Here is a 57,308-nt window from a genome sequence, read left to right on the forward strand (position 1 = left end):
AGGTTAACAATTGAATGTTGACATCTTATCAGACAAAAACTTTCCTGTAAAGATAATCATTTCTGAGTTAAAACCCTCACCTCCACTCTGTATGAACGGATTGAACCCGGAACTTCGGCTCGTAAAGGGTTTGGCCTAATACAAAAAAACACGCCTGATTCGGCGTGTTTTGTCTAAAATACATATAAAAACAAAAAAACGGCATCTCTGCCGTTTGTGTTTAAGCTATTGTTAGAGATAACGGGAATAATCGCCAGCAGCGACTTGTTTTCCCTGAATTAAAACCTAACCTTATTACATCTTTCCAGTAAAAGTTGAATTTGGCGCTCCAGCCACTTTCCTAATAAAGGATGTGGAAGCAGTGTCTCACCACTATACGCGTAATCCAGTTCCTTCAGCCGGCCCGGGATCGCCTTCATGGTGAAATAACCGGCACTCAAAAACAGCGGCGCCACAATAACCCGGCTCCCCCGCTCTTCACTCCAGTATTTCGCCTTGTCGTACACACTATCCGGATTTAGCAGCGCATAATCGGTATGAGCAACACCGCTTACTTCCTGCACCCGCTGTGCGAGTGAAGAAATGCCCGCTTCCCAGCGCTGACGGAATCCATCGTGAATACTCCCATGTCCGACTAACAGAATCGTCTCCTGTTCTGGTTGCTGCGACAGGGCCTTTACCTTGTCCCAGACCATAACCGCAATATCCGGGTCGTTATCCACAGGATAACCGAAGTGAATTTGTGCATTCACCTCGAAGGGTTCCAGATCAGTCTCACGCTCCGGAGCGTCTTTGGCACCGATGGCATACTCAATCTCATCCACATGTGTACTACCGGACGAAACAAACAGAGGTACGACCAATATATCGGTTACGTCCTGTGCTTCCAGTCGGTTGATACCGTCCTGGATCAGGCGTCCCTCCACAAGCTCAAGAAACCCGGCTTCAACGGGCAAGGGTTTAGGCAGATTCAACCGGGAGACCGCGTCATCGACGGATTCTACCCAGGTCTTCTCCTGTGAACCGTGACTAATGATGAGTACACCCGGTTTCTTCATCCTTAACGTCCCAGGCGTTCCAGCGTCATTTTATAACCGTCATTACCGTAGTTCAGGCAGCGTTTTACACGAGAGATCGTGGCTGTACTTGCACCTGTCTCAGCTTCAATCTGGTTATAGGTATTTCCTTTGCCAAGCATACGCGCTACTTCTAGCCGCTGGGACATGGATTGAATCTCGTTTACCGTGCAGAGGTCATCAAAAAACACATAACACTCTTCAATATCTTTCAGAGTCAAAATAGCCTCAAATAATTGTTCAATGCTTTTATCATTTAGCTTTTTCAGCTGCATTTCATCATCATCCCCTAGCGGTTACTGTGTACCTTCATTGTACCCAGCCTGAGTTGGTATTTCAAGCGTTAACGATTTCACGCACTACAGAATAAAAATACATGTTACCGCTTTCATATAGCATTAATGTCCTCCCTGCGCGCACAATCCCCCTCTATTTCACGATTTATCCCCTTTTTCTGCATATATTTCCGATTAATTATGTAGGAATTATTATGTTTAAAATGTGACAAATTTGTGTCCAAAACATATAATTCTACTGCGAACCTATCATACTCTCCTGCGCCCAAATCCGCAAATATCCCGTTTTACGGGATACTCGCCTACGCCGTCTCTCCGCTAATGACATACAGTATAGCAAAAGGGAGTTCCAACTCGGTCTGTTATGCACGTCCAGCAGCTGAAGGAACGCAATTCCGAAATCCAACATAGAAGGAACGTGATAGTTCATGCCACAGCATTATTATCACCGCCAGCCCGCTCCACGGCAGCGTCCGGCTTCCCATACGCAACGGCAGGCCCATACTACTGCCTATATGCCGCCACGGGCATTGAATGAAGCTCAGGTTCCACCCATGTATCCTGGAGTAGAGCCTTACTACCCTCAATTCCAAGAGGTTGAAGCATCCGGACTTGTGCCTTATAGTCCAGGTGGTCCCGGGGGACCCGGTGGAAACTTTTTCGGCGGGGGAGCTCCTGTTGCTCCCCCTGTTCCGGTGGAAGCGCCTGCGTCTTCCTCAGGCTTTTCCCTGGCCAACATCGGAGAACTGAAAGGAATGATCGACCGCTTCGGTGGAATTGATGGCATCATGAGTGGAATCGGCAAAATGCAAAAGGTCGTTGGCGGCTTCCAGCAGATGGCACCCATGATGAAACTGGTGATGGGGATTCTGCCTTTTGGAAAAGGAAAAAAGGGAAGCAGTGTTGCGGATAAAGATTATGAAGAGTATTCGCCACCTCGCTCACGCAAACGCCGAAAAAAAACGACCTCTGCTCCGCGCAAACGGAACACGAATAGTAAAACTGGCCGGAATAAATCCAATTCTATCAAACGTCGTCCCAAAAAAAGCAAAAAGCTCTAACTCTTTTCCCAGGCGCCCTCTTACATAAGGGGGTGCCTTAATCCACTTCCATCTTATTCTCCCCTTCAATCCACTCATTCTTTCATATAAGAGAATATTCACAACCTTTTCTTAAGAACCTATGTTCTTATTCCCGTGAATTGAGGTATACTGTGTTATAGATAAAGGAGGCGGATTATGGAACTGTTTAAAGACAAATATACTCCCGCATTAATCGACCGGACAGGAGAAAGGTTACACCAATTCTACCCCAAGTTGGACAAGCAGCAATTTCGTGAACTTGTATTTGCCGAAGGCTGGGGAGAGCTGGAATTCAAAGCTCGTATCCGCCGCATTACGTCGGCATTGACCGAAGTTCTCCCTGACAACTATGAAGAGGCATTACACGTGATTGAACAGGCAGCACCACAGATGCGAGGGGTCGAGTATTTGTTCGTTCCTGATTTTATTGAAGTCAACGGACTTGCGCCGGAAAACTACGAACTATCCATGAAGTACTTGACCCTCTTCACACCTTATTCCAGTTCCGAGTTCGCGGTACGCCCGTTTATTGAACGCTACCCGATCGAAACGATGAAACGCATGATGGAATGGACGGGAAGTCCCAACGAACATATACGCAGGCTTGCCAGTGAAGGCAGCCGTCCACGTCTTCCATGGGGTTCCAAACTTCGGGAATTCATCACCGATCCAACACCAGTACTTCCCATTCTGCATGAATTGAAGCAGGACGAGTCCCTGTATGTCCGGAAAAGTGTAGCCAATCACCTGAACGACATCTCGAAAGACCATCCAGAGCTGGTCCTGGATTTGGCCTCAAGCTGGTACGGACAACATGAACATACGGACTGGATCGTTCGTCATGCAAGCCGCTCATTACTGAAAAAGGGACATCCGAAGGCGCTGAGTCTCTTTGGTTATGTCGAGCAGGATGCGACACATATCGAGCATCTTCAGCTTGCAAGAGATACCGTGGCCATCGGGGAAGATCTTCATTTTTCCTTTGATGTCGTTAATGAAAGTGGTCAGTCACAGATGCTGCGAATCGAATATGAAATCGGATATATGAAAGCAAATGGCAAGCAGGCACCCAAGCGGTTCAAATGCTCTGACAAAACCTTCCCTACCGGAAGAACCAAGGTTGCAACGAAGCAATCGTTCAAAGTCATTACGACGAGAAAGCATTACGCTGGTTTGCATACGCTAACGATTGTCGTTAATGGACAACCTACAGCTACAGCCACATTTGTATTGGAGCAAACAGAGTAACCTGCGAAGGGCCAGTAGCCATCCAACTTATCATAAAAAGGTAGCAAGGTTCTTTTATGATATAAATCCCATGTTAAAATTCAGCTCATAGCATCCATTCCTTGAGAAATTCCCCAAGGCGTCTTCAGTACTGAAGATGCCTATTACTTTTTCCATCCTGTTCGTAACAGCCAAATTCCCCCTCAAATAAAGTTATGCACATGATGCTTCTTCATTTATTTTATCCACATGTGGACATCTATTCCGAAAATGAATCTATATGTACTCTTATTTGCCCTCTTATGCACATCATACACAGGCTAAAGAAGCGATCTGTGGAGATCGCTAACTCTTCACTTGCTATTCAGTTTCTATTCTTCCTTACTTAAACCAGCCCCGCTTCACGAACCAGGCCACCATGCTTCCGCCCAGAATAAACATCAACAGCAGCACAGCTCCATACCCAAACTTCCATTGCAGCTCAGGCATATAAGCAAAGTTCATACCATAGATCCCTGCAATCAGCGTCAGTGGCATAAAGACTGTTGTTATCACGGTGAGGGTCTTCATAATCTGGTTCATACGGTTGGAATTCAGCGAAATGTAACTGTCGCGCAGGTCAGCCGTCATCTCCCGATCAGCTTCAATCATATCCGTCAGCTTCAACAAATGGTCATAGATATCGGTAAAATATACGGTATGCTCTCCTGTTCTTTGCACATGCTGAGAATTGACTACACGATAGAGCAGATCCCTCATAGGCACTACCGTCCGTCTAAGCTTCAGCAGTCGACTGCGCAAGTCGAACACCTGATTCATCAGGTCTTCCACCGACTCCTTGCCGCCCCGGTTCTCCAGTTCAGCCAGCTCATCCTCTATGGCAAACAGAGACGGGAAATAATGATCGACCAGCTTGTCCATCACCGTATATGCCGCTGCCACCGGGCCTCGGGCCCAGATGGTTCGTTCGTGCGCATGATGCAGCAACCTCTCCCAAGCTTCATCAACTTCCTCCAGTGCCCCGTGATGAAAGGATACCAGGAAGCTCGCACCCAGAAACAGGTCCACCTCTTCCGCTTCCAATGTGGTCGGATTCAGTGCATGCAGCACGAGGAACTGCAAATTGTCATAATAATCGAGCTTAGGTCGCTGCAATACATGCATACAATCCTCAATAGCTAATGGATGAAAATGAAAATATGTATCGAGCAACTGGCTTTCCTCTTCGGAAGGCTGATTGAAATCTGCCCATACCCAAGCGTAATCCTGCAGATCCAGCTGTGTAAGCGATACATTTACAGATACCTGATGATCCCGTGAGATGGCGAGTGTACGAATCATAAAATAGACCACGTCCTTGTCTTGTATCCTTTACGTTATTGTACAACTTTAACCACTGAACCGTCTCCTGCAACAGCCCATTATACACACGTTATCCTGCAAACGCGACAACAAAAAAAGCCAACCCTGTTGGCTTCTCTCATTTCCCTATCCACAGTTTCCTGTATCCACAGGAATATCTTCTTTTGGTTTATCATTCCACGGATGGCTATCCACATATCCAGCCTGTCCACACGTTCATGCACAGGCGTCTCTTCTTTTTGGTTGTATAATTGTCCACATATCCCGATATTCACATAGTTATGAACAGTTTGTCTGAAACCCAGAATTTGTCCCGGAACACATTTTCGAATTAGAAAATGATCCAGTACAACAATCCTGCCAGCGCCCCGGTAATCGGAATCGTAATAAACCACGTAATAATGATACGTCCGGCAAGTCCCCATTTCACGGCTGAGAAACGTTTCGCGGAACCAACACCCAGAATGGCAGATGTGATTGCGTGAGTTGTACTCACCGGCAGGTGGAGCAAGGTTGCCGAGAAAATAACAGATGCGGCTGATAGATCAGCTGCAAACCCGTTAATCGGTTCAATTTTGAAAATTTTGGTTCCCATCGTTTTAATGATTTTCCAACCACCGATGGAAGTACCGAGTGCCATCGCTGTTGCCGCGGAGATTTTAACCCACAACGGAACATCCAGATGATCCTGTACGCCTGCTGCGACCAGTGCAAAAGTAATAATCCCCATTGCCTTCTGCGCATCATTGGTACCATGCGTAAACGCCTGGAGCGCTGCTGTGAAAATCTGTACCGTACGGAAACCTTTGTTCACATTATGCGGACTGCGTTTGGCAAAAATATATTTGAGAATGGTCATGACCACATAACCGATGGCAAATGCGATCAGAGGTGATAATAACAATCCTCCGACGATGTCAATGAATCCACTCCATTTGACTTTATCAGCGCCTGCGCCAACGAGTACAGCTCCTGCAAGGGCTCCAATCAATGCATGTGAGGAAGAGGACGGAATACCAAACCACCATGTAACCAGGTTCCAGATAATCGCCGCGATCAAGGTGACTATGACGACCTCAATCCCGTTATCTAGCGTGGTGGGGTCGGTTACACTCCCCCCAATCGTCTTCGCAACTCCCGTAAACATCATGGCACCGACAAAGTTCATCACCGCAGCCATAAGAATAGCTCGGCGTGGCGTCAGTGCTCGGGTCGAGACCGAAGTTGCAATGGCATTCGCCGTGTCGTGGAATCCGTTGATGAAGTCAAACGCCAGTGCAAGGAAGACGACTATACCCAATACCCAAATCGTTGTTTCCATTATTCTCTGGCTCCTTAAGAATTACGCATGATGATGGATTCAAGCACATTGGCAACATGTTCACAAGCATCCGTTGTCGTCTCAAGACGTTCATAGATTTCTTTGCGCTTGATCAATTCAATCGGATCAGGCACGGTAGCAAAAAGGTTCTTGATACAGTTGCGCAGCACTTCGTCCCCCTGGTTTTCCAGATCGTTCAAACGAATCGTGTACTCGCGAATCGCCAGCAATTTTTTCTGAGACAGCAAATGAATGGCCTTCTGAATTTCGTAAGCCGATTGGCGCAAAATTTCAGCGAATTGAACAATATATTCGTCCGGGTCAGTCAGTTGGTACATATAGAAACGGGAAGCCGTTGCTTCAAGCCCGTCCAATACGTCATCAAGTGTTGTTGTCAGTTCCATAATATCATCGCGTTCGATCGGCGTGATAAATGTCTTGTTGAGCTCTGTAATGACGGTATGCACATAATCATCACACTGGGACTCGTACTTCTTCATTTCATTGGCAAAAAGAGTCACATCCTGAAGGTTGGAAACATGTTGGGAGAAATAATCAGCCGCTTGCACGACCGTATCTGCCATGTTCTCTAGTGTCTCAAAAAATATATCCTTCTTCTTCTTAAGCTTCATAGCTCTATCCCCTTTACGAGAAATTGCCGATAACCGATGAAACATGAAATGACAACCTTTGATATCTTATCATAAATGTTTCACGGTTTGTACATAAGGCATGATCCTTTTTTATATTCTTATCACATAAATCTGAAATGAATCTTAATTATTTGGAATGGCTGGAAAAATGATGATGAAATTTTACACTGCGTTTACATTTCTCTTCAAATTGGATTAATTTTCAATTTCGACATGCCCTGCAAAATCAGGCTGATTCGGAACGATACTAATAAAAGTCTTGCCAGGAATAAGAGCAACTTCGGACCCATTTTGCACAAATCGAATAATGTCACCTGGTTTTTTGACCCACTGTCCTCGAATCATCTTGCCTTTTTGAAACAGCATGGCTTCACCACCCTGCTCCAAATTAACGGAAATTCTGCCCACATTGTCGAGCACCTTGTGATCTGCACCCGCTACAATAATATTGGCCGCTCCAATGGGATTGCCGTTATCCAGATCCTGATCTGCCTTTCCGTTCACCAATCTCATATATCGTCCGCTAACTTCATCATAATCATACGTGACCCGGTAACTCTCCAATAAATAATGAATATCGAACTGCTTGACCAACTCTCCGGTGGACGTGGCACCTTCTTCGTTATACGTATATACAGGGGACTTAAAGTCGTGACTATAGCCTTTGGTATCCGCGCCTTCTCTCAGCTTGTCCGCCGACGTATATAGATTGTGCGGTGCTTTGCGATCGGAGGAACGCCAGAAATAAGGGCCGCTATTCGATATCTCATCCATATGCTGTTTCTGCTGCTTTTGTAAAATAGAATAGGCATCCGGGCTGCCACCCGCATGAACCAATACCCCATCGTAACTCTCACCAAGCTCGATCAGATACGGACGGATACTGCGCACGGGTCCAACCGTTTCTGCCCCGCCTTCACTTTGGAAGATGGCAATAAAACGGGTAATACCTCCCTCAGCGAGCACTTCAATAATAATATCTGCCGCACTCAGACCTGACTGGGGCCGCGCTGCAGGTGCATTGTTAATCATAACTGCCAGCGGACGGCGCGTAATTGCTTCATCAACAGGCAGACCCGTCAGTGGTGCTGTGTAGAGCGATGTGGCAGGTTCTTCCGTTTCTTGTTCTTCCTGTACGGGTGTGGGAACGGACTCCGGCTTCGGAATCGGGACCATCTCCTTACTCTGGCAAGCGACCAGACTCAGGGCCAGAATAAGCAGCGACGCCACTGACGTCGGTTTGTTCCATTTCAGTTGCTTCAATATATGTACCTCCTGGACGATATGGCTGAAATCTAGGCTGTAGTTGCTCTTATGTAAGTGACCATTTCACGTATTTCTTTCCATTTAATCACACACAGCACCATTTGTCTTCGATAAGGAGAGCATTTTCTACCCCGCATTTCACGTTTGAAACTTGAGACAGGATGAAAAATATGTCCTAAATGTGAACTTCTCAAACCTTACTTAAAATTTGAACTAGATTGTGATAATAATCACAAACAGAATGACTTTTGAACTATACAATAAAGACATCAAAGGTGATCACTTAGAAAAACAAAAAAAAACAACACACACTAAATTCCATGAAGGAGTGGTTTATATGTTCAGCTTCAACCAATGGCTTAGAGAAAACAAAGTGGCAATGTGGATTTTGACAGTACTTCGGGTGTATATCGGTTACGACTGGATGACACACGGATGGGGCAAATTAACAGGTGGATTCCAAGCTGGCGGATTCCTTGCAGGCGCTGTAGGAAAAGCAACGGGTGAAAACCCAACCGTTCAAGCTTGGTGGGGAACATTCCTTGAGAACTTCGCGGTACCAAACGCAGGACTGTTCGACTTCATCATCCCGCTGGGTGAATTCCTTGTAGGTCTGGGTCTCATTCTTGGATGCTTTACAACACTCGCAGCACTGATGGCGATGGTCATGAACTTCGCGTTCCTCTTCTCGGGAACAGTAAGCACGAATGCTCAATTAGTTCTGATGGAAATCTTCCTTGTAGTCGCTGGTGCAAATGCTGGTAAAATTGGTTTGGATCATTGGGTAATGCCATACCTTCGCGGAATGTTCACTCGCAATAAAGGCAGCCTGCCTAAAGATACACCAACGATAAATCATACGCACAAAACAGCCTAAATATTAAATAGACATTTTCCGGTCCTGCTCCCCTCCCCCTGGAGAGCAGGACTTTTTTTGGTTTTTTATATATGCTTGTAGGTCAACTGACTTGCCCATCGACAGAAACACGTATTATGATGAACATATCGATCGATTACAATTAAAGGAGTACATGACATGCCAACCCAGCGCCGCCTTGAAACCGATGCCGACTTCCAGGAAGCCATGGAAATGAAGCATAAAGTTCGTGTTTTTAAAGATAATCACCAGATTGATTCCGGTGGCGTCATTATCCGTTTTGACAGCAATACCGTTGTTATTCAGTCCAGTGTAAGTGAACTGGCATATCACTCGCGTACAGCATGTGAGCTTTTTGAGATTCGCAAGTGATTATACTAAAATGCAGAATGCTCAGTCATAGAAAAAGGTTCCTGAGGCCCATTACGCTGGCCGCAGAAACCTTTTTTGGTTCAGCTAATTCATAACCTAAGTCTGTCTGGTCGATGAACTAGGTGTATTTGCAAAATAAAACTCAAAGACTTGTTCACATACTCTTGTTTGTTCCAAGTTATACGCCGTCACCAAACTGCCAGCAGTTTAAACTGAGCGTACCGTAAGGATACGACTGGAATAGACGTTTTGCAGATCGTGACATATCAGCCGTACCCATAGCATAGAACAAAGGCGCAATGTGCTCCGTTCCATAAGATGGAACTGCTGTGCGGGCATGGGGCGCTTTTTTGTCATACTGAAACAGCTCTCTCGTATTCCACTGCTCAAGCCGCTCGCCAATCCAGTTATCGAATTCCACTGCCCAGTCTTGCGGCGGTTCATCATTACTGCCAAGCATACGCAAGTTATGAACCGTTCCACCGCTGCCAATGATCAGCACATTATCATGACGCAGCTGCTCCAGCATCCGGCCTATATCATACTGTTCCTGCGGGGAACGCAACGAGTCGACAGATACCGCAATAACAGGAATATTGGCCTCTGGATACATGTGTAACAGCGGTACCCATACCCCGTGATCCAATCCCCGGCCTCGAACCGGTTGATGTGGAAGATTACTACGAGTGAACAGAGCGCAGATCTCATTCGCAAGGTCTGGCTGACCAGGCGCAGGGTAATTCATTGTATACATATTAGAGGGAAATCCGTAAAAATCATGCAAGGTCTGATGTGTATCATCCATTGTCACAGACGGTTCGGGACGATCCCAATGCGCCGTAAATACAACAATGGCTTTCGGAGCCGGCAGCCTGTCTCCAAGCTGGTTCAAAAAGTGAGTGTAGTCATTGCTCTCCACCGCCAGAGCGGGAGAACCATGCGCAATGAATAGTGCGGGTAATGTCATTGCTGCCAACCTCCAGACACGGATAGGATGCTTACCCTTCTATTTTACCCCGAAGAAGGCGCTTTTCCAAGCTAACATCCCAATCAGATGCAATATGGACGCGCATGTTACCTTATGGACCGATCCATGTTGGCTATAGAATGCTCCAGCCTAATCATAGAGATTGATATTTAGCCCTCTTAGATCATCCAGTGCTGCCAATCCTGTTCAATCTTCTGACGCTCTCCTAGCCATTCTCTCGTACGCGTAATCAGCTGTTCACGCTCTTTACCGGAAGAGAAGGTATGATCGCCCTGGAAAATAATCTCCTTGTCGCAGCGGCCTTCCTGGCGCATCCAGAATACCTTTTGATACAGGAATGCGTAATCGACAGGAATGATCTCATCCGACGTGCCGTGCACCACCAGAACATCTCCGTTAAATTTAACGGCTTCCTGGTAAGGCTGATGTTCAGCCAGTGATTCAAAGAATGCTGGTGTAAACTTGTAGCCAAGATAATCAGCAGACCCCAGTTTCACCCCTTCATCGTACACATCACGTCCGGTAATCTTCACAATATCGTTGAACGGATATCCAACGGATGACCACATGACGAGATTCTTGACCCGTTTGTCACGGACAGCAGTCAGCAGAGCAACAGCTCCACCCAGACTATGACCGATCAGCGTTACACGGGTTGGATCTACATCACTGCAATTTACCGCATAGTCCAGCACAGAACGTGTTTGGGTAATCATGGATTCAAGTCCTTCAGCTCCATACTCACCACTGCTCTCCCCGCAGCCGATGTAATCGAAGCGCAGCACCAAATACCCATCTTCGGCCAGCTCACGGGCGGTCTTCACAAAGAGACGATCCACACCGATCCGACTTCCTACGAATCCATGGCAGATGACAGCAAGAGGCACGCGCTGTTGGTGATTTCCCTCCTTAATGTCTTTGACGACCGGATAATGTATCGTGGCTGTTAATTCTTCCTGCCCATGACGAATACTGATCTGACGCTCCATGCCCATTTCCCCTTTCCATTCTTCCCTGCTCATGTTCATTTTGTTAATTATATATAAATCCGATAAGTTTAATGTGTATTAAGATGATATTAGTATATTATCATCCTGTGAACCTCAAGTCAACGTGAGTAAATGTCCATTTCTAGACGTACCTTGTCTACATTTTATCGGCAATTTCGCAAAAAAAATGAGCCAAGCTGAACACAGCTGACTCGAATCATTCCTAATACTTGAAGCCATTACTCATAACTTCGACGGAACATCTCATGGGTCTCCACACGCCCCTGCCATTCATGTTCATGAGCCGAATTCGAGCTCCCCCAGAAGCTCCCTGACTGAAAGGTTCCTTCTGTATACTCTTCCGCATATTCAGCATCCTCCAACGTCTCCTCCATTGGCACAACCTCATCCGTTACTCCGCGGGAGTTGCTATTCAGCAGCAGCTTCCTTGTTAATTGTTCCGTTTGTTGATCCATTCCTGCCACACTCCTATCCCTGGTTTCTGTTGGAAATGCTACTATTGTGGTGGAATCGGCTGTACTTTATTCATTCTTCACACAATCGTTAGAACTGGACGATCCCTTACGCATATTAACGGCGAACCACGGAGAACCTAAGCCATATATCATAGCCAACATTTGCCTCCGATTCCTTCTGGCGAAAGGGTTGAATTCATGGAACACATCTTGGAATGGATTCGTAGTCACGGAAAACTGGTGCTGCTAAGCACCTGTGTCATTCTAGCCTGCGCAGGGCTATGGTCGAATCGTAAACAGTTGTTTTATAAGGAATGACTTTGCGAAACGAGAGCCCTTCCCGTATACTAAAATACCGTCAGGGTCTCCAGATCACCGGGGATCAGAACGTGTGTAGACAGGGGGAGCAATCATTGGGGATTTCCTATAAGAAGTTGAAAGAAATACAGAATCGGCAAATGACCGAAATGAGTAAGATGACACCGGAACATGTAAAACTGTTCGATCAGATCAGCACCATTGCGCGTCAAGCACCTGCCGATGAGAGAACGCAGGAAGAATGGATTCTCTCGGCTGGAAGAGCCATCGTACAAGCTCAGCGTGACGGCAAGCCTGCTCGTGAGTTATATGGAGCTGATATGCAAAAGGATATCTATTCACAACTAGGAGTAGCAGACAATAATCCGTCCGCAACTGCTGGTGAATCAAATATGGACTCATCCAGAGCTTCAAGTACGGCCGTACGGGGCGGAAGCAAATCCAATAAAACCAGTACGTCAGCCAAGAAGGCAGCAGCAGTTGAAGCCGAGCCTGCGGAGACTAAGGATCAAGTTAAACGGACGCCCAAATGGTACTTCATGATCTCCTGGGCAGCTTTGTCTTTTGTCATGCTGATTCAAGGTGCAGTTGGGCTATTTATTGGCTGGACGGGTGGAGATAGGGAACCATTTAGCCATATCAGCCTGTTCTCCCTAATCGTTGCGGCGGTTGGAGGTATTGCATTGGTTGAAATGCTTCGCCGCCTTGCTGAGCGTCCAGATGATCAGGGAGCAGACAAGACGGCCAGGCCACAGGTCAATCTTCGCGGAATCGTCATCTATATCGTTATCGTTGTGCTTGTCTTATTTGTAGGATATCCGCTGCGTGACAGCCTTCCTGTATTTACGTTGGCTCCGTGGATTAGTCTCGTAATCGGGATTGTGGGATTAGCTACGTTGAGACCACTCTTCGGACAAAAGAAAGCATAAGGATGTTGGTGCCCTTTGTGGGCAGCAGCATTGGGTATATCCCAGTTATGTGGTGTGCGAAGATGAAGTACGACAATTCGGTGATGAAATAGAATATCGAGTGTCAAAAAAGGGGCCCTAATGGCCCCCCAACCAGCTGTTGAGAAATTCTCGACAGCTATTTTTATTTTCAGACCCTTCAGGTAAACCTCATAATGCTTTTTATCTAGCATAGGTAAAGATAATCACTTACCATAACTCATAAGTAACCTTATATTACGGCCAGTAGCTCGTTTGAAACTGAATCCATATCCGAAAGGATGACCTTGTCATACTTCATATAGATGATCCACAGGGCCCGTAGAGTCTTTCTCCATTTTGAGCTGAATGCGATGCTTGATTTCCTTGCCCGGAGTCTCTCCGAACTCTCGCTTATACATGCGGATAAAGTAGTTCACTTCCATACCAACTGTCTCCGCAGCCTCTCTTACACTTGCTTGTGGGTGCTTGTCCAACCATTCGGACGCCTTCTGCAAACGCAATCGCTGCATGTACTGGTGTCCCGTTATCCCATGCCTCTGGTGAAATAATCGGTTCAGGTGCTGCACCGAATAACCAACGGCTTCAGCTACATGCTTCAGCAGCAGATCATCCTGGTAGTGCGTTTGCATCAGTGACACAGCTCGGGTGAATGCTTCATTTGCCGATTCCGACTCGCGCTCAGAACGTGTTAATGATCCACTCCGTGCTACTCGCTCCCCTGTCTCCTCACGCAGAGGGAGAATGGACCGGGACATGTCCAGAATAAGCTGATAGATGATCGTTGAACTGTTCCACATTTCAGTCATCCCAACGCCCAGCGAGTGCCAGATATCCGTAAGACGTGACCAAAACTGTTCAAATTCGGACAAACGCAGTGGCCCCATCGCCAGTAGCCCCGCCGACCGAAGCACCGCCCCCGCCGCCTCTCCACCAATGCCAATATATCCAAGCTCTCCGTGTGTTTTGGAATGCGGAATATACTCATGAGCCACCCCAGGTTCCATCACGAACAGTTCACCCGCCGATATTGTCCACGCTCCTTCACCTGGAACCTTAAATTCCCCTTTGCCGCTGCGTAATAAAAAAAGCTGATACACCGGAAATCCATCCGGTCTAAACTGAACTTTCTCTTCTTGTGTCCCCACACAATACAGATACAGAGGCAACCGGGAATCCGGCAGGCCGGTCAAGCGAAATGCAAGCATCCCATCAGTCCTTTCGGATCATGCTCTTCTTTCTCCTATTATCCATCGGTTGCCCCGTTGCAGCAAAGGCCAAAGGAACCTTTTTGGTGACAGGATTTTTAAAATTAATCATTCTCCTCTATGGTGTAAATTCTATATTGAACTGACCTTGGTTCAACGAACAGAAGAAGCTCCCTTCCGTGTTGGAAAGGGAGCTTCTTCTGTTGAAGTAGTTACTTCATAATATTTATTTTAGGTCTGAGGTGTAGCGTCACTGGACCGAATTGGTAGAATCAGCATTTGGTTGTGGCGTTTGAACTTGAGTTACCGGCGCAACTGTTTGCAACATAACTGTACCAGATGGAGCAGAAAGGGCACTAGTATAGGTTGTTGTATTTCCAGCAACAGACAAAATATATGCTTTGTATTCATTTCCAACCGCAATGTTAGTTCCAGTTGAATCTTTAGTACCTGAAGTCAGGTTAATTTCCCCCGCCAAAAGTTCTTCCGGAGAAATAACTCTATAGTTGATATTTGAGCTTGCCGTGATTGCATTCAGACTATCTGAGCCTTTAACAATAAAAAGTCGATATTGGGATATTCCAGTTTCATCTGATGCTTTATTGAATAGCACCTTGTAACTTGCATCCGTTGCTGAACTAGTATTTCGAAGTTCATTGATCGTTGCTGTTTTTACTTCAGTAGCTTGTGCAAAGATATTAAATTCATTAGAAGCAGCGGATAGATTGGAAGCACGTGCAGTACTATCTGATACGGACAAGACAAACACTCTATATTTCTGTCCCACAACAAGTCCACTCCCGTTAATATCCCGGTGACCATTGTTTAATACAATTGGATTTCCTGCATCGTTTTTATTGATATCAATACTATAGGTGATCCCAAGTGCAGAACTTGTATTAAAACCACTTACCTGGCTTGCAGGCACAATCAAAACACGATAGTTGGCAATACCATTTTCGCTGGATGGTTTGTTGAAAGTAATTTTCACATCCGAAGGATTTCCTAATTGCCCCTGATCTTTCACAGTTGCATTTACATTACTCACTGCGGCTACAGCCGTATTGGAAGCCAATGTAATCACTCCCGAGCCTGAAGACAATGCATTGGCAAGTGAGCCGTTATTATTCACTGCCATTACATACACACGATAGCCCACACCATTCACAATAGCACTGCCATCCACGGTTGTCGTATTACTTGTAAGATTAACAGTCTGGTTGTTTCCATTTTTGCTTACATACGTATAATTCGCACTGCTAATTGAGTTCGCAGATGTCAGATTAAAGCTCGTATTTGTCGATTTCACCACAAACACCCGATAGTGATTCACATTTGTCTCATCCGTCGAACGATTGAACGTCACACGCAGATCGCTACCATTGCCGTTATCCCCAATATCCGTTGCCGCCACATTGCTTGGTGCAGTCACAGTTGCATTGGCAGTCAACGTAATCTGTGAAGAATAAGAAGATAAAGCATTCTGACTGGAGTTTCCACTTGTGCTTACCGACAGGACAAACACGCGATAGTTATTGTTATTGGAAACTGTGTAACCGTTGGTATCCACCATATAGTTAGGGAGGGTAAATGACTGATTTCCACCAGTCTTATTCACCTGATAATAATTGTTCGATGCGTTAGCAGCGCTCAGTGTGAAGCTGCCTGCATTGCCGGAACGGACCACATATACACGATACGCGGAAACATTGGATTCATCCGAAGCTCTATTAAACGAAACCCGGAGATCGCGTCCATCGCCATAGTCACTCACATCAGCAACCCCAATATTACTTGCGACTCCAGCATTACTATTTGTTGTCAGTCTCAGCAGTGAAGACGAGGAAGACAGCGCATTTGTATATCCATTCTGCTGGTTGCCTACAGCCATAACAAAGATCCGGTAGTCTTGCAGATTTGTTACGTTATAACCACTTGTGTCCTTCATGGAGGATGGCAGTGTTGTTGTAATATTGTTGCCTGTTTTGTTCACGTTATAGTACAAGCTGGAAGACAGATTGCTTGCCGTAGTCAGATTGAAGCTGCTGGCAACCGAGTTGCGCACAACGAAAATTCGATAATTAGCAACTTTTGACTCATCGGATGAACGGTTGAAGCTCACCTGAATATCACGACCGTCTCCGTAATCCGAATTATCTCTCACTGATGTGATAACAGGTGCTGTTGCTGTGTTTACGCCCAGCGTGAGCGAAGAGGATACTGTGGACAGTTTATTGTCTGCTGTTGCCGCATTGGAGCTCACGGATACAATGTAGACGACATAGGATGTGCCGTTTTTGATCAATTCCCCGGATGTATCACGCGTCGAGGAACTTAGCTGGCTTTTGACCGCTGTGCTGTTACCTTTGTAGATAATGGTTGAATTCGAACTGGATACATTATTGGCCGTAGTCAGGTTGAATGAAGAAGCGTCTTTCGCCTTAACTACAAAAGCACGGTAATACGTAATATTGGATGTGGTACTCGGCTGTGTGAAGTTAATTTCCAGGTCACGTCCATCGCCATAGTCACTGATATCTGCGATCTTCAGGCCTGTGACAGGTTGAACAGTCGTTTTCACATTGTTTAGTTTCAAGGACTGGGAAGACCACGCCAGCAGATTTTTGTAGCTGTTGTTGCTGTTCCCCATTGTAAGTACATACAGACGATAGGTTTCACTTGTGTTTAACAAATCCCCGTTCACGTCGCGTGTCTGGGCATTCAGCGTCAATCTTGGATCAGTGCCATTTGGAGAAATGGATGTGTAATTACCGGATGGCACGACAGATGCCGCAGACTCATTAAAACTGTTTACATCACGGGTTTTCACCAGCATCACACGATACTCGGATACAGCCTTCTCAGACGTCGGGCGTGTGAAGCTTACAGTCAAGTCACGACCATCCCCATTGCTTCCGGATACAGAACCATAAATGTTCCATGCTGCATATTTCGTATCATCTACAGGAGGTGTGGACGTTGTTTTGATATCTACTCGCTGATTGCGGGAATTCCAGAATACTTTCTCTCCAAAAGCTTCACTGACAAAACGAATCGGAACCATCGTATTTCCTTTAATTGTGTTTGCAGGCACATCCAGTGCGATTGCTTCTCCGTTGATGTAAGCCGTTTTGGAACCCAGCGTCAGCGATACTTCTTGGTCACCCCGGCTAGCCTTAATGGTTTTAGTTCTGTTGGTGTACTCTACTGTTGCATCCAATCCTTCAAAGATGGACCGCAAAGGAACCAATACACGTCCACCTTTCATGACAGGTGCCTGTGCGGAAGAGAGCTCCGCATCGTTAATATAAATACTGATTCTTGCAGCTGCATCCATAACTGACGTTGGTAGCGCAGACATCAACATGGCCGATACGGCCAGTGCTGACATCACCTTTTTCACTTGACGTCCTCCAGCTTTTCTCATATCCAATATCCCCATTCTCTTCATTATTTAAGTTAAAATGTGATCGTTGGTGAATTTCATTTTATTCCTGTAATTTCCTGTGCACATCTAAGACGTATGAACATCAGTAAAAGTTTCCAATCCCACAAAAAATATTTTCGCAGAAATGTCCTTCCACCATCTACCCTCCAAAGGTTAAAAATAACAGAATAATTTGTCATTATTCCGCAACAACATCCTTCCCAAATTCGTTTAATGTATAGTGAATAACAACCTATTATCTTTAAAATTACGGGAGGTTCACACAGATGACATCATCGTATTTATATGGACAACGCAAAGGGATGCGATTCTTCCTCACATTCCTTACCATTGCTGCAATTTTCACAGGAACCGCAGCTACATCCGGAGTTGCTACTGCCGCTCCTTCAAGCCCGGATACCAAAGTAACCACCAGCAGTTCAACCGCCATATATAAAACATTTCAGTCCATGCTCAAAAAAAAGAACGGCTTACCCGCCACTGACACCTTTCTGGAATCCAATATCAAAAAAGTAACAAAGCATCACGCCACCCTAATGGTGCTTCAATTGGAGAATGCACGTTTGAAGGCTCTAACCTCCATGACGGACCGCTTGCTCGTTCCTAACATTCAGGACAAGATGCTCAAGGCATACCAAACGAACGACAGCTTCACCAAACTCATGGGGCGTACTCAGGACTCCGATCTGCGTATACTGTTAAAAGAAGCCCGTGACAGCGGTTATCGCCTCGTCATGCTCGAAGGCTCCCTCTATCCGATTATGAATTATGCGGCACTCGTGAAATATACCTCTGATATTACAGAGGATATTTCAAGCTACATCTTCATCATGACGAAGGAAACGAAAAACCTGCCTGCGGATGACGGAGCACTGGTCATTGGCTACCAGGAAATTCTCCTTCGGGCACTCAGCCAGGAAAGATTCCTGGAGCTGCATCCGAAATCGAATCGAGCCAAGCAGGTGCAAGATCTGTTGAACAGTTATACCCTGTATACCTTTTATGGGCTGAACAATACACCTCTGTTTGATTATGAAACGAACAAAATGGTTGCGAACGCCCAAAGAGGATACAACGGCGTCTTGCAGCGTCTTGCATCCGTCGATAGTGAATTCCTCACCAAGCTGGATGCCTTCATGGATGTGGTTAAGGAAGCAAAGTATGAGAATACAGCTGCGGTGAAGAAATGGTTAGAACAGAATGTTCCGACCGGGGCGGATGCCGGCTATTAAATAATTCATGATATTAATTACCTAAAGCACATAATGAACACAAAGAAAACCGACATAGGCTTCGCTCCCATGTCGGTTTTCTTTGGATTCTATTGATGAATTGAATCTCTATACCGGGTAACTCAGATTCAAGAACTACAGAATTGGCTTGACCATATGGTTATACTCATGTCCACCAATGACAATTACTTCATCCTTGATATAGCCCTGGCGTTCGTACAACATTAAGGCACGACCATTGTCACGTTCAACAATGAGGGACACCTGGGAGTGTCCAAGTTCCCTCCCCTGCTGCTCAAAAGCAGCCATCAATGCCTTGCCGATACCCTGTCCCTGATACGCTTCGCTTACGGATAGAGTATCTAGATAATACTCCCCGGGACGGGTTTCTTTGACCAACGTATATTTCTCATCTGTACTCCGACCAGGCCGATCCAGTATTGGCTGATCCAGAAGATCTGCTTCACCGCCATCATACGCTACCAGTATTCCAGCGACCTGTTCGTTCTGCTCCATTACCGTTATATTGCGATAACTGATCCGATTGTCTTCCTGTACGTAAAATTGCTGCAATATCTGCATCGCTTTCTCATGCTCACCTTCACCCGCCAGAGCATAGGCAATATCACCAATCGCCTGATAAAGCAGAGGAATGACTTGTGCCACATCTTCTTTGCGAGCAGGTCTCAACAGAGGCTGCGCCTCACTACGGTCCGACTTCACATTGGAATAATTCATCAGATTAGCATGTTGAACAGATTGAGATTTTTGTTCAGCTCGGTATACGCGAGGCCTTTACGATTCATACGTTCAATCAGCGGCTGGTAATCTTCCTTGTACATCAACTCGATGCCCACCAAGGCCGGTCCATTTTCCTTATCATGCTTCTTCGTATATTCAAAACGGGCAATGTCGTCATTGGGTCCCAATACTTCCACAAGGAATTCACGCAAAGCTCCCGCACGTTGTGGGAAATTGACCATGAAATAATATTTCAAACCTTCGTAGATCAACGAACGTTCTTTGATTTCCTGCATCCGATCGATATCATTGTTGCCGCCGCTGATCACACAGACAACCGTCTTACCCGCAATTTGTTCGCGATACTGCTCCAGTGCAGCAACCGCTAGAGAACCGGCAGGCTCCACAACGATAGCATTTTCATTATATAGCTCCAAAATGGTGGTGCAGGCTTTGCCCTCAGGCACCTTCACAATGTCATCCAACGTTTCACTACAGATGTCGAAGGTCAGGTCACCAACACGTTTCACCGCAGCACCATCCACGAATTTATCAATATCATCCAACGTGACAACCTGCTTACGGAACATGGCCTCACTCATGGAAGCCGCGCCAAGTGGTTCTACGCCAATGATACGTGTTTCCGGGCTAACCGTCTTCATGTAGGTTCCAACGCCAGCAGCCAGACCGCCGCCACCAATTGTGACGAATACATAATCCGCTTTTTCATCCAGACTCTCCATGATTTCCATCGCCACCGTACCATTACCTGCAATGATCTTCGGCTGGTCGAACGGATGGATAAACGTCATACCCTGTTCATTACACGCACGCATAGCTTCTTCATAAGCATCGTCATACGTATCACCTGTCAGCACAACTTCAACATTATCTCCACCAAATCGACGTACCTGTTTCACCTTCTGGTTAGGAGTTGTGCTTGGCATGAAGATTTTCCCGTGAATGCTAAGCGCGTTACAGGAAAAAGCAACTCCCTGCGCATGGTTACCCGCGCTCGCGCAGACAATGCCTTTCTCCAGTTCAGCTGGAGTCAGACTACGAATCATGTTGTATGCTCCACGAATTTTAAACGAACGAACTACCTGCAGGTCTTCCCGTTTAAGATATACATTACAGTTATATTTGGCTGACAATACAGCATCCCGCTGCAATGGCGTTCTTACAATGACTTCACGCAGTACATGATGTGCGCGCACGATATCTTCCATGCCAACACCGGTACGGCCGGAATTGGCAGTTCCCGTTGGTTCTTGTTCCACTGGTTTCATCTCTTATCCACACTCCGCTTATCTTGGTTGGCAATGCAAGCATTGCTTTTTCTTTTTATTGTATCACTTTTGTTCTATTCTTGCGCCTGAGCTCGCATCAATTACCATTCGCAATATTTCATCAACAATGACCTGTGGATCTGTAAACATGACCATATGGCTGGATCGATCGGCTCCAATCCATTTTGCATTCGTTAAAGTACTCGCAGTCCGGCGGTGTGCCTCGATAATAGCAGGTCTTATTTTACGTTCTCCCATGCCTGTTTTCGTGCCTGATATAATGCTAACCTCCAGATCACCAAGATCGAGAGGAGTAATCAGCAAGGAAGCCAAGTCAGTCAGAAAAGGTTTCGACTCTGCAACCACTGTCTTAGCCGCCTGTACAGTGAAATCCTCGGAACGGTGATCTCTGACAACATCGTCAGGCTGTACACTTCCAGGTTTGCTGCCTAATAATCTGTACAATCCTGTACGTGCCATGAGTGGAATTAGGAGACTGTTCAAGCCAAAATTGAATTTGGCTGCTTTGGAAAAGTACAATTGGCAATGCTCGTCTGAAGGATCAACCAGGATGATTCCCCTTAATCTTGATAGGTTTGAGGCCGCAGCCGCTCGTACAATCGGGCCTCCCCAACTGTGCCCTACCAATATGAACGGACCAGACCCCAGTGCAGTCAGCAGATCGTCCAGGTCTTCTGCTATTCTACGGAGATTGCGCGCAGACGAATGGACTTCACTTCGTCCTGTCCCCGACCTGTCGTACACGACGGCACGTGCATGTCCAGCAACAGCAGGTGCTACCAGCCCCCAAGTCGATCGTGAGAAGCCCATACCGGACTCAAATACAACGGTCAGATCGCCTGTTCCTCTGGACATATAATGTAGTTTGCGACCATCCCGGGTCTGAATAAATGCACTTGAACCAAAAGAATGTGAGCTATGGTTAGGCTTCATCTTCCCCTCCTGATTACACGCATAGTCATAACAAACCGAATCTAATTGAAAATGATTATCAATTAATTGATTATAGATTATTCCATACTTTAGGACAAGGCATAGTGTCGCTCTGATTCATTAAAAAGTGGATCGTTGGAAATTGGCACGAGTAGCATGCTGCTCGGTTCGTTAAACCTTAAAAACGGCAAAAAAGGGATGTTCCCGTCATTTTCATGACCTATGGGACATCCCTTTTAAAATGCCAGTCAAATTTTTTAAGCCTGAGTCTTAAACCAAGCCGCAGCAGCTTCAGCCTCGGTACGGGTCAACTGATGCCCCTGACGCTCCCAGTGCATGTGCACAGCTGCACCCGCACCGCTAAGTAGTGAGGCCAATTCATCCGTTTCACGTTTCGGCACAATTGGATCATTCTCTCCTGCGCCGATGAATACAGGCAGCCCCTTCAGGTCTGGCAATTCCAAACCGCGAAGCGGTACCATCGGATGGTGCAGAATCGCTCCTTTGAATACGTCAGCCTGATGGAAGATCAGACTTGCTGCAATGTTTGCTCCGTTAGAATAGCCCAGTGCGAAGACATTGGCACGATCAAAGCCATACTCCACAGCAGCTGCATCCACAAATGAACCCAATTCCGCTGTCCGTGCAATGAGATCTTCTTCGTCAAACACCCCTTCCGCCAAACGGCGGAAGAAACGGGGCATTCCATTTTCAGATACGTTACCACGCACCCCCAGAATACCAGCTCCTGGGGCAATCATCTCGGCCAGACCTACCAGATCGTTCTCCGTTCCACCTGTCCCGTGCAGCAACAAAAGGGTGGGTGCATTTGGCTGAGAACCTGCTTTATAAATATGTTTCATTGTATTAGTAGTACTCATGATTTGGACTCTCCTTTCCATTCACGTACTTGAATAGGTGGCAGCAACTGTTCAATCTGCTCACGCTGTGGTTCGTACCATTCAGGCAGCATCAGCTTTTGGCCCATACTCTCCTGTGGTTCATCCCGTGCAAATCCTGGAGGATCAGTGGCCAGTTCAAACAGTATACCTCCCGGTTCCCGGAAATACACAGCGTTGAAGTACTGACGGTCAATGACAGGAGTTGGATGATATCCCGCATTTTGAAGCTCCTGCTGCATTTGTTCGTGCTCGACATAATCTTTTGCACGCCATGCGATATGGTGAACCGTCCCTGCTCCGCCAATTCCCCGCTGGATTCCAGTCGATTGAATGTCGATCAGTTGACCGATATCACCGCTCGCCTGCAGACGAATGATTCCACCCTCTTCCCCTACCTGTTCCAGACCGAGCATCGTTGTCAGCACTTCCGTTGTTTTGTCAGGTACATGGCTGAATAATACAGCTCCACCAAAACCTTTGATAGCATGTTCCGACGGTACACCGTTGAATGCCCACTGACTTGGCTGGCCTCCATCACGCTCGACCAACTCGAGCAACAGACCGCCTTTATCGAAGAAGCGAATGTACTGCTCGCCAAATCTTGTTTTATTTTCAAATGGAATATCGAAGGATGTCAGACGTTCTTTCCAGAATGGCAGACTGCCCACCGGAATCGCATATACAGTTACGCCAGTCTGTCCTGCACCGATAACTCCTTTTCTGGCATTTTGCTGCGGGAAGAAGGTGATAATAGTACCCGGTGCCCCATCCTCATTGCCATAATACAGATGGTACACATCCGGTGCATCAAAGTTAATCGTTTTTTTCACAAGTCTCAGTGCCAATACACCTGCATAAAAATCAACATTTTTCTGTGCATCATCTACAAAAGCCGTAACGTGATGGATTCCTGAAGTTCTGAACATAATCTCCACTCCCTTGGTTTTATTTGTATCGTTGTTTTATTTGTATCGTTGTTTTATTTAGCAGTTTGTTATGCATCACTTTTTGTTATTTGTCTTTAAATTAAGATTCTTTAAATTTATATTAATCCTTTAGCCCTAAATAAGCAAGCTTTTGTTTTAAAGTTAAGATATATGCTTTTTAACCTGCTGAATTCCGCCTGAGTATACTGAGATCGACAAAAAAACAGGCCCCGATCACTCGGAAACCTGTCTTCCTTAAATTTTATTCAATTGCCGCCATACAACATCGACCCTTATAATTTCGCATTATGTTTTAGGTTAATTTTAATCGCTTAGGCGGTTGAACCAGATCTTTGCCATCATACTCATCCTTAATATCTCCAACAATTTCTTCAAGAATGTCCTCCATCGTAACCAGACCAACCGTTTCCCCTTCTGCATTATGAACTGTTGCGATATGGGAACGACTTTGCTGCATCTGGACCAAGACATCCTTAATTGGCGATAACTCCGAAAATTTCAACATGTCGTGTACAAACGTATCCATATTGAACTCCCGGCCTGCGGCAACACTCGTAAGCATTTCCTTTGTATGGATAAATCCAACGAAGTGATCCTGATTTCCTTTTTCGATCACCGGGAAACGTGTATATTCATGCTGCTTTAGAACCTCAATCATACGTTCCAGCGGCATTTCTTTGTCCAGCGTGACGATTTTTTCTTTGCGGATCATAATCTCCTGAAGCAAACGTTCATCAAAAGCAAAAATGTTTTTGAGGTAGTCCAGCTCTGTTTGATTAATTTCTCCACTCTCATAACTCTGCGCCATAATCAGCTTAAGTTCCTCTTCGGAGTGAACCGTATCGTGACCGGCTGGTTTTATACCGAAGATGCCAAGCAATAGACGGGCAGCCCCATTCAGCGCGTAGATGAACGGATTCATGATCTTACCAAACCAATACAGCGGTGGTGCAAGCAATAGTGTCATCTTCTCTGCAAACTGGATCGCCAGTGTTTTCGGTGCCAATTCACCGATAACCACATGCAGGAACGTGATGATTGCCAAGGCAATCCCGTACGAAAGTACCGTAGACAACGCCGCTGGGACTTCCAATCGCTCAAACAGCGGATGCAGCATTTTCTCAACAGTGGGTTCACCCAACGCACCCAATACCAGTGCTGTGATCGTGATACCCAATTGACACGCAGATAGATAATAATCCAGATTGTGAGCCACTTTTTTGGCCAACACCGCTTTTTTGTTCCCTTCCAAGATCAGCTGATCTATTCGGGACATCCGTACTTTCAAAATTGCAAATTCCGCTCCAACGAAAAAGGCGGTCAGGCCGATAAATACGGCTACTAAAAATAAGTTTAAGGCTATTATTCCGTCCAATGATTTCCCTCAAAATGAGGGATTCACCTCCAAGTAAATTTATATTAAGGTTGCACGAGTGACGGCTCGTTCTTCCGATCGCCATTGCCTCCAAATTTCCCTGATTGTTGTTTTCAAAGGTTTAAAATTGGTTTGCAAACGCGAACGCTACGCTTCTTCAGAATCGATTCCGTCCCCTACACTGCTACGTTGCCAAAACATTAAAATTCTGAGCGCAGTAGCCAAATGGGCAGTCATACCCTAGATTACAGTCATGATCGAACCAACATCACGCCAGGTCACTGGAAGATTCCTCGACCTGAGCACCGTTTACACGTTCAAGCAGCACCTGCTTAATGTGAAAATTTTCTGCGTCCACAACGGTCCAGACATAATCACCGTGTTCTACCGTATCGCCTTGTTCCACACCGACACCCTTCTGGAATTGAATCCATCCGGCCACGGTATCCATTTCTTCGTTGCCTTCAAAGACAATCCCAAACTGCCGCTCCAACTCATCCAGCAGCACCCGGCCGTTAATGAGATATTGGTTCTCTCCGGTTACCTGAATGTCAGCAACTTCATCAGCATCGAACTCATCACGAATCTCGCCGACAAGCTCCTCCAGAATATCCTCCATTGTAATGATTCCCGAAGTACCTCCGTATTCATCCACGACCACAGCCATGTGCACGCGTTCCTGCTGCATCTTGATCATCGCATCCTGGATACTTGTAACTTCAGAAACGAAGGGAATCTCCCGAACAAAATCGATAAGTTGGTGCTCCCTAAGGGCAACCATGTCAGGCAAAATCTTTTTCACATTCACAACACCGACAATTCGGTCCTTGTCCCCATCCTCGATGACGGGATAACGTGAATAATTATGCTCATCCAATATCGGAATGATATCGTCATAAATCATATTCTGATTAAGTGTCACAAGCTCTGTCCTCGGAACCATGATGTCTTTGGCATCACGCTCATCGAACACGAATACGTTTTCCAGATACGAAAGCTTGGTCTTGTTGTTCTCGTCTCCTTCATAACTCTGGTTCATGATGATTTTGATCTCATCCTCCGAGTAGGCCTGTTCATGTCCGGCAGGCTTCACGCCAAATGCCCTAAGAAGCACGCGGGATGCACCATTGAGCGCCCAAATGAAGGGATACATAATTTTTCCGAACCAATATAGCGGCGGCGAGAGCAACAGTGTCAATTTTTCCGAAAATTGAATCGCCATCGTTTTGGGAGCCATCTCCCCAACCACAACGTGCAGGAACGTGACAAGGATAAAGGCAATCGCATAGGAAGCAACCGCCGATATGGAAGCTGATACGTCCAGATAATTAAATACCGGGTATAACAACCTTTCAACGGTTGGCTTACCGAGCGCTCCCAATCCAAGGGCAGTTACGGTAATACCGAGCTGACAGGCTGACAGATAATAATCGAGGTCCGAGACTACTTTTTTGGCCAATATGGCTTTTTTATTCCCCTCGGCAACCAGTTGATCCACTCTTGATGTACGAATCTTAACCACAGCGAACTCAGATGCAACGAAAAATGCGGTCAATGCAATCAAGATAATGAGTAATACAATATTTAATATGGTGATTATGTCCAATGATTTCCCCGCTTCTCAGGGATTCACCTCCAGAGATAGTTACAGCGTCAATGGTTAACTTCGTTAACCATTCAACAGCTGATTGACGTTCAATATGGCGTATGCCTTATATGAAATCGATAAATGATAAAGTGTGTATAGGTTGTACTTTGACCTTGTAAAATTGCAAAACAGGAATTCAGGATGAAGTCAATCACTTATAGAAACTACTTCACTAAAAACAGGGTTCCCCCTCATGCTGTCATTGTTTCTCGATTTACTCCACCAAAATTCTCCATTTGGACAGTTTACAATATCGCCTTCCCAATAGATATCCACCTCCCCTCTTATTCATTCCTGTTTCAGAAAAGTATAACATGTTCTACGCCAAACCATCCAGTTGCACGTTATGGTTTGGAATATAGATTATAAAATGAGTTCACAAAATAAACTTTTATGTATGTGGTCTTTCTCGCATCTACAGTTCATTTTATGTGATATGGTTCACATAATTAGTATAGACCAGTTTATAGAAATGCTACCCTTTACTTTAGTCGATTAAACCTGCTACAGGCCTTTATTTACAGCCATTCTTCTTTGCCGTATCCGGACTGCGACACGTCCAGCAATTACACCATAATCATGTATACGTTGAAAAGGACCCGCGGGATGCAAACACCTTTTTCGGTGTACATCTTTACGGGCCCTTAGGTTTCACTTTATCAAGTTACAATTCATTAGAATTAGTTATACCAACGCTTTGGCAGCAATATCAGAACGTTGATGTTTACCGTCAAAATGGATACGTTCCGCTTGAGCATAGGCTTTGTTTCTAGCTTCGGCAATATCAGAACCAAGACCCACAACGCCTAGAATTCGTCCACCATTGGTGACCCATTCTCCAGATTCATTGCGTGCTGTTCCAGCATGGAATACCACTGCTTCGTCGACTTGATCCAGTCCTTCAATAACTACACCTTTTGCATACGGACCAGGATAGCCTCCAGATGCAAGCACCACACATACAGCGGCTTCGTCGCTCCATTCAATCTCGATATCCGCCAATTTCCCGTGCACAGTTGCCCAGAAAATGTCGAGCAGATCACTCTTCAGACGCGGCAATACAACCTGTGTCTCGGGATCACCGAAGCGCGCGTTGAACTCAATCGTTTTGGGTTTACCATCTGGTGAAATCATCAGCCCGGCAAACAATACACCTTGGAACGGGCGCCCTTCGGATACCATCGCTTTGGCTGTTGGTTTGATAATCGTCTCTACCGCTTCTTCAATAATGGAGACTGGAATGTGTGGCAATGGTGAGTACGTACCCATTCCGCCCGTGTTTGGCCCCTGATCATTGTCGAATACCGGTTTGTGATCTTGTGCAGCAGCCATCGGACGAACGGTCTCCCCATCGACAAAAGCCAAAATCGACATTTCCTGACCTGCCAGGAATTCTTCGATGATAACTTTGGCTCCTGCTTCACCAAATACTTTGTCCACCATAATGCTGCGGAGTGCCTGGTCAGCATCATCACGGGAATAGGCTACAGTAACACCTTTTCCAGCCGCCAACCCATCGGCCTTGATTACCACAGGGATGGCCTGCTCATTCAGATAAGTCTGCGCTTGCTCGTAATTGTCGAACTTCTCATAGGCTGCAGTCGGAATATTGTATTTGTGCAGCAGGTCTTTCATGAACGTTTTGCTGCCCTCAATCTCTGCTGCATTGCGGCGTGGTCCAAATACCGGAATACCTGTTTTATCAAAAGCGTCCACAATGCCGTCTGCGAGCGGATCGTCTGGCCCAATAACAACCAATCCCACGTTAAGCTCCACGGCGAGTGCCGTCAGTTTATCGAATTCATTTACCGCAATCGGATGACACTCGGCGAGCTGCGCAATGCCCGCATTTCCTGGAGCACAATGAATCTTGCCTGCCTTCGGGCTTTTCGCCAGTGCCCATATGATTGCGTGTTCCCGGCCACCGCCGCCCACTACCAGAATATCCATTAGCGTTGTTCCCCCTCCGTGTATAACTGGTTTTGTAATACTATTACGTGTTGAAATATCCTAAAAAAGAAGGGGTGTACCATAAGTCATAAGCATGACAGGCGACACCCCTTATTAAACCTTTTTCGCTCTAGTGTTTGAAGTGACGAACGCCAGTGAAGACCATGGCAATGCCGTATTCATTCGCTACTTTGATGGACTCTTCGTCCTTGATCGAACCACCTGGTTGAATAACGGCTGTAACTCCAGCTTTGGCTGCAAGTTCCAGTGTATCGCCCATTGGGAAGAACGCATCGGATGCCAGAATGGCACCTTTGGCTAGTTCTCCAGCTTGTTCAATAGCAATCTTGGCTGCGCCGACACGGTTCATTTGCCCTGCGCCAACACCTACAGTCATGTCGTTTGCTGCAAGCACGATCGCATTAGATTTCACATGCTTAACCACTTTCCAGCCAAACAACAGCTGTTTCAGTTCTTCTTCGGATGGTGCACGATCTGTAACTACCTTGAGCTCGCTTGCTTCAATTGAATGCACATCACTTTGTTGCACAATCATACCGCCGTCGATGGAGGTAACTACGAACTTACTCTCCCGATTACGGGCAGCGTTCAGTTCACCCGTTTTGAGCAAACGAATATTTTTCTTTTTGGTCAGGATGTCGAGTGCCTCTTGTGTAAAGTCAGGAGCCAGTACGATTTCCAGGAAAATTTCACTCAGTTTAGCCGCTGTATCGCTATCGATAATGCGGTTGGCTGCCACGATTCCACCAAAGATAGAGGTTGGATCAGCCGCATAAGCTTTGCCATAAGCCTCGTAGATGCTTTCGCCAATACCCACGCCGCAAGGATTCATATGTTTAACCGCCACAACTGCCGGTTCTTCAAATTCTTTCACAATCTGCAAAGCTGCGTTCGCATCGTTGATATTATTGTAGGACAACTCTTTGCCATGCAATTGCTCGGCTGTTGTCAACGTATCTTGGGCTGCCAGCGGTTTGCGGTAGAATGCCGCCTGCTGATGTGGATTTTCGCCATAGCGCAAATCCTGGAGTTTTTCGTAAGTAACCGTCAGACGCTCTGGCAGTGGATCACCGTTCAGGTTGGAGAGATAATCGGAAATAACTGCATCGTATGCCGCTGTATGGCGGAACACTTTTGCCGCAAGCCGTTTGCGTGTCTCGAGTGTGGTGTCCCCATTGCTGCGGACCTCTTCAAGCACCTTGCCATAATCTACTGTGTCTACAACAACACTAACATAAGCATGGTTTTTGGCAGCAGAACGAAGCATGGTTGGACCACCAATATCGATGTTCTCGATTGCGTCCTCATACGTTACGTCCGGTTTGGCGATGGTGTCCTGGAACGGATACAGGTTTACAACAACGAGGTCGATATAGTCCAGTCCATTCTCCTCCATCTGGCGCTTGTGCTCTTCGCTGTCACGAACAGCCAATAAACCACCATGCACTGCTGGATGCAATGTTTTAACACGTCCGTCCATAATCTCCGGGAATCCGGTCACATCCGAAATTCCGATGACAGGTACGCCTTCCTTCGACAACAGACTGCTTGTACCTCCTGTCGAAATAATCTCCACACCCATTTGCGACAGCTCGCGGCAAAAATCCACGATGCCTGTTTTATCCCATACGCTGACCAGCGCTCTTTTGATACTCACAATATGCTCCTCCTTTAATGTCCCATGGCTTCGCGTTTCATGGCGAAACACAACCGATTTATTTCCCGAGAAATATCACAAAATGCGTACCAATTTTCGACTTCTGTTATACAAGTTGAACCAAGATGTTTACACGGGACACTCCGATGACAGAACAACCCTCCAATCGCTGTTATCCCCAGATTTTTTGATTCCCTTTTCTTAAAGGGAAAATCCGGTGATAAAGCGTATGCTTCCGATGCAGCTTTCTTTCAGAAAGCTTTTAGGCGAACGCTTCGCTTCTTCAGGTTTTTTCTATCCTCTCCGTTAATGTGTAAAAAAATTTTCAACTTATATCAAACCGGTTTGTTAACAGTGACGTGACGTCCGTCTAACTGAACCAGTCCCTGAGCAAACCAGGAAACAACCTCGGGGTATAACTGCTGTTCGGCCGCATGAATAGAACGGCTGATTGACTCAGGCGTATCCTCTGGCAAAATAGGAACAGGATGCTGGGCAATAATCGGCCCTGTATCCATTCCCCCATCCACAAAGTGGACGGTGACCCCGGTGATTTTAACGCCATATTCCAGTGCCTGCCCTATGGCATCTTTGCCTGCAAACGCTGGCAACAAGGACGGATGAATGTTAATCAGTCGTCCTGCATAACGATCCACAACTACTGAAGTCAACAATCTCATGTATCCGGCAAGAACAACCAGGTCAATGTCTTTGGATTCAAGCACTTCCACGATCTCAGCCTCGTAGGCTTCGCGGGAATCATAATTTTTAGGAGTAAACAGATGGCATTCCACGCCTGCCTCCTGCGCCCGCTGCACCACACGTGCAGCCGGTTTGTCACTTACCAGCAGATCTATGGATGCCCCCAGCCCTCCGTTCCGTGCTGCATCCACCAATGCTTGAAAGTTCGACCCTTCACCAGAGGCAAATACAGCAATACGGTAGTTCGCCATTAAACATCCGCTCCCGTGAAGGTTACTCGCGCATCTCCTTCGGTCACACGTCCAATGATGTACGCTTCTTCACCGGATGCTTTCAGTTGTTCCAATGCTTCAACTGCGTCAGCTTCATTCACGACCAGCACAAGTCCGATCCCCATATTAAACGTGGTGAACATGTCGCGGTTCGAAACGGAGCCCTTTTCTTGCAACAGATTGAAGATTGGCAGAATCGGCCAAGAACCATAATCAATATCTACATTCACGCTGCTTGGCAGCATACGCGGGATGTTCTCGATGAAGCCACCACCCGTAATGTGGGCCATGCCTTTTACTTTTACCTTTTCAAGCAGGGACAGGAGTGGTTTTACATAGATTTTCGTTGGTTCCAGCAGTGCATCACCCAGCTTGCCGCCCAATTCAGCGACTTCATCCTGCAAGCCCAATCCGGCTTGTTCCAACAATAGTTTGCGTACCAAGGAGAATCCGTTACTATGCACTCCGCTGGATGCAAGTCCGATCACTGTGTCGCCAGGAGAGATCGTTGTACCGTTAATGATTTTCGCTTTGTCCACGATACCTACGGTAAATCCGGCAATATCGTATTCACCCTCACTGTACATGCCCGGCATTTCAGCCGTTTCGCCACCGATCAGAGCACAGCCCGACTGATGACAGCCTTCTGCGATTCCCGCAACAATGGCTTCGATTTTCTCCGGTATGACTTTGTCACAAGCCAGATAGTCGAGGAAGAACAGCGGCTCTGCACCCTGTACCACAATGTCGTTCACACACATGGCTACCGCGTCGATTCCGATGGTATCATGACGGTCCATGGCAAATGCGATTTTCAGCTTAGTTCCTACACCGTCTGTACCGGATACAAGCACCGGCTCATCATATTTATCTTTGTTCAAACCGAACAGGGCGCCAAAGCCTCCCAGATCTGTCATCACTTCCGGACGGAAGGTACGCTTCACGTGTTTTTTCATCCGTTCAACCGCTTCGTTGCCTGCCGCGATATCGACGCCGGCGTTTTTGTATGCTTCGGACAAGTGGAATCAGCTCCTTATTTTTCGCCCCTCCTAAATCCTCCCGCCCGGGAGGACCCCATAGGACCTTGGCAGGCCCTCTGGACACCCGCCAAACAAGCGGTGCAGGGGTGGCTGGTATGATCTTGCTATGGTTGGTTCGTTCGTGTGCTCGCGTGGTTGTTCGCCGATTCCGCTGGCCGAAGGCCATCGGTCGGCGAACCCCGCTCGGCTGCGCTGCGGGGCAAGCCCGCGGGGGCAGCTGCTTCGCTTGGCTGCCCGGCCCCTATTGCTCCGCAAGGCGGGGCTAAGGGCTCGGGCTATGCCCGGGGGCAGCTGCTTCGCATTGCTGCCTTGGCCCCTGTTGCTCCGCAAGGCGGGGCTAAGGGCCGGGCTATGCCCGAGGGCAGCTGCTTCGCTCGGCTGCCTTGGCCCCTGTTGCTCCGCAAGGCGGGGCTAAGGGCTCGGGCTATGCCCGGGGGTAGCTGCTTCGCACTGCTGCCTTGGCCCCTGTTGCTTCGCAAGGCGGGGCTAAGGGCCGGGCTGCGCTCGGGGGCAGCTGCTTCGCTTGGCTGCCCTGGCCCCTATTGCTCCGCAAGGCGGGGCTAAGGGCTCGGGCTATGCCCGGGGGTAGCTGCTTCGCACTGCTGCCTTGGCCCCTGTTGCTCCGCAAGGCGGGGCTTAAGGGCGCGGGCTACGAGTTACGTTTGTCTCGCAGGATAACAGCTAGCAGCTGCAGCCAAATTTCTCTTCGCCGCCGAAGTCGAGGCGGGTTGGGTAATCGTTATCAAAGCATGCGAGGCAAAGCCCGCCTTTGTAGTCATCCTGATTATCTCCCTGAATCGATGTAATCAGCCCATCGGGGCTGAGGAACGACAGGGAGTCCGCGTTAATTTCACGGCAAATTTCTTCCACCGACAGCTGGGAGGCAATCAATTCGCGACTGTCAGGCGTATCAATGCCGTAGAAGCACGGGTTTTTGAACGGTGGTGATGTAATGCGTACATGCACCTCTGTTGCTCCGGCATCACGCAGCATGTTCACGATCCGGCGGGAAGTGGTTCCCCGTACGATGGAGTCGTCAATCATGACCACGCGTTTGCCTTCTACCACACGACGCACGGCGCTCAATTTCATCTTCACGCCTTGTTCCCGCAGTTCCTGGCTTGGCTGGATAAACGTACGTCCGGTGTATTTGTTTTTGATCATACCCATCTCATAAGGAATACCCGTCTGCTCGGCATAGCCGATTGCCGCGGAAATACTGGAGTCTGGTACACCTGTTACCAGATCTGCATCGACAAATGACTCAATCGCCATCCGACTGCCCATCCGTTTACGCGCAGCGTGCTGGTTTGCACCATTCATGTCACTGTCCGGACGGGCAAAGTAGATATACTCCATCGCACACAGTGCCTTGCGGTGTTTGTGATGATCGAAGCGGTCCTCGTGAAGACCATCCGCATCCAGCACCAACAGTTCACCCGGTTCAATGTCACGAATCAACTCTGCACCAATCGTCTCCAATGCACATGTTTCGGATGCAAACAGATACGCATCTCCCAATTTACCCATTGTGAGCGGACGCAGACCATGGGGATCAGAAGCAACCAGCAACTTGTCGTTGGTCATGATCAGAAATGCATAACCACCCACAATCCGTTGGAACGCATCCTTCGCGGCTTCTACCAATCCTTTGGAAGATCTCGCGATTAGATGTGCAATAACTTCGGTATCACTGGTCGTTTGAAAAATGGACCCGCCTTGCTCCAATTCACGCCGAATCGTTGGCGCATTTACGATATTTCCGTTAGTTGCTACAGCCAGATCACCATCGCGGTATTTAAATACCAATGGCTGTGCGTTCGTCAGCTTACTGTCACCACTGGTTGAATAACGAACGTGTCCGATGGAGATATCCCCGGTCAACGTCTGCATCAGGTCTTTGGTGAAAACTTCCTTCACCAGACCCATACCACGGTGGTAGTGAAACTCGTTACCGTCACTTACACACATCCCTGCACTTTCTTCACCCCGGTGTTGAAGGGCATGCAGGCCATAATAGGATAGTGATGCGGCGTCAGGGTGTCTGAACACCCCGAATACTCCGCATTCTTCCTTTAATTTGTCGAGTCCTTCCTTGCCGGACCCTTCGTTATAATAATCACCTGTCCACAATGGTCCTGTCGTCAGTTCATGAGACATGGAATCGCATCCTCCCAGACCTGAGCTAAACCTCCTACAGGTTCGTTCACGGCTGATGTTCCGTTCAATTCAATTGTCAGGTTACTTCCTTCTACACGTCCAATAACAGCTACAGGCACACCACGTTCACGTACAAAAGCTTCCAGCTTACCAGCTTGCTCCGGCGAAGCCGACAGCAGAATACGAGATTGACTCTCACTGAACAGCGTATGATCTGCACGCAATGCCGTCTCAACATTAACCTGTGCACCCACGTTACCGCTGATACAAGACTCTGCGAGTGCAACAGCCAAGCCGCCTTCAGACAAGTCATGTGCAGAGCGAACGAGACCGGATTGAATAGCTTCCAGCACGGTTCCCAGCAATGCTTTTTCCGTTTGCAAGTTCAGTTCTGGTGGACGGCCTTCCGTTTTGCCATGAACCGCATATTGCAGCTCACTACCACCCAGTTCAGCTTTCGTTTCACCGAGGAGGATGATAACATCACCTTCGGATTTGAATGCTTGTGTCGTGATATGATCCGTATCATGAACGAGACCTACCATACCGACAACTGGTGTTGGATAGATGGAGCCTTTGGCGTTTTCGTTATACAGACTTACGTTACCACCAATAACTGGTGTATCCAGCACGCGGCAAGCTTCCGCCATACCGTCTACTGCTTTTTCCATTTGCCAGAAAATATCCGGCTTCTCTGGGTTACCGAAGTTCAGGTTGTCCGTGATCGCCAGCGGCTCTGCACCGGAACATACAATGTTACGCGCTGCTTCACTTACGGCAATCCGTCCACCTACTTCAGGATCAAGATAAACATAACGTCCATTACAGTCCGTTGTCATCGCGAGACCTTTGCGTGTACCACGAATCGTAACTACGGCTGCATCCGAACCAGGACGAACGGCAGTGCTTGTACGCACCATGTAGTCATATTGATCATAAACCCATTTTTTACTCGCTACTGTTGGTGAAGCCAACACTTGTTTCAAAGCTCCGCCGAGATCCGACACTTCGTCGTAACGAAGCGTGTCGATGGAAGCACTTTGCTCGTAGTAGGCAGGTACAGAAGAAGGTTTGTCATACACAGGGCACTCGTCAACCAGTGCTGTTACCGGCATGTCTCCAACCACTTCGCCGTGGTGAATCAATTTCAGACGACCATCATCCGTTACTTTACCGACTTTGGCACAGATTACGCCCCAACGTTCAAAGATTTCCAACGCCTGCGCCTCATCCTTCGGCTCAACGACGAACAACATCCGTTCTTGGGACTCGGACAACATCATCTCGTAAGGTGTCATGCCTTCTTCACGCTGTGGCACCTGATCCAGATACAGTTCCAGACCATTACCTGCTTTACTCGCCATCTCTGCACTCGAACATGTCAGACCAGCGGCACCCATATCTTGAATTCCCAGCACGATTCCCGTGTCGATCAATTCCAGACAGGATTCCATCACCAGTTTCTCCATAAACGGATCACCAACCTGAACCGCTGTCCGTTGGGACTCGGATTCTTCCGTCAGTTCAACCGATGCAAAGGTCGCTCCATGAATACCATCCCGGCCTGTTGGCGGCCCTACATAATACACTGGGTTCCCCACACCTTTAGCTACGCCGCGCTGGATTTTGTCATGATCAATAAGACCCACACACATAGCATTAACCAGCGGATTGCCTTCATAGCTCTCATCAAACATGACTTCACCAGCAACAGTAGGAATACCAATACAGTTTCCGTATCCAGCAATACCTGCTACCACGTGCTCGAACAGATATTTAACGCGATCACTTTCCAGCTTGCCAAAACGCAAGGAATTCAACAAAGCTACCGGTCTTGCTCCCATAGAGAAAATATCACGGATAATGCCGCCAACACCTGTTGCCGCACCTTGGTAAGGCTCAACCGCGGAAGGATGGTTATGGCTTTCAATTTTGAATACAACGGCCTGATTGTCACCGATATCTACGATCCCGGCACCTTCACCCGGACCCATCAGGACACGCGGTCCACTTGTAGGGAATCGACGCAGTAACGGCTTGGAGTTTTTGTATGCGCAGTGCTCCGACCACATAACACTGAAAACACCAATCTCCGTGTAGTTCGGCTTACGCCCCATGAACTCACAGATCAGCTCATACTCGCTGTCAGACACGCCCATTTGTGCGTAAAGTTTATGTTCTGCGACCTGTTCTGCTGTCGGTTCCTTAGCGGATAGCTGCTGCGTCATGCCGATCCCTCCATGCTTTCAAAATAGATGTAAACATACGTTTGCCGTCTTCCGAACCCAGCAGTGAGTCCACCGCGCGCTCTGGATGTGGCATCATACCAACCACGTTTCCACCCTCATTACAGATTCCCGCGATATCACCCAGGGAACCGTTCGGGTTGCTGCCATACGTAAAGACGATCTGGTTGTTTGCCTGCAAACTCGCGAGTGTTTCCTCGTCACAGTAATAGTTTCCTTCACCGTGAGCAATTGGAATAACAATCTCTTCCCCCGGTGCATAGTCACGTGTAAATGGAGTATCTACATTCGCTACTTTCAACACCGTATCGTGACAACGGAATTTCAGCGACATGTTGCGGATCAAAGCGCCAGGAAGCAATCCTGCCTCAGTAAGGATCTGAAATCCGTTGCAAATGCCGAGAATATATTTACCTTGTTCAGCAGCCTTAGCTACCTCATTCATTACGGGTGCAAAACGGGAGATCGCTCCGCAACGCAGATAGTCACCATAAGAGAAACCACCTGGAACTAGGATACAATCATAAGCCGATAGATCTGTAGCCGTGTGCCATACATAATCAACCTCTTGTCCAATCGCATCTTCTACTGCTTTGTAACAGTCGATGTCGCAGTTGGAGCCAGGAAACACAAGAACTGCAAATTTCATGGGATTAACCCTCCAATTCGTAGCGGTAATCTTCAACAACGGTGTTAGCCAGCAGCTTTTCACACATTACTGTCAATCGTTTCTCCGCTTCCGCACGGTCTGTTGTATCCAGAGTCAGTTCCATGACTTTACCAATCCGTACACTTTCCACTTCATTGAATCCCATCGAATGCAGGGCACCTTGAACAGCTACTCCTTGCGGGTCGAGAACGCTTTGCTTAATAGTGACATAGACGGTTGCTTTGATCATGATCCTTATGTTCCTCCTCAGTAATGAACGGGATAAATGCTTTACGCTGTTAAAAAAGTGACTTGGGAGCTTGCTCCGGGGCGGATTGTTCTTTCCGGTCGCTTGTTGTCCCCAGGTTTTTTTGATTGTTTTGAACCGCTGTGCGGTCAAAACCCGGGGACAAAGGCGAACGCTATCGCTCCTTTAAGAACAATTCCGCCCCTCCGCTAGTCCATGCGACGTTTTTTAAAGGCCTAAACCCTTTACGTTGCACGGTGTGTAATGGTCTAGTCTGACCATTACGTGAAAACAGTGAATGGTTTTTAAGTTACTTTAGTGATCAATGAATTTAATTCTCGTAATTTTTTCAGGCTTCCCTACCTGTGGGAAGCCTCCGCACTTAATTGCCTCATCCCCAGTTTGAAACTGGCGGAGGGAAAGATTTGAGCTGGAGAAACGAAGTGCTCGCCTTTGCAACCGGAATGTTTCCTTTTGAAAAAAGGATTCCAATCAAAACATTCCGGGGGCAACAGCGATCGAAAGCCAAACTTTCCCGTAGCGAGCTCAAACGTTAGCCTCCTCAAACTTTCCCGTAGCCTACACTCAAACGTCCCTTACTCAAACTTACTTTTCCGTTAAACGGTTATAAATATCGACGTACCTTGCGGTTGTGGCCTCCACTACCTCTTGTGGCAGCGGGTCAGGTTTGCTGTTCTTGTCCCAATCGCTGCCTAACAGATATGTGCGCACTGGCTCTTTATCCATGCTATCGATCTCGATGTCGAGTTCGTAATTCTCTTTGGCCCAGAAGCGAGAAGCGTCTGGCGTGAAGATTTCATCGATCAGAATGACTTTGCCATCGACCATGCCGAACTCGAATTTGCAGTCTGCGAGAATGATGCCTCGCTGATCGCAATAGTCGCGAGCAAATTCATAGAGACGCAGGCTCTTTTCCTGAAGCTCAATCGCCAGAGCATCTCCGACAAGTTCTTTCATTCGGTCCATCGGAATGTCTTCGTCGTGACCGACATCGTTTTTAGCTGCTGGGGTGAAGATGGGAACGTCGAGCTTGGCGTTTTTGCGAAGTCCATCCGGCAGCTTGATGCCGTTGACCTCTCCGCTTTTCTCATATTGTCTCCATCCGCCACCGGTAATGTATCCACGCACCACACATTCAATATCAATGCGCTCGGCTTTGCGGGTCACCATGATGCGGTCTTTGAGCAGTTCAGGATCAGTAATGATATCGCCCAATTGGTTTACATCCGTATGCACCACGTGGTTATCCATCATGTCGCCCGTCAGTTCAAACCAGAAGCTGCTCAGTTTATTAAGCACATTGCCCTTCTCGGGAACGGCTGGGTCCAGCACATAGTCAAATGCCGAAATCCGATCCGTAACCACGATGAGAAAATGTTCACCCAGATCGTACAACTCACGTACTTTTCCCTTATATAACAAAGGAGCTTTAACGAGATCTGCCGCAGTGGACAGCGCCATGGAGGCTCACCTTCTTTCAGGAGATGTAAAATATACGTCCAATTCCCCTTATCACGCAGGGCCACTCCGAATGCAGAACAACCTTCCGATCGCTGTTATCCCCGGATTTTTCTGATCCCCTTTCTCAAGGGGAAAATCCGGGGATAAAGGCGAGCGCTTTGCTTCTTCAGGTTTTTTCTGCCTTCTCCGTTCCAGCGTGAATACATAATTAACCTATACTTTTAGGGAGTGGAATAATTCAAACCTTAATATATTAGTCGTTCAAACCAAGCTTTTTGAAGATGGTGTCTACGTGCTTCAGGTGCCATGATGGGTTGAACGCATCTGCGATTTCCTCTTCGCTCAGCACTTCAGTGATTTCCGGTGTGGATTTTACGATATCCTGGAACTGGCGTTGTTCTTCCCATGCCTGCATGGCACGTGGTTGAACGGTATCGTATGCCTGCTCGCGGCTGAAACCTTTGTCGATCAACTTGGTCATCACTCGACCGGAGAATGGTACGCCGAAGGTGCGCTCCATATTACGTTTCATATTTTCAGGGAATACCGTCAGATTCTTCACGATGTTACCGAAACGGTTCAGCATGTAGTTCAGCAGCATCGTTGCATCCGGCAGAATGATACGCTCTACGGAAGAGTGTGAGATATCACGCTCGTGCCACAGTGTCACGTTCTCGTATGCAGATACCATATGTCCGCGAATGACGCGGGACAGACCGGAGATATTTTCACTGCCGATGGGGTTACGTTTGTGCGGCATTGCCGAAGAACCTTTTTGACCTTTCGCAAATGCTTCTTCCACTTCACGGAACTCACTCTTTTGCAGCGCACGTACTTCTGTAGCGAACTTGTCCAGAGATGTTGCGATCAATGCCAGTGTAGCCATGTATTCTGCATGACGGTCACGTTGCAGCGTTTGAGTTGAGATCGGTGCAGGCTTCGTACCCAACTTCTCGCAGACAAACTCTTCAACAAATGGATCAATGTTCGCGTATGTGCCAACTGCTCCAGAGATTTTACCGTACTGTACGTTGTCTGCCGCGTGGCGGAAACGCTCCAGATTCCGTTTCATTTCTTCATGCCAGAGTGCCATTTTCAGACCAAATGTCGTTGGCTCCGCATGCACCCCATGTGTACGTCCCATCATTGGCGTGTGCTGATAAGTCTTCGCTTTGTCACGTAAAATTTCGATAAAGTTCACGATATCACGTTCCAAGATTTCGTTTGCCTGACGCAATACATATCCGAGAGCCGTATCAACGACATCCGTGGAAGTCAGTCCGTAGTGCACCCATTTCCGCTCAGCACCCAGACTTTCAGATACCGTACGTGTGAAGGCAATAACGTCATGACGTGTTTCCTGTTCAATCTCGTAAATGCGGTCGATATCAAAAGAAGCATTCTGACGAAGCAATGCTGCTTCTTCCTTAGGAATGACGCCAAGCTCTGCCCAAGCTTCACATGCACAAATTTCAACTTCCAGCCATGACTTGAATTTGTTCTCCTCAGTCCAAATAGCTCTCATTTCGGGTCTGCTATAACGTTCGATCATAAATTTGTATTCCTCCAGAGATTAGTTTGTTCAATCCATTGTAATCCTTCTTCGACATCCTGACAGAGCAGATTGACATGCCCCATTTTCCGTCCTTTCTTCGCTTCGGATTTACCATATATATGAAGCTTAGGAATCACACCGAGTTCCAACGCTTCCGCGTCAGCCTGACCCGTTCTGGCAATAATACCTTCCAAATGTTCTCCAAGCACATTGACCATAACAACCGGGCTTAATAATGAAGTATCTCCAAGCGGCAATCCGCAAATCGCACGAATATGCTGTTCAAATTGTGATGTGGCACAGGCCTCCATCGTATAGTGGCCGGAATTATGCGGCCTAGGGGCCAGCTCATTCACATACAGTCTTCCATCTGCCGCAACAAACAACTCCACTGCCAGCAATCCAACGGCTTGGATGGATTGAGCCACTGCTGCCGCCAACTTCTGCGCCTCAATCTGTATTTCGGTCGCCACTCTTGCTGGTACGATCGAAGCATGCAAAATGTTGTTCACATGAATGTTCTCCGCAGGCGGGAACGTCTTAATTTCCCCATTCGTGCTGCGTGCAACAACGACTGAAATCTCGCAGTCAAATTTAATAAATTGCTCCAATACCAGTTCCGCACCGGTAGCTGCGAGTTCTTCATACGCAGATATCGCCTGATTTGTTTCTCGTATAACCCGCTGACCCTTGCCGTCATATCCACCAGTCACCGTCTTCAGTACACAAGGAACACCAAGTTCACTCACGGCCGCCTTCATTGTGTCCTTACTTGTAATTTCCCGATAAGGGGCTACACGTACACCAGCCGCCTCAATGGCACGTTTTTCTCGTAAACGATGCTGGGTTGTGTACAATAATGCACTTCCTTGCGGTACATAGGATTCCCGTTCTAGGAGAGAAGCAACATCTGCATCTACATTCTCGAACTCATATGTGATTACATCACACTGCCGAGCCAGTTCGAGTGCAGCCTGTTCATCGTCATAACCCGCTTTAATCTGATCGGCAATTTGTCCACAAGGAGCATCTGCTGCTGGATCAAGTGTAACGAACCGATACCCCATCGCTGTTCCGGCAAGTGTCAGCATCCGTCCAAGCTGCCCTCCTCCGAGAACACCAATGGTTGTTTTTCCTGGGAGCAAGACACGTTCTGCTTTGCCTGCTGATCCGGGTTGTATTCTTGTACTATTCATATTTCGTCACTGCTTTCGAGCACTTCTTTTTTGATTCGCTCTCTGCGGGCTTCGCTGCGACGTTGGACATCCTGGTCAAAAGCACCGATGATCTGAGCCGCAAGCAATCCGGCATTCGTTGCACCTGCTTTGCCAATCGCTACCGTTGCGACGGGAATGCCACCAGGCATCTGAACAATGGACAGCAAGGAATCGAGACCATTTAGCGCCTTGGATTGCACGGGAACTCCAATGACCGGAAGCATCGTTTTGGAAGCGACCATACCGGGCAGATGAGCTGCCCCACCCGCACCCGCAATGATAACCTTGAATCCACGGTCAATCGCTTGCTCCGCATATTCAAACATCAAATCTGGTGTGCGATGCGCAGATACGACTTTTTTTTCATACCCAATCTCCAGCTCGTCCAGCACCTCACAAGCATACTTCATCGTTTCCCAATCCGACTTACTGCCCATAATTACAGCCACCTGTACTGACATGAATACATCCAACTCCCGTCTGAGCGTTTTGGTTTCATCCTGTTGCTTCTCGTTTATTGTGAAATGAAAAAATCCGCTACCCGCGAAAACATCACATTTTCTCCGGACACCGGACTCCAAGAAATACGTATCCCGCATTTGGGCATGCCAAAGGCAGGCTTGCTGTCCGCATCTGATTTCATGCGTCTCTCAGCCGTATCTCCTCGTAGTCCGGAAATTTACGGTTCCCGGGTAGATACTTCCGGGCCCTATTCCCGGCGTTATACGAGCAAATATCTATTTCAACAAATTAATTCAATAAAATTGAAAATTCCACATCTTTCGAACCTACTCGACCTTATATATAACTGATCGACACATCTAACATTCTAACAATCCCCTACAGCTAATGTCAACTTAAAGACGAACATTTAACATATTGACAAAATTAATGTTCGGAAATAACCGATCATTCGGAGATACTGCATCCCTTTTATTCCAAAAAAGAAAGCCGACCCCTCTTCAACCTATCGAAGACAGCCGGCTTTTCTCTATTATGTGTATACACACATTCTATAATTATTTCACGATAAGTACTGGAACCTGAGCATGCTGCACTACGTTGTGACTAACGCTGCCCAAGACAAATTCCCGAATTCCACCAAGACCACGACTACCAATAATGATGATATCCGATCCGTTCTCTTTGGCATAATCGAGAAGGACCTCGGCAGCAGCTCCTTGAATCAGATCCACGTTCGCTGTAACGCCAGCAGCCTGAATCCGCTCTTTTGCTTCATCCGTCGTTTGCACCGCCAGATTATAGTAGTCATTATTCAAAGAAGGTGGCAAAGGTGCCAATCCTTCCCCGATGAATACACGTGGAAAGTCAAAGGCATGAATAACATCCAAGACTGCACCCGGAGAAACTTTGGCTAACTCAATCGCACGATCGAGTGCTTTATTTGAAGCTTTCGAACCATCATAAGCAACTAGTATTTTGGAGAATAACATGTAAATCCCGTCCCTTCCTTTATATGTAGAACATTCGAAGCCAGCTTCGGTCTGACATAAAATACAAGAACCATGTAACTCCTTAAACGTCCCCAGGTCTAAATGAACCATTTATAAGAAACATTTTACATAATCATTCTAGCCACTCACCTGGAGTACAGCAGATCCTAACCATTAAATTCTACCTTATTGCAGGAAATACCCATAAATTACCGCATTCAGGAATAACAACAACGGAATGCCGATCGTAAAACTGGGATGTTTGGTCTTGTGACGTTTACGATACATTGCAATCCATACCCCCAATGCCCCACCAATAAAGGCCAGCAGAAACAGCGTTCGTTCGGGTGTACGGTCTCGACGGCGCTGCGCACGTTTCTTGTCGTCCGACATGACCAGGTAACCTACGACATTGATAAATAAAAACCACAGTATCAATCCGGTTTGCATATAATTCTAGCGGTCCCCCCGTCCCGGGACATCTCCCTGTACCTCCATTATAGTCCTCTGAAGGAACATGATCAACGCGAGAAGGGAACCGCAAAGATATTTAGAAGCAATGAATCCCGAATACCAACCCTATGACTCCTGTTTAGGAATACCATTCAGGTTTGGTGCTCTTTTTGCTGCCTTTTCGGGACGTACAGAGATACTCTCTTCCTGAATGCTGTCTTTGTTCTGCTGATTATGAATCTTCTCTGGTTTGTTATGTGGCATCTGCGTATCACCTCCTAGGCTTACGTTGCCTGAAAAAGGAGAATCTTATACGACAGTCTTACTCTCCCTTTTTCTCCATGGCTGCCTTCAACAGTTCTCCCAAATTGGAACCGATCGACTCCTGTTTCGCATATTGTTTGACCAGCTTTTGCTGATCACGTTTGTTCACATGCTGTTTGTCTTTATCCAATGTTTCCGTTATGCCGCAAGGCAGACATTGCACGTACAAACCTGCCTTACCCTCTTTAATTTCCATCTTTTTGTGACACTGTGCACAGCGACGGTTGGATAATCGTTTCTCCGCCGAACGACGATATCCGCAATCCTCTGTTGGACACACGAGGAACTTGCCGCGTTTGCCTTTCTTCTCCAGTAAGCGGGCATTACAATCCGGGCAGTGACTATTCGATACATTATGTGGCTTGTACTCCGCTTTGCTACCTTTTACTGTAGATACAAGCTCTTTCGCCATCGAACGGATGCTCTCCAGGAAAGGCTCAGGCTTCCCTTGTCCACGGGCGATTCGTTCCAGCTCAGCTTCCCAGCGAGCTGTTAACTCCGGTGAACGCAGCTGTGGAGCAGCCAGTTCAATCAGCTGTTTTCCTTTTCCCGTTGGATGCATGCTGTTCCCTTGACGATCAATGGTGTCGGAACTTACAAGCTTCTCGATAATATCCGCTCGTGTAGCCGGAGTGCCCAGTCCATGCTTCTCCATTTGAGAAAGCAAAGCTGCCTCGGTATACCGTTTTGGCGGCATCGTCCGTCCACTTTTGATATGACAACGTTGAACCGTCACGGACTGACCTTGCTGCACGTCTGGCAAAAGCGCACGCTCATGGTCTGAGGAATCGTCAGCACGATCATCATCCTCATCGCTATAATCTCCGCCGTACACTTCCCGCCAGCCGCTTTCTTTCACCGTTGTGCCTTTCACATGAAAGGAATCGTTGCCCACCTGAACAGTGATCGCAACAGAATCGTACTTCGCAGCCGGATAGAACAAGCTGATAAAACGGCGTACGATCAGATCGTATAGCTTACGTTCCTCTGGATTCAGCTGATTGAGGAGAACCGTCTGTTCTGTTGGAATGATCGCATGGTGATCCGTTACCCTGCTGTCATCCACGATACGTTTGGTGATATTCAGATTTTTGCGCAACAACGGACGAGCCAGAGACGCATAGGGGCCAATCGCTACACTATCCAGTCGTTCTTTCAGCGTTCCCGTCATATCCGATGTCAGGTAACGGCTGTCTGTACGTGGGTAGGTTACCAGCTTGTGCTGTTCATAAAGACGTTGCAGCACATTCGATGTTTGCTTGGCGGAAAAACCATATTTTCGGTTGGCATCCCGTTGTAATTCCGTCAGGTCATAAGCCAGCGGATGCGGCTCAACCTTTTCACTTTTTTTCACTTGGGCAATCGAACCCTTACGACCATCAATTCGTTTCTTCAATTCTTGTGTCTCTTGCGGATCAAAGATGCGTGAATCCCCACCTGCAGCGCGCCATACCGCCTGAAAATCTCCCAGATCGGCCGTTAACGTCTCATACTCCTGCGAGCGGAAACCGTTGATCTCATTTTCCCTGTCCATAATCATGCCAAGTGTAGGGGTCTGTACCCGTCCAGCTGACAATTGTGCATTAAATCGAACCGTCAATGCACGAGTCACGTTAAGGCCGATCATCCAATCGGCTTCTGCCCGGCAACGTGCCGATTCATAAAGACGATCAAACTGGCTGCCTGGCTTCAGCGATGCAAATCCATCCTTGATGGCCTTGTCGGTCTGGGATGATATCCACAGCCGTTTAAACGGCTTTTTCCACTGGGCCATTTGCATAATCCAGCGAGCCAGCAATTCACCCTCACGTGCTGCATCCGTTGCAATGACCAATTCACCAACATCCTGACGTTTCATCAGCTGCTGTACCGCTTTGTATTGATGGTTGGTCTCTTTGAGTACCTTCAGCTTGGTGCGATCAGGCAGAATCGGCAGATCCTCCAGATTCCAGGTTGCATACTTTTTGTCATAGTCCTCTGGTTCAGCCAATCCAACAAGATGCCCAAGCGCCCAGGTCACGATATATTTCGGGCCTTCCATATAGCTTTTATGTTTATCACGCGCTCCCATCACTCTGGCTATTTCTCGTGCCACAGATGGTTTTTCTGCGAGTACTAATGTTTTCAATCCATATCTTCCTTTCTTTGATAAACCTATGACTCTCTTGCTTCTATCGTAATTAAAAGAGTTCTTCTACTTCTATCTTTTCATTATATCATTTCATGGTATTGGTTTGCTTTGGCTTCACAAATAACGATTTGTCCCATAAGATGCCTATCTTTCGGCTCTTATGTCATATTAGTTAACACAATATTCTTCGACATTTTTCTTCCGCGCATGGAATTAGGAGCATTTAGTAGAATATCTAGCGTGAATATAGTATGTATACGGTTTTTTGGATAAATATGAGTGTTGTAAGAATACCTTACATGTACTTAGAATGTGAAAAAAGCAACTATATCAGATTCGCCAACACACATCATTGATACACAGGAAGGGAGCGTGGATGCATGACTTATCATGGATCTGTATTGAAAAAAAGTGGGGCCTTGTTACTGGCCGGAGCGGTTGTTGCCACAACATGGGGAGGAACGGTTCCCTCAGCGTCAGCTGCAACGGCAGCGCCTTCTAGCAAAACTACGGTTGCAGCCGTAACAGCTGGTAAGGCACCTGTCACAGCAGTAGCATTTGTTCAAGCTATGGAAGAAGCGGCTACACTTGCAGGTGTTCCTTTTTCCATGGACAAACTTTCCGGCACAACAGTACAGCGTAAAGATGCTGCTTTAGCTTTGCAAACCTGGCTGAAGCTGGAGTCCACTCCAGAATCGTTCAAGGATGTTCCGGATCAGGCGAGCTTTGCCGGGGCCGTTGGTGCGCTGAACACCGCGGGGTTGATGAAAGGATATACCGACGCCCTCTTCCTTCCTAATGCAGTACTTACCCAAAATGATGTCGCTATATTGAAAGACCGCATTTATAACTACATAAAACCATTTGTTCTGGAGGAAGCAACCATTACGGATCTCCAGGCTGCCATGACGCAAGGAAAGCTGACATCCAAAGAACTCGTGCAGAAGTACTTGGATCGCATTGAAAAATATGATGATCAGGGTGTGAGCATTAACGCAGTCCTGACGTTGAACCCGGATGCCCTCAAAATCGCTGAAACGTTGGACGAAGAACGTGCAGCTCAGGGTGCCCGCGGACCTTTACATGGTATTCCGGTTTTAGTTAAAGATAACTTCGATACCAACGATATGCCTACAACCGCAGGTTGTATCTGTCTGAAAGATTCCGTACCTGCTCACGATGCTGAACAAGTGAAGAAACTCAAAGCAGCCGGGGCCATTATTTTGGGCAAAACCAATCTGCATGAATTCGCATTCGGCATTACCACGTCCAGCTCACTGGGTGGACAAACACTGAATCCTTATGCGCTGGATCACTATCCAGGCGGGTCAAGTGGTGGTACGGGTGCCGCCATTGCCTCAAACTTTGCAGCCGCAGGCATGGGTACTGACACCGGTGGATCAATCCGTATCCCTTCCAGCTTCAACAGCCTTGTCGGTATTCGTCCAACAATCGGACTGTCCAGCCGTGAAGGAATCATCCCTCTTGCATTGACCCAGGATGTCGGTGGTCCTATGGCTCGTACCGTAAGTGATGCTGCAATCATGCTGGATGCTACAGCCGGCTATGACAAAAACGATGTCGCTACAGCTTATGCTGTAAGCAAAATCCCTTCCAGCTATACTGACTTCCTGGATGTAAACGGTCTGAAAGGTGCACGGATCGGTGTGGCCACCGAACTCATCCCAAGTAACAAAGCTGAGGAAAAAGCCGTTGCTGACGTGATTAACAACGCTGTAGAAGAACTCAAAACGCTGGGAGCTACGGCAGTCCCAATCAGCATTCCAAACCTGGCGGAAATCAACAAATACCCAAGCTTGAGTGGATACGAGTTCAAATTCCAACTTAATGACTATCTGGAGTCTCTTGGTGACGAAGCCCCTTATCACAGCTTGTCCGAGATTATTGCTTCCGGACAGTTCGACAAGTCACAAGAACAGTCGATGAAGACTCGCGATGCACGGGAAACGTTGGAGACTGCCGAATATAAGGACATCGTCCTGAAACGCACCCAAATCACACGTGAGTCCTTACTGAAAGTTATGGCCGACAACAACCTGGATGCCATCATCTATCCGACGTCCACGCAAGCCGCTGGTGTTATTGGCGAAGGACAAAACTCCGGTGGTAACAACCGATTGAGTCCATTCTCTGGCTTCCCGGCAATTACCGTACCTGCTGGATTTACAACTGAAGGTCTGCCGGTAGGTATGGAATTCCTGGGCCGCGCCTTTGATGAAGGAACTTTGATCAAGCTGGCTTACAGCTATGAGCAAGGGACTCATCACCGCCAAGCACCAAAGCTCACTCCATAAATCGTTCATGGGATTAAACATTCTTTATTGCTACACACAAAAAAAGTCCATCCAAATTCATGTAGCCATGAATTTGGATGGACTTTTCACTATTTTGTCCGTTTTGTCTGCTACTGTTCAATAGATTACCTGTTCGTTGTTTTTCTGTAGTGGTCTCTGTAGTGCCATTCTAACGGCTCCCAAGCCAAAACTGTGTTGGCTATTGCTGTTGCCAGTCACTAATCGAATAATCCTTTTTGGCCAGTTTTTCTTCCACTAAAAAGTTTTTCGTGCCTTCCAGCAGCTTCAACCCGTCCTCCGAAAACGCCGTATCCTTGATTTCACTGATCGGATTTACCTGCTTCGCTAGTTCAGGTGTAGTGTCCCCAATCTCAGCAAGGAACTGATAATATTCATCTTCATGTTGCTTAAGGTCAGCTAAAGCCTTCTGCCTGGCTTCATTCCATACTCGAGGAAAATCAGGGAATTTAGCGAGGAAGTCCTCTCCTACAACTGTAACGCTGCTGCCTAGAAGATCTGGATGCTGTGAAGCATCATCCAGATGCGTATAGCCTTCGGAAATGAGCTTTAGCGCGGGTACACCCAGGTTGGTAGTTGCATCCACATCCCCTCTTGCCAATGCAGCTGTTGCATCCGGAGTTAACATATGAACCAGCTTGTAGTCGGTTACTCCTTCTTCCTGAAGCAGGCCGACCACGTAACGGTGCATGAAGGAACCTTTTTGAATTGCAATTGTTTTGCCTTGCAGCTCCTTAACTGTTTTTGGACCGTCCTTTTTACCAATCAGATAACCCACATTATTCACCATGGATTGAGTTATTAACCTGGTCTTCGCTCCGGAAGCATAAGCAATAATGGCTGGCGTATCGCCCAAGCTGCCAAAATCCAGCCGTCCGCTGATCAACGATTCCGTCTGGTCAGGCCCATTAGGGAATCCGGTCAGTTTCACTTCCGTAATACCGTATTTTTTTAGTTCCTCTTGAATAATACCTTTATATAGGCCCCACCCCTCGGCACCACCAGGCAAATTCAGCTTATTCGAGCCAATAAAACCATAATTGAGAATAGTCGGTATATCCTCTGACCTTTGACCACTTGTTGCCTTCGATTGACCTTCATCAGTTGAGCCTGTCGCGCTGTTGGTATTTCCTGAACCAACGTTATTCCCACAAGCCTGAAGAGTCAGTACTACCATAACAATGCTAACCAGAACCGACAGGCGCAGCCACATTGCAGTTGTCCCTCGGGTATTCTTCTCCTTGTATCTGTGTGCCTGTTTCATTGTTGGTTTCCCCCTTGAACATTTGCATCTTCAGAATCCGGCTCTCGCAGAGAGTTGTACCATGAAGTTATGACTTGCTACTGGCTTTCTGCCCTTGCCCCAGCCTACCTTCTCACGATATCCACCTAGAAATCCCTGCTCCTGAAGCTCCTGCTCGGTTATTCCGGTAAGTGCTTCGGAATCAGGTGCAACATACAAGGCATCCACTGGACAATACAGCTCACACATAAAACAGGTCTGACAGTCGTCCTGCCTTGCAATAACGGGTATTCCACCCTCTACTCGATCGAAGACATTGGTTGGACAGACGGCTACGCATTGGTTGCACTCTATACACTTGGTCGCACTGATGACTTCAATCACAAGGGAACACCCTCCTTCGCCACTTCCTCGGTTTTCACCCAGACCTGATCCAGTCCGCCACTGATCAGCCGATGATGCTGTGCCGTATCGGACTCTTTGTAATCCTCACGTTTGTGCATCCCTCTGGATTCCGTGCGGGCCAGTGCAGAGTTGTACATCCAACGGGCGGTTGCCGTCATGGCGGCTGCCTCCCGGGCCTTCACACCTTCCGGTGTTCGCTGAACCTGTATATTGCGTTGAATGCTCCATAACTCGTCAAGACGACCAAGCGCCGAGGACAAACCTTGCTCTGTACGGAACAAGTTCACTTCATAAGGCTTCACCTCAGCCTGCACAGCGGATACATATTCTGCTGTGCGAGCTGCCGTCCCTTGCTTCACTTGCCCTTGCACCAGAGGAGCAGAAGATAAGCCTGATGGATTACGTTTTGCAGCATTGTGCCCGAGTTCTAACACGTACCCTGCTGCACCCTCCCCGGCGAAAGACCCGGAAGACATCGCCCAGGCCGCATTATGGCTGCCACCTCCAGTAAATCCACCACAGATCAACTCCCGTGTAGCGGCATCTCCTGCTGCATAAAGACCCGGTACGCCAGTGGCACAATTTTCATCCATCACCCGAATGCCGCCAGTTCCACGAACTGTCCCCTCCAGACGCAGCGTGATCGGGAATAATTCCTTGAATGGATTAATTCCAAGCCGATCAAACGGCAGGAAAAAGTTCGTTTGCGCTACTCTCAGCAACGGCTGTAAATCTTCTGGCGCCTGATCCAGTCTGGCGTAAACCTGACGTCCAGCCATCAGATGGCGAGCGATGACAGAGCGTCCCTTTTTGGAGCCTGCACCTTCAACAATGGTGCCATCTTCATGATAAAAGCTGGCATAATTGTAATAGGCCGTCTTCGTTACGGAAGAGAACGTCGGGCAGATGGCATAAGCATTGGAAAACTCCATGCCTGAAAGAGCCGCTCCCGCCTCGGCCGCAAACAGGTAACCGTCGCCAGTAAGTACGTTGCAGCCCAACGCTTTGCTGAGAAATGCGCATCCTCCAGTCGCAATGACAACAGCCCCTGCATGAACAGTCCATGTTTTTCCACTCTGCGTTTGTACTCCGGCTGCACCTGCTACACCATATTCATCTGCAAGCAGCTCCATGGCTGGGCTATGATCCAATATTTTAACCCCTGCCCTTTTAACCAGCTTACGCATCAGTCGCATATATTCCGGCCCTTGCAGACCACGACGATGCTGCTGACCTTCTTCATTGATCGGAAAAGGGTACCCTGATACTCCCAGTCGATTCATATTGTCATATGTTCGATTCAGCACCCGATCCATCCAGCGATGCTCAGCTAGTTGACCTCCCATAAAATACCGGCTCGCCTTCGCTTCTTCCCGTAGCTTCTCATCAGGCTTCACATACCACACCCCTGTTCCAGAAGGGGCAGTGGCTCCGCTTGAGCCGCAATATCCCTTGTCAGCCAGTACCACTGAGGCTCCTTTGGCAGCTGCCGCGAGAGCTGCCCATGTACCCGCTGGTCCTCCACCAATAACCAGTACATCTGCCAAAAGGAATAATGAATCTTCTCGTACCGCTTCACTCATGTGCATTGACCTCCCTGAAATGTTCAGCCCTGGTAGCTGTCTCGCCAGAACAGAAATTTACGTTCTATCATACGAAAGAGCGAGTCTATCCCTTTGCCGACAATAGCGAAAATGAGAATACCGACAAAAATGATGGCCGTATTGGCATTCTGCTTACCCTCATTGATCAGAAATCCGATTCCAGACTGTGAGCCGATCAATTCCGCCACGACCAATCCAATCCAGGCTACGGCTAACGAGAGCCGGAGCCCCAACAAAATACCCGGTAGTGCTGCTGGAAGAATCAACCTGCGTATTCGCTGATACGGGCTGAAACCGAGTACCTGTGCTACTTCATATAGTTTTTTGTCCACCCCACGAATAGCCATAAAAGTGTTGATGTATAGAGGAAAAAAGGAACCACTCATAATAATGACCACCTTGGATACTTCTCCGAAGCCAAACCACAAAATAATCAGCGGTGCAATCGCCAGATGCGGCACAAGTCGAAGCACCTGTACGCTCGGGTCCAATATATATTCTGCTTGACGAAAGAGTCCGGTTAGGATCCCAAAACACAGTCCGAGTACCCCGCCAATCAGAAATCCCAATCCTGCACGGCCCATACTTACACCAAGATGATGGATTAGCTCTCCTGTTGCCGCAAGCTCGGTCAATGCGCTGAGGATACTCAGTGGGGTTGGAAGAAATTCAGCCGATAACCACCCTATGCTGCCAGCAATCTGCCATAATGCCAGTGTACCCAGTGGAATCAGCGACCCGATGACCACATCCGACAGCGAGGTTTTCCATGAACGCGATGGTAGCTTTAAACGAGAGATTACTTTAGTCCGTCCAGCAACGATCGGAGCTGTTCCGCTGATATCTCTGGAGTCCAGCGCGCTTTTAGATGTTTTCATTATGGCTTCCGTTCCCTCGTTCATAGTGCATCCCTCCTATCATTTCGAGCTTTGTCATTTATTCTTTAGCCTTTCAATTAACCTGAAATGCTGTCCTTCCATTGCAATAATCGCTGTTCCAGCAGTCGAACCAATGTATCGCTTAACAACCCTGCTGCAGCAAAAATGAATATTCCCACGAACACGACAGGTGTATCTGCGAACTGCCGAGCATCCGACATCATATAACCGATGCCTGAGCTGGAAGCAATCATCTCTGCCACGACCAGTGCCAGCCAAGAAAGCCCAAGTGACAATCGCACGCCAAGTATAACGTTTGGCACAGCCGCCGGAAGCACAAGGCGGGTAACTTGCTTGATCCGGCTGTAACCCAGCACCCGTGTCACCTCAAACAGCTTATTGTCCACCCCACGTATGCCCATAAAAGTTTGAATATATAAAGGAAAGAATGCAGCCTTTGCTATCAACAGCACCTTTGATTCCTCGCCTATACCAAACCAGAGAATGAATAAAGGTACAACCGCAAGGCTTGGAATCATACGAATCATTTGCAAAGTAGGGTCCAACAGTTTTTCTGATTTGCGAAACAAACCTACCAGAATACCGAAGAAGAGGCCAAGACCTCCGCCAAGAAAGAATCCCGCAAATGCTCTCATAGCGCTAATTTGCAGATTAGCCCACAAATCTCCCGAAACAACTAGAGTCACCAAAGCCACTGCGATGGTATAAGGGGTCGGGAACAGCATTTCCGAAATGATTTCGTAATGCCCCAAAGTCTGCCACAGCATAAGCACAATACCCGGCAAAATAAGACCTAATGCAAATTTTACTGCTTTGCCGTTTTTTTTATCGGTCGCTTTGAGCGTTGCCGCCTGTTCTGACATTAGATCATATCCTCCTCCACTCACTTAAACATATTTATTTTATTGAATTACTCGGATTAATAGTGGAATGAATGAATCAATCAGGTTAACTTCATTTATATCCCGGCCCCATCCTTAAGTTCAAACTCTTCCAATTTCTCAAACTCACTTAATACCTTTAACCGAACTTCTTGAAATGAATTCGACGCTTTCTTTCGAGGATAAGGGAGATCAATAGGTACGATTTTTCGAATTTGTCCCGGGCGGGGTTCCAAAATGACCACACGCTCACCCAGAAAAACTGCCTCATCAATATCATGGGTTACAAAAATCATCGTTGTCTTGTTTGTGCGCCAAATATCTAGTAGTACCGCCTGCATATGAGCCCGAGTGAATGCATCTAGCGCACCAAACGGTTCATCAAGCAGTAAAATTTGGGGACTTCGGAGCAGCGCTCGCGCAATGGCGACACGCTGGGCCATACCACCCGACAACTCACGCGGATAGGCTTGTTCAAATCCTTGCAATTTCACCAGTTCAATTAGTTCATTCACCTTCCGTCTGACTTCCGGTTTACCGAGCGGCAGATCAGAAGCGATGTTCTTCTCTACAGTGAGCCAGGGAAAGAGTCGGTGCTCCTGAAAAATAAAGCCCTTATCGATCCCTGGTCCTTTAATTTCGTTCCCATTCAGCGATACGCTACCCGTATAACCGCGATCCAGTCCCGCTACGATACGCAACAAGGTGCTTTTTCCACAGCCACTTGGCCCTATAATCGTTATGAACTCCCCTTCTTTCACATGCAAATCCACATTATACAAAGCCTGGACCGATCCTCCTGTAGTATCAAACTTTTTGTTTAGTTGAGATATAGCCAATAACGTCTCACCCATTTGAGTCCCCTCCCAGATGAAAAGTACAAAAAAGAGGTATCCTGCAAATATACCTTTGCAGGATACCTCTGTCTAAACAGTCGGTATATAAAATTATAGAAAACAAAGTAAATCAATTGGAATTTGTATGATTAAATTATCATCTTTCCTTAAGCCTGTCAATACACAACATAAAATTACCCATAAATACAACCAAAGGATTGAGCTTTATTTTACAGGACTGTCTGGTACGCTCCATCTAAGCACAAGACCTGCGTAGGTCAGGCCGCCTCCAAAACCAAACAGGGCTATTTGATGCCCATGCTTTAATTTCCCTGCGTCTACTGCAAGCTGTAAAGCGAGCGGAATGGAAGCTGCCGAGGTATTTCCCCTGTACTCAACACTTGTTAAAGTGCGTTCCAGCGGAATAGGACCGCGTTCACAAACCGCTTCAATCATTCTTAGATTCGCACTATGGGGTACAAACCAATCGATCTGCTCCGGCTTCATCTCTGCTTTGGCTATAAGCCCACTCAATTGTTCTGGAATCGTGCGTACTGCCCACTTATAGATCTCTCTGCCATTCTGGACAAGGCATCCCTCACCCTGCAGAGGTACACCATTCATCTCAGAAGAAAGACCACTCTTATAGAGATGAATACCGCCTTCTCCACTCGTACCTGAGATGGTTGCCACAAAATCGCCTTTCCCAGCAGCTCTTTCTACCAAAAAGGCTCCTGCCCCGTCCCCGAACAATACACATGTCGTACGGTCTGTATAATCGGTAATCTTGGACAACGTCTCTGCTCCAATAACCAACACTTTATGATACATACCACTGGTTACCAGACTGTCAGCCAACTGCAATCCATACGTAAATCCTGCACATGCCGCATTCAAATCAAGTACTCCCGTATATGGAATCTTGAGATTTGCCTGTACTCTAGATGCTGTGCTGGGAAATGAATATTCAGGTGTGCTGGTAGCAACCAAAATCATATCCACATCTTCTACGCTAACATTATAACGGCGCATCATATCTTCTACAGCCTTGGTGGCCAGGTCAGATACAAATTGATCATCAGCTGCTATGCGCCGTTCTCTCATCCCTGTACGCTGTACAATCCATTCATCACTCGTCTCGACGAGCTTCTCCAAATCAGCATTACTTAATATTCGATCCGGTACATACGTACCCATTGCGGTAATGGTTGACATTGATTGATTCATACAGGTAGTCACCTCGTTTGTTTTTTATCATTATAGCACTAAGTATTAGTACTTGGTACTAATTTTAAAAAATATTTATTATGATTCATTCGTCAGTTGTTTATTTTAAGCGCTCTCTTCATCCTATTACCCAGAGTCATGCAAGCTATCGCATGCATTTTTGATGAAGAATTGTGGATATCCTCTGAGTAACATGAAGAATGCCTTAATTAAATGCGTTTTCTATAGACAGTCCATTCCAACAGGAGGAAAATAAACAGATTGCCCTACATTACTAAAGAATAGAGATGATGTATACCCATGAAAAATGAATTTAATATCCTTGCGATTTCCGGAAGCCTGCGCAATCAGTCCTCCAATACGTTACTAATGCATGCCATGATTAAGCTAGCTCCTCCTAACCTTAAGTTTGGAGTATATGGTGGATTAAATGATCTACCGCATTTTAATCCTGACCTCGATGTCGAGGAAGGTCCTGAGTCCGTGCAGAATTTGAGAGCCCAACTGAAGCATTCGGATGGAGTCCTCATCTGCACGCCCGAGTATGGAAACGGAGTTCCTGGGGTCTTAAAAAACGCATTAGATTGGATTGTATCTTCAGGAGAATGGCTCAATAAACCCACCGTTGCCATCGCTGCTTCTCCCAGCCCCATGGGCGGTGACAAAGCCCATGCTTCACTATTGCTGACGTTAAACATGATTAATGCTCAAGTCTTACATGAGGCCTCTCTAACCATTCCTCATATTACATTGAAGATGAATAAACAAGGAGTCATCATTGATTCAGAGACCCATTATGCATTGGAGAACTCCCTTTTAAGCCTAGGGGATGCATGCAACCAAATGATTAAATAGAAAGAACCTGCTTAAATTAATCTGACTATAAAAGATTTAGCACATTCACATAATTTGAAATAAAAAAACAGCCCTGGATTTTCTCCGGGCTGTTACGGTTTATAGTAGATACTTATTAAATACTTCGTATAAAACAAATAAAAACCACCACCGAATAACATCGGCAGTGGTTCTTTGCTTGGCGGCGTCCTACTCTCCCAGGACCCTGCGGTCCAAGTACCATCGGCGCTAGAGGGCTTAACGGTCGTGTTCGGGATGGGTACGTGTGGAACCCCTCCGCCATCGCCACCAAACGCATAGCTTAGCTTACATTCAGAGATTATTCTCTGAAAACTAGATCCGAAACGAAATGTGCGATTTACAACTTGCATATTGGATAAGCCCTCGACCGATTAGTACTGGTCAGCTCCATGCATTGCTGCACTTCCACCCCCAGCCTATCTACCTCGTCGTCTTCAAGGGGTCTTACAT

General features: G+C 47.2%; 49 protein-coding genes, 2 rRNA genes and 1 riboswitch. Of the genes, 8 read left to right on the forward strand and 43 right to left on the reverse strand.

The window, feature by feature from the left end:
• Nucleotides 1-278 precede the first annotated feature (278 nt).
• The gene (locus BUA17_RS28385; RefSeq protein ID WP_072735711.1) at nucleotides 279-1,058 is read right to left on the reverse strand and encodes a sirohydrochlorin chelatase; all 780 of its coding nucleotides are present in this window, start codon (nucleotides 1,056-1,058) and stop codon (nucleotides 279-281) included.
• 2 nt (nucleotides 1,059-1,060) lie between these two features.
• Nucleotides 1,061-1,351: a YerC/YecD family TrpR-related protein gene (locus BUA17_RS28390; protein WP_017690665.1), complete on the reverse strand. Its 291-nt coding sequence runs from the start codon at nucleotides 1,349-1,351 to the stop codon at nucleotides 1,061-1,063.
• 449 nt (nucleotides 1,352-1,800) lie between these two features.
• Between BUA17_RS28390 and BUA17_RS28395 the strand changes: the two genes are divergently transcribed.
• Together BUA17_RS28395 and BUA17_RS28400 are read left to right on the forward strand one after the other, a co-directional pair.
• Nucleotides 1,801-2,433, forward strand: a complete 633-nt coding sequence (locus tag BUA17_RS28395; RefSeq protein WP_083584897.1) for a hypothetical protein — start codon at nucleotides 1,801-1,803, stop codon at nucleotides 2,431-2,433.
• A gap of 177 nt (nucleotides 2,434-2,610) precedes the next feature.
• On the forward strand, nucleotides 2,611-3,702 hold the full coding sequence (locus BUA17_RS28400) for a DNA alkylation repair protein (RefSeq protein WP_072735712.1): 1,092 nt from the start codon (nucleotides 2,611-2,613) through the stop codon (nucleotides 3,700-3,702).
• A 360-nt stretch (nucleotides 3,703-4,062) separates the two neighbouring features.
• On the opposite strand, the gene corA is transcribed toward BUA17_RS28400, so the two are convergent.
• The 4 genes from corA to BUA17_RS28420 all read right to left on the reverse strand — a co-directional run bounded on the left by corA (nucleotide 4,063) and on the right by BUA17_RS28420 (nucleotide 8,280).
• Nucleotides 4,063-5,022 carry a magnesium/cobalt transporter CorA gene (corA, locus tag BUA17_RS28405; RefSeq protein ID WP_072735713.1) on the reverse strand — a complete coding sequence of 320 codons (960 nt, stop codon included), beginning with the start codon at nucleotides 5,020-5,022 and terminating at the stop codon, nucleotides 4,063-4,065.
• 352 nt (nucleotides 5,023-5,374) lie between these two features.
• A complete protein-coding gene (locus BUA17_RS28410) occupies nucleotides 5,375-6,364 on the reverse strand; it encodes an inorganic phosphate transporter (RefSeq protein ID WP_063568079.1) in 990 nt (329 codons plus the stop codon).
• A 14-nt stretch (nucleotides 6,365-6,378) separates the two neighbouring features.
• Nucleotides 6,379-6,996 (reverse strand): DUF47 domain-containing protein, encoded by a 618-nt coding sequence (locus tag BUA17_RS28415; RefSeq protein ID WP_063568078.1) that lies wholly within the window; start codon nucleotides 6,994-6,996, stop codon nucleotides 6,379-6,381.
• A gap of 216 nt (nucleotides 6,997-7,212) precedes the next feature.
• Nucleotides 7,213-8,280: a DUF3048 domain-containing protein gene (locus BUA17_RS28420; protein ID WP_072735714.1), complete on the reverse strand. Its 1,068-nt coding sequence runs from the start codon at nucleotides 8,278-8,280 to the stop codon at nucleotides 7,213-7,215.
• A 340-nt stretch (nucleotides 8,281-8,620) separates the two neighbouring features.
• Between BUA17_RS28420 and BUA17_RS28425 the strand changes: the two genes are divergently transcribed.
• The gene (locus BUA17_RS28425; RefSeq protein WP_072735715.1) at nucleotides 8,621-9,160 is read left to right on the forward strand and encodes a DoxX family protein; all 540 of its coding nucleotides are present in this window, start codon (nucleotides 8,621-8,623) and stop codon (nucleotides 9,158-9,160) included.
• A gap of 159 nt (nucleotides 9,161-9,319) precedes the next feature.
• Nucleotides 9,320-9,532, forward strand: coding sequence for a hypothetical protein (locus BUA17_RS28430; RefSeq protein ID WP_063568075.1), 213 nt, complete (start codon nucleotides 9,320-9,322; stop codon nucleotides 9,530-9,532).
• Between the two features lie 178 nt (nucleotides 9,533-9,710).
• Here BUA17_RS28430 and BUA17_RS28435 read toward each other — a convergent pair whose 3' ends face one another.
• From BUA17_RS28435 to BUA17_RS28445, 3 genes are all read right to left on the reverse strand, one after another.
• Entirely contained in the window at nucleotides 9,711-10,499 is a 789-nt protein-coding gene (locus tag BUA17_RS28435; protein WP_063568074.1) for a DODA-type extradiol aromatic ring-opening family dioxygenase, read from the reverse strand.
• A gap of 179 nt (nucleotides 10,500-10,678) precedes the next feature.
• Nucleotides 10,679-11,509, reverse strand: a complete 831-nt coding sequence (locus BUA17_RS28440) for an alpha/beta hydrolase (protein WP_063568073.1) — start codon at nucleotides 11,507-11,509, stop codon at nucleotides 10,679-10,681.
• Between the two features lie 239 nt (nucleotides 11,510-11,748).
• Nucleotides 11,749-11,985 carry a hypothetical protein gene (locus tag BUA17_RS28445; protein ID WP_072735716.1) on the reverse strand — a complete coding sequence of 79 codons (237 nt, stop codon included), beginning with the start codon at nucleotides 11,983-11,985 and terminating at the stop codon, nucleotides 11,749-11,751.
• Nucleotides 11,986-12,398: 413 nt separating this feature from the next.
• Here BUA17_RS28445 and BUA17_RS30710 point away from each other — a divergent pair, with 413 nt between their 5' ends.
• A complete protein-coding gene (locus BUA17_RS30710; protein WP_083584898.1) occupies nucleotides 12,399-13,232 on the forward strand; it encodes a DUF1129 family protein in 834 nt (277 codons plus the stop codon).
• 308 nt (nucleotides 13,233-13,540) lie between these two features.
• Here BUA17_RS30710 and BUA17_RS28455 read toward each other — a convergent pair whose 3' ends face one another.
• The gene (locus BUA17_RS28455; RefSeq protein ID WP_072735717.1) at nucleotides 13,541-14,458 is read right to left on the reverse strand and encodes an AraC family transcriptional regulator; all 918 of its coding nucleotides are present in this window, start codon (nucleotides 14,456-14,458) and stop codon (nucleotides 13,541-13,543) included.
• Nucleotides 14,459-14,708: 250 nt separating this feature from the next.
• Nucleotides 14,709-17,885, reverse strand: a complete 3,177-nt coding sequence (locus tag BUA17_RS28460; RefSeq protein WP_072735718.1) for a copper amine oxidase N-terminal domain-containing protein — start codon at nucleotides 17,883-17,885, stop codon at nucleotides 14,709-14,711.
• Between the two features lie 287 nt (nucleotides 17,886-18,172).
• On the opposite strand from BUA17_RS28460, the gene BUA17_RS30715 reads away from it, so the two are divergent.
• A complete protein-coding gene (locus BUA17_RS30715) occupies nucleotides 18,173-19,138 on the forward strand; it encodes a hypothetical protein (RefSeq protein ID WP_083584900.1) in 966 nt (321 codons plus the stop codon).
• Between the two features lie 135 nt (nucleotides 19,139-19,273).
• Here the strand turns inward: BUA17_RS30715 and BUA17_RS28470 are convergent, their stop codons facing one another.
• The 23 genes from BUA17_RS28470 to BUA17_RS28580 form a co-directional block, all read right to left on the reverse strand.
• The gene (locus BUA17_RS28470) at nucleotides 19,274-19,876 is read right to left on the reverse strand and encodes a GNAT family N-acetyltransferase (protein WP_139295757.1); all 603 of its coding nucleotides are present in this window, start codon (nucleotides 19,874-19,876) and stop codon (nucleotides 19,274-19,276) included.
• A complete protein-coding gene (ilvA, locus tag BUA17_RS28475; RefSeq protein ID WP_072735719.1) occupies nucleotides 19,876-21,168 on the reverse strand; it encodes a threonine ammonia-lyase IlvA in 1,293 nt (430 codons plus the stop codon). The genes BUA17_RS28470 and ilvA overlap by 1 nt, the downstream gene beginning before the upstream one ends.
• 63 nt (nucleotides 21,169-21,231) lie before the next feature.
• Nucleotides 21,232-22,122, reverse strand: a complete 891-nt coding sequence (locus tag BUA17_RS28480) for an alpha/beta fold hydrolase (RefSeq protein WP_072735720.1) — start codon at nucleotides 22,120-22,122, stop codon at nucleotides 21,232-21,234.
• Between the two features lie 257 nt (nucleotides 22,123-22,379).
• A complete protein-coding gene (locus BUA17_RS28485) occupies nucleotides 22,380-22,985 on the reverse strand; it encodes an alpha/beta hydrolase (RefSeq protein WP_072735747.1) in 606 nt (201 codons plus the stop codon).
• 14 nt (nucleotides 22,986-22,999) lie between these two features.
• Nucleotides 23,000-23,953 carry a ring-cleaving dioxygenase gene (locus BUA17_RS28490; RefSeq protein ID WP_139295761.1) on the reverse strand — a complete coding sequence of 318 codons (954 nt, stop codon included), beginning with the start codon at nucleotides 23,951-23,953 and terminating at the stop codon, nucleotides 23,000-23,002.
• 310 nt (nucleotides 23,954-24,263) lie between these two features.
• On the reverse strand, nucleotides 24,264-25,346 hold the full coding sequence (locus BUA17_RS28495; protein ID WP_072735722.1) for a hemolysin family protein: 1,083 nt from the start codon (nucleotides 25,344-25,346) through the stop codon (nucleotides 24,264-24,266).
• Nucleotides 25,347-25,614: 268 nt separating this feature from the next.
• Nucleotides 25,615-26,952: a hemolysin family protein gene (locus BUA17_RS28500; RefSeq protein ID WP_072735723.1), complete on the reverse strand. Its 1,338-nt coding sequence runs from the start codon at nucleotides 26,950-26,952 to the stop codon at nucleotides 25,615-25,617.
• Nucleotides 26,953-27,678: 726 nt separating this feature from the next.
• On the reverse strand, nucleotides 27,679-28,944 hold the full coding sequence (gene purD / locus BUA17_RS28505) for a phosphoribosylamine--glycine ligase (protein WP_072735724.1): 1,266 nt from the start codon (nucleotides 28,942-28,944) through the stop codon (nucleotides 27,679-27,681).
• 130 nt (nucleotides 28,945-29,074) lie between these two features.
• Nucleotides 29,075-30,622, reverse strand: coding sequence for a bifunctional phosphoribosylaminoimidazolecarboxamide formyltransferase/IMP cyclohydrolase (purH, locus tag BUA17_RS28510; RefSeq protein ID WP_072735725.1), 1,548 nt, complete (start codon nucleotides 30,620-30,622; stop codon nucleotides 29,075-29,077).
• Between the two features lie 335 nt (nucleotides 30,623-30,957).
• Nucleotides 30,958-31,575: a phosphoribosylglycinamide formyltransferase gene (purN, locus tag BUA17_RS28515; RefSeq protein ID WP_072735726.1), complete on the reverse strand. Its 618-nt coding sequence runs from the start codon at nucleotides 31,573-31,575 to the stop codon at nucleotides 30,958-30,960.
• Nucleotides 31,575-32,615: a phosphoribosylformylglycinamidine cyclo-ligase gene (gene purM, locus BUA17_RS28520; protein ID WP_063568060.1), complete on the reverse strand. Its 1,041-nt coding sequence runs from the start codon at nucleotides 32,613-32,615 to the stop codon at nucleotides 31,575-31,577. Before purM ends, purN begins: the two co-directional genes overlap by 1 nt.
• Nucleotides 32,616-33,317: 702 nt before the next feature.
• Nucleotides 33,318-34,796 carry an amidophosphoribosyltransferase gene (gene purF, locus BUA17_RS28530; RefSeq protein WP_072735728.1) on the reverse strand — a complete coding sequence of 493 codons (1,479 nt, stop codon included), beginning with the start codon at nucleotides 34,794-34,796 and terminating at the stop codon, nucleotides 33,318-33,320.
• Complete coding sequence (gene purL / locus BUA17_RS28535; protein WP_072735729.1) at nucleotides 34,781-37,024, reverse strand: phosphoribosylformylglycinamidine synthase subunit PurL; 2,244 nt, start codon at nucleotides 37,022-37,024, stop codon at nucleotides 34,781-34,783. The genes purF and purL overlap by 16 nt, the downstream gene beginning before the upstream one ends.
• A complete protein-coding gene (purQ, locus tag BUA17_RS28540) occupies nucleotides 37,002-37,691 on the reverse strand; it encodes a phosphoribosylformylglycinamidine synthase subunit PurQ (protein ID WP_072735730.1) in 690 nt (229 codons plus the stop codon). The genes purL and purQ overlap by 23 nt, the downstream gene beginning before the upstream one ends.
• A 4-nt stretch (nucleotides 37,692-37,695) precedes the next feature.
• Nucleotides 37,696-37,941, reverse strand: coding sequence for a phosphoribosylformylglycinamidine synthase subunit PurS (gene purS, locus BUA17_RS28545; protein ID WP_024633544.1), 246 nt, complete (start codon nucleotides 37,939-37,941; stop codon nucleotides 37,696-37,698).
• 603 nt (nucleotides 37,942-38,544) lie between these two features.
• On the reverse strand, nucleotides 38,545-39,420 hold the full coding sequence (locus BUA17_RS28550) for a phosphoribosylaminoimidazolesuccinocarboxamide synthase (RefSeq protein WP_063568204.1): 876 nt from the start codon (nucleotides 39,418-39,420) through the stop codon (nucleotides 38,545-38,547).
• Nucleotides 39,421-39,673: 253 nt separating this feature from the next.
• Entirely contained in the window at nucleotides 39,674-40,972 is a 1,299-nt protein-coding gene (gene purB / locus BUA17_RS28555; protein ID WP_063568205.1) for an adenylosuccinate lyase, read from the reverse strand.
• Nucleotides 40,969-42,171 carry a 5-(carboxyamino)imidazole ribonucleotide synthase gene (purK, locus tag BUA17_RS28560; RefSeq protein WP_072735731.1) on the reverse strand — a complete coding sequence of 401 codons (1,203 nt, stop codon included), beginning with the start codon at nucleotides 42,169-42,171 and terminating at the stop codon, nucleotides 40,969-40,971. The genes purB and purK overlap by 4 nt, the downstream gene beginning before the upstream one ends.
• Nucleotides 42,168-42,653, reverse strand: coding sequence for a 5-(carboxyamino)imidazole ribonucleotide mutase (gene purE / locus BUA17_RS28565; protein WP_072735748.1), 486 nt, complete (start codon nucleotides 42,651-42,653; stop codon nucleotides 42,168-42,170). The genes purK and purE overlap by 4 nt, the downstream gene beginning before the upstream one ends.
• A gap of 186 nt (nucleotides 42,654-42,839) precedes the next feature.
• Nucleotides 42,840-42,941: riboswitch (purine riboswitch) on the reverse strand.
• Between the two features lie 270 nt (nucleotides 42,942-43,211).
• On the reverse strand, nucleotides 43,212-43,646 hold the full coding sequence (locus tag BUA17_RS28570) for a universal stress protein (RefSeq protein WP_024633549.1): 435 nt from the start codon (nucleotides 43,644-43,646) through the stop codon (nucleotides 43,212-43,214).
• A 186-nt stretch (nucleotides 43,647-43,832) separates the two neighbouring features.
• The gene (locus BUA17_RS28575) at nucleotides 43,833-44,096 is read right to left on the reverse strand and encodes a DUF1294 domain-containing protein (protein WP_063568208.1); all 264 of its coding nucleotides are present in this window, start codon (nucleotides 44,094-44,096) and stop codon (nucleotides 43,833-43,835) included.
• Nucleotides 44,097-44,225: 129 nt separating this feature from the next.
• Nucleotides 44,226-44,363 carry a hypothetical protein gene (locus BUA17_RS31400; protein WP_162842470.1) on the reverse strand — a complete coding sequence of 46 codons (138 nt, stop codon included), beginning with the start codon at nucleotides 44,361-44,363 and terminating at the stop codon, nucleotides 44,226-44,228.
• Nucleotides 44,364-44,421: 58 nt separating this feature from the next.
• On the reverse strand, nucleotides 44,422-46,551 hold the full coding sequence (locus BUA17_RS28580) for a DNA topoisomerase III (RefSeq protein WP_063568209.1): 2,130 nt from the start codon (nucleotides 46,549-46,551) through the stop codon (nucleotides 44,422-44,424).
• A 383-nt stretch (nucleotides 46,552-46,934) separates the two neighbouring features.
• Between BUA17_RS28580 and BUA17_RS28585 the strand changes: the two genes are divergently transcribed.
• Nucleotides 46,935-48,869: an amidase family protein gene (locus BUA17_RS28585; protein WP_072735732.1), complete on the forward strand. Its 1,935-nt coding sequence runs from the start codon at nucleotides 46,935-46,937 to the stop codon at nucleotides 48,867-48,869.
• 199 nt (nucleotides 48,870-49,068) lie between these two features.
• Here the strand turns inward: BUA17_RS28585 and BUA17_RS28590 are convergent, their stop codons facing one another.
• The 7 genes from BUA17_RS28590 to BUA17_RS28620 form a co-directional block, all read right to left on the reverse strand.
• The gene (locus tag BUA17_RS28590) at nucleotides 49,069-50,151 is read right to left on the reverse strand and encodes an ABC transporter substrate-binding protein (protein ID WP_072735733.1); all 1,083 of its coding nucleotides are present in this window, start codon (nucleotides 50,149-50,151) and stop codon (nucleotides 49,069-49,071) included.
• A 30-nt stretch (nucleotides 50,152-50,181) separates the two neighbouring features.
• A complete protein-coding gene (locus BUA17_RS28595; protein WP_063568212.1) occupies nucleotides 50,182-50,514 on the reverse strand; it encodes a 4Fe-4S dicluster domain-containing protein in 333 nt (110 codons plus the stop codon).
• A complete protein-coding gene (locus tag BUA17_RS28600; RefSeq protein WP_072735734.1) occupies nucleotides 50,511-52,118 on the reverse strand; it encodes an FAD-dependent oxidoreductase in 1,608 nt (535 codons plus the stop codon). The genes BUA17_RS28595 and BUA17_RS28600 overlap by 4 nt, the downstream gene beginning before the upstream one ends.
• 23 nt (nucleotides 52,119-52,141) lie before the next feature.
• Nucleotides 52,142-53,041, reverse strand: coding sequence for an ABC transporter permease (locus BUA17_RS28605; RefSeq protein WP_072735735.1), 900 nt, complete (start codon nucleotides 53,039-53,041; stop codon nucleotides 52,142-52,144).
• Nucleotides 53,042-53,094: 53 nt separating this feature from the next.
• Complete coding sequence (locus tag BUA17_RS28610; protein ID WP_063568215.1) at nucleotides 53,095-53,901, reverse strand: ABC transporter permease; 807 nt, start codon at nucleotides 53,899-53,901, stop codon at nucleotides 53,095-53,097.
• A gap of 95 nt (nucleotides 53,902-53,996) precedes the next feature.
• Nucleotides 53,997-54,773, reverse strand: a complete 777-nt coding sequence (locus BUA17_RS28615; RefSeq protein ID WP_063568216.1) for an ABC transporter ATP-binding protein — start codon at nucleotides 54,771-54,773, stop codon at nucleotides 53,997-53,999.
• Nucleotides 54,774-54,980: 207 nt separating this feature from the next.
• Complete coding sequence (locus BUA17_RS28620; RefSeq protein WP_072735736.1) at nucleotides 54,981-55,982, reverse strand: ketoacyl-ACP synthase III; 1,002 nt, start codon at nucleotides 55,980-55,982, stop codon at nucleotides 54,981-54,983.
• Nucleotides 55,983-56,282: 300 nt separating this feature from the next.
• Between BUA17_RS28620 and BUA17_RS28625 the strand changes: the two genes are divergently transcribed.
• Nucleotides 56,283-56,837: an NADPH-dependent FMN reductase gene (locus tag BUA17_RS28625; RefSeq protein WP_072735737.1), complete on the forward strand. Its 555-nt coding sequence runs from the start codon at nucleotides 56,283-56,285 to the stop codon at nucleotides 56,835-56,837.
• Nucleotides 56,838-57,013: 176 nt separating this feature from the next.
• Here the strand turns inward: BUA17_RS28625 and rrf are convergent.
• Nucleotides 57,014-57,130: ribosomal RNA gene (gene rrf, locus BUA17_RS28630) — 5S ribosomal RNA — on the reverse strand.
• A 79-nt stretch (nucleotides 57,131-57,209) separates the two neighbouring features.
• Nucleotides 57,210-57,308: ribosomal RNA gene (locus BUA17_RS28635) — 23S ribosomal RNA — on the reverse strand; the annotation flags it as partial.

The sequence above is a fragment of the Paenibacillus sp. ov031 genome (assembly GCF_900143165.1).
Taxonomy (GTDB): domain Bacteria; phylum Bacillota; class Bacilli; order Paenibacillales; family Paenibacillaceae; genus Paenibacillus; species Paenibacillus marchantiae.

Bases quoted from the DNA above. Each gene is read 5' to 3' on its own strand.
- BUA17_RS28410 (WP_063568079.1), bottom strand. From the start codon at position 6,364: ATGGAAACAACGATTTGGGTATTGGGTATAGTCGTCTTCCTTGCACTG.
- BUA17_RS28415 (WP_063568078.1), bottom strand. From the start codon at position 6,996: ATGAAGCTTAAGAAGAAGAAGGATATATTTTTTGAGACACTAGAGAAC.
- BUA17_RS28625 (WP_072735737.1), top strand. From the start codon at position 56,283: ATGAAAAATGAATTTAATATCCTTGCGATTTCCGGAAGCCTGCGCAAT.
- BUA17_RS28485 (WP_072735747.1), bottom strand. From the start codon at position 22,985: ATGAAACATATTTATAAAGCAGGTTCTCAGCCAAATGCACCCACCCTT.
- BUA17_RS28605 (WP_072735735.1), bottom strand. From the start codon at position 53,041: ATGAACGAGGGAACGGAAGCCATAATGAAAACATCTAAAAGCGCGCTG.
- BUA17_RS28435 (WP_063568074.1), bottom strand. From the start codon at position 10,499: ATGACATTACCCGCACTATTCATTGCGCATGGTTCTCCCGCTCTGGCG.
- BUA17_RS28425 (WP_072735715.1), top strand. From the start codon at position 8,621: ATGTTCAGCTTCAACCAATGGCTTAGAGAAAACAAAGTGGCAATGTGG.
- BUA17_RS30715 (WP_083584900.1), top strand. From the start codon at position 18,173: ATGACATCATCGTATTTATATGGACAACGCAAAGGGATGCGATTCTTC.
- ilvA (WP_072735719.1), bottom strand. From the start codon at position 21,168: ATGAAACCAGTGGAACAAGAACCAACGGGAACTGCCAATTCCGGCCGT.
- BUA17_RS31400 (WP_162842470.1), bottom strand. From the start codon at position 44,363: ATGCCACATAACAAACCAGAGAAGATTCATAATCAGCAGAACAAAGAC.
- purS (WP_024633544.1), bottom strand. From the start codon at position 37,941: ATGATCAAAGCAACCGTCTATGTCACTATTAAGCAAAGCGTTCTCGAC.
- BUA17_RS28610 (WP_063568215.1), bottom strand. From the start codon at position 53,901: ATGTCAGAACAGGCGGCAACGCTCAAAGCGACCGATAAAAAAAACGGC.
- BUA17_RS28430 (WP_063568075.1), top strand. From the start codon at position 9,320: ATGCCAACCCAGCGCCGCCTTGAAACCGATGCCGACTTCCAGGAAGCC.
- BUA17_RS28575 (WP_063568208.1), bottom strand. From the start codon at position 44,096: ATGCAAACCGGATTGATACTGTGGTTTTTATTTATCAATGTCGTAGGT.
- BUA17_RS28600 (WP_072735734.1), bottom strand. From the start codon at position 52,118: ATGAGTGAAGCGGTACGAGAAGATTCATTATTCCTTTTGGCAGATGTA.
- BUA17_RS28590 (WP_072735733.1), bottom strand. From the start codon at position 50,151: ATGAAACAGGCACACAGATACAAGGAGAAGAATACCCGAGGGACAACT.
- BUA17_RS28440 (WP_063568073.1), bottom strand. From the start codon at position 11,509: ATGGAGCGTCAGATCAGTATTCGTCATGGGCAGGAAGAATTAACAGCC.
- BUA17_RS28570 (WP_024633549.1), bottom strand. From the start codon at position 43,646: ATGTTATTCTCCAAAATACTAGTTGCTTATGATGGTTCGAAAGCTTCA.
- BUA17_RS28585 (WP_072735732.1), top strand. From the start codon at position 46,935: ATGACTTATCATGGATCTGTATTGAAAAAAAGTGGGGCCTTGTTACTG.
- purE (WP_072735748.1), bottom strand. From the start codon at position 42,653: ATGTCAGTACAGGTGGCTGTAATTATGGGCAGTAAGTCGGATTGGGAA.
- BUA17_RS28460 (WP_072735718.1), bottom strand. From the start codon at position 17,885: ATGAGAAAAGCTGGAGGACGTCAAGTGAAAAAGGTGATGTCAGCACTG.
- BUA17_RS28395 (WP_083584897.1), top strand. From the start codon at position 1,801: ATGCCACAGCATTATTATCACCGCCAGCCCGCTCCACGGCAGCGTCCG.
- purD (WP_072735724.1), bottom strand. From the start codon at position 28,944: ATGGATATTCTGGTAGTGGGCGGCGGTGGCCGGGAACACGCAATCATA.
- BUA17_RS28455 (WP_072735717.1), bottom strand. From the start codon at position 14,458: ATGCTTGCATTTCGCTTGACCGGCCTGCCGGATTCCCGGTTGCCTCTG.
- corA (WP_072735713.1), bottom strand. From the start codon at position 5,022: ATGATTCGTACACTCGCCATCTCACGGGATCATCAGGTATCTGTAAAT.
- purK (WP_072735731.1), bottom strand. From the start codon at position 42,171: ATGAATAGTACAAGAATACAACCCGGATCAGCAGGCAAAGCAGAACGT.
- purL (WP_072735729.1), bottom strand. From the start codon at position 37,024: ATGACGCAGCAGCTATCCGCTAAGGAACCGACAGCAGAACAGGTCGCA.
- BUA17_RS28400 (WP_072735712.1), top strand. From the start codon at position 2,611: ATGGAACTGTTTAAAGACAAATATACTCCCGCATTAATCGACCGGACA.
- purF (WP_072735728.1), bottom strand. From the start codon at position 34,796: ATGTCTCATGAACTGACGACAGGACCATTGTGGACAGGTGATTATTAT.
- BUA17_RS28445 (WP_072735716.1), bottom strand. From the start codon at position 11,985: ATGGATCAACAAACGGAACAATTAACAAGGAAGCTGCTGCTGAATAGC.
- purQ (WP_072735730.1), bottom strand. From the start codon at position 37,691: ATGAAATTTGCAGTTCTTGTGTTTCCTGGCTCCAACTGCGACATCGAC.
- purN (WP_072735726.1), bottom strand. From the start codon at position 31,575: ATGGCGAACTACCGTATTGCTGTATTTGCCTCTGGTGAAGGGTCGAAC.
- purB (WP_063568205.1), bottom strand. From the start codon at position 40,972: ATGATCGAACGTTATAGCAGACCCGAAATGAGAGCTATTTGGACTGAG.
- BUA17_RS28470 (WP_139295757.1), bottom strand. From the start codon at position 19,876: ATGAATTATTCCAATGTGAAGTCGGACCGTAGTGAGGCGCAGCCTCTG.
- BUA17_RS28550 (WP_063568204.1), bottom strand. From the start codon at position 39,420: ATGGCGCTGTCCACTGCGGCAGATCTCGTTAAAGCTCCTTTGTTATAT.
- BUA17_RS28615 (WP_063568216.1), bottom strand. From the start codon at position 54,773: ATGGGTGAGACGTTATTGGCTATATCTCAACTAAACAAAAAGTTTGAT.
- BUA17_RS28390 (WP_017690665.1), bottom strand. From the start codon at position 1,351: ATGCAGCTGAAAAAGCTAAATGATAAAAGCATTGAACAATTATTTGAG.
- BUA17_RS28385 (WP_072735711.1), bottom strand. From the start codon at position 1,058: ATGAAGAAACCGGGTGTACTCATCATTAGTCACGGTTCACAGGAGAAG.
- BUA17_RS28620 (WP_072735736.1), bottom strand. From the start codon at position 55,982: ATGAATCAATCAATGTCAACCATTACCGCAATGGGTACGTATGTACCG.
- BUA17_RS28480 (WP_072735720.1), bottom strand. From the start codon at position 22,122: ATGAAGCCTAACCATAGCTCACATTCTTTTGGTTCAAGTGCATTTATT.